Genomic DNA, 57,671 nt, shown 5'->3' on the forward strand with positions numbered 1-57,671 from the left:
TCGTTCTCTACCGTGATCGTGTATTCTATCGTCTCGCCCTCGGTATCTACCACCGCGTCATCCGCATTCGTCAACGACTTGGTCAGGATCAGGCTTCCAACTTCAAGTAAAGATGGTGTACTTTCTACAGGACAAACTAAATTCTGATGTGTCAATACAACTTTGAACAAATCTCCACTCTGAGAGGATGTGACATTAGAAACTGTCAATTGACTCGTCGTAGTACCACTGTATTGTCCACCATCGGAAATATTTGTCCAAGTACTCCCCCCGTCTTCACTCAACTGCCACTGGTAAATTATCCCAGAAGTAACATCTTCACCAGGGGGAATAGAAAAATCAGGGTCTCCATCATTAATAAAAGCGTCTGTATTAATTGCAAGAGCTTCAACTGAAAAACTCACATTGCTTCCTGCTTCAGCTATTTGATCAGAAGTCAGCGAAGTCACGGATATCTGGGTCGCTAAAATCGCATTTGTATAATCCCCTGAATAGGATGCAGCAATTACTTTCCCATCAGAATCAACAGACCCATCACCGTAATCATCAGAACCATTACTTCCTGTAGCATTGATATCAGAATAATATTCAACAGCATCCGGACATCCATCATTATCACTGTCTGTATCCAAATTATTTAAAACACCATCACCATCTGTATCTGAAACACAAGCATCGAATGCCAAAATAGGATCATCAAACTGAACTACAGAGCTTGCATCATCAACTCCAAAAAGGTAAATCCTGACTGTATAGGTTGTATTCGGAGATAGGTAATAAGGATCATTTCTTCTATTTCTCCTCCCCATAGGATATACTCCACCTCCTTCTCCTGCTACTTGAGAAATTGTCCCAAGGTCAGTTAAGTCACTAGCGAAACCATCATTGGAAACCGAAAATGCAACTGAATAATCTGGATTTGTGGCAACAGGATTATAAATACCATACCAATCAATATAGGCATCAAAAACAGAATTGAGTGTAGTAAAAGAAAACTCAAGATATTCATCATTTAATCTCGCTTCCTCTAATGTGCTCGCATCGATTTGGGTAACACTATAGGCCCCTGTTTCAACACTTCCATTGGTTGCTGGGACATAGGTTGTATCTACTCCGGCACCTATTATCATGTCAGGAATTGTAGTAGGGCTTACAACAAAACCTCTTAAATTGGAAGGGACAGATTTAAGTGGAGTTGAATGAATATTAAAAGGATAGGCTAATGTAGCTACATAGGGACTTCCTGTTTGATTACTATTATCTCCAGCAAACTCTGTATTTATACAGCCCTCATCCGTATCCAAAATCCCATCATTGTCATTATCCAAATCACAGGCATCTCCCACTCCATCTCCATCAGAATCAATAAAACTAGGATGGTCTGGGTGACATACACTACAAGCTTCTGACTGAAGATCCTCATTATATGCACTGACATCATTTTGCCCTCCGCTGACACTATTGGGCACTCCATCAACATCAACATCAACACCCAAACTATTTCCAACTAAGTCGGCAAAGGTAAATCCGCCATCACCTTCCAAGGCATCCGGACAGCCATCATCGTCACTGTCTGTATCTAAATAATCTGGGGTACCATCATTATCTGTGTCTCTGGAAACACAGAAAGTTATATATGCATTGTAAACCGAAAATAACCCTCTACCACCACTATCACCTATTCCAGAACCTGAGACTAATGAGTAAGCTGAATAGTCTATATTGTAAGTTTTCCCATAATTGGCATAAAAATATGGAGATCTTGAAATATCAGACCCATCACTATATACCTCGTTTTGATCTTGATATTTTGCCCAATAACCTGATCTACCTGATAGACTAGTGGAAGACCAAGGAAATGTTTCGTTATAACTATTATAAGTTTCAAACAAATCATCAACCACTTTATAATTTGAAGGAACTGAAGGGTAATCTCCAATACTTACAGTGAATGTCCCTAATACTTCAAGCAAATTTTCTCTAATGGCATTAACAAAAAATTGGTCAGAACTAAGAATTGATAGCGGGTAAGGGGGCTCACTCGGAAAAATGCCAAAGTCTCTTACATTACTTGCAGGCAAACCACTGTAAAACAATGACTCATTCGGAGAAACAGCATAAGTATTTCCAAACATTAATTGCATCGTCCCATCCCACTGATGGTCCACTCCAAAGTTTGAATTCAAATCACTTAGTTCTACTTCGATTGTAAACCTATCATTTACACCTGCGCCACCAATATCTGGAATTTGAGGTCCACTGGTATGAAGATAAACCAATTCCAAAATTCCTCCATTGATACCTATTGTATTCTGGGCAGCTAAACTTGCTGCAATATCAAAGGTATAAGTGCTTTCATCCACACAAAATCCTTCCTCAGTATCTATAATCCCATCATTATCATCATCCTCATCACAAGAATCAACATAACCATCACCATCTGAATCAGTTGGATCATATTTTGGATTATCTGGGTCACATGGGCTACAAGCTTCAGATTGTACAGAATCGTCATATGCACTAATATTTGCTTGTCCTCCATTAGCAATAGAAGGAACACCGTTTGTATCGACATCAGTACCTTTTTCTAAAACGTAACCTTCTAAATCAGCATAGGTAAACCCACCGTTTCCCTCTAAGGCATCTGGACATCCATCGTTGTCACTATCCCAATCCAAATGATTTGGAACACCATCTCCATCTTCATCACAAGTGAACATTGGTAAACCGGAAAATGTCCATGATACAGTTTCATCAGTCGGTGAATCGTTTGCGATGTACATATTATCCCAATATACTGAAGCATCTTGATTGGACTGGAAAAGCCATCCTGCAGTACTACTAAACCCAATCTCCTGATTATCAATAAGATTATAATAGGTATTTCCGTCATACAACAAGACAGCATCAGCAACTATGTAGGGAGAAGATGTAGCTCCATTAGTGTTCAATTCAATAACAATTTCACCAGAAGCATTTGGCGATATGTTGGCCGCCAACAATTCAAATTCTTCAGAGTCAGTATTATCAGTAAACACCAAATCACTAGAAGTCGGGGTGGTTTGATCGATTGTTGTGTTTACAACTGTGGAACCTGTGATCGTAATAGGCACGCTACTACTTAAATTATTTCCACTTCTATAGTGAATGTATACAGAATAGACTTCTGTAAGAGTAGAGCATTCTTCTGTATCCAAAATCCCATCATTGTCATCATCATCATCACAGAAATCAGCATATCCATCTCCATCTGTATCAGTAAAATTAGGATGGTCTGGGTGACATATACTACATGCTTCTGACTGAACTTCATCGTTATATGCACTGACATCATTTTGCCCTCCGCTGACACTATTGGGCACTCCATCAACATCAACATCAACACCCAAACTATTTCCAACTAAGTCGGCATAGGTAAATCCGCCATCACCTTCTAAAGCATCAGGACATCCGTCATTGTCACTATCCGTATCCAAGTAATCTGGAATCCCATCACCATCGGTATCTTCCCCCCCGCAATAATTCAAATCAAATAATGTCATAGACATTTGATTATCGGTAGGCTGGGCTCCAAATGCTATAAAATCAATTTTATTGATTCCAAGAGAACCTGCTGGCATCAAAAAAGTAACTTCAAGGATATGGTGTGCGTTTCCATCTCCCTGCAAAGTGTTGCCAATGATGGTATTGGACGGTGTAATTGAAGTACTGATAATAGAAGTTGAAGCAGAGGCATCAAATACTGTCTCTTTAAAAGATGCCGAACTCAAATCGAGCAATGTGCCATCGCTTAGGTAAGCATTGATGGTAAGGCGTTCTGGCCCTGCGCCATTTCCAAAGTCCACATCCGCGACTCTGAAACTGAGTTTTCTTACAGGATTGTCATAATCAAAGGATACAACTTTGGTTTCTGACGAATTTATATTCCCGCCTATTTTAATTCCATTTCCATCTCCCCCCAAAGCGATATCCCTATGAGCAAAGGATGGAGCCGTCTCAGCTGCAAGAGTACCATCTCCAGTTCCATTTATCAGAGACAGGGTTTCATTTCCTGATGAAAAACCATCTTGAGAAATAGATTGAGATTGGATTGAACCACTACTTGATAAACCTATAAAATCTGATTGATCAGTAATTCCACAAACGTAATTTTCGTTTGTATCCAAAATACCATCATTGTCATTATCCAGATCACAGGCATCTCCTACTCCATCTCCATCAACATCTGTAAACAAGGAACTTGCTGGATTACAAGAATCGCATTCTGCACTTACTAGATTATTATTTGTGGCGGTACCTTCTAAATAAGATTGACTACCTGGAACACCATAGGTGGAGCTAGAACTATTGGTGTTAACGGGATAACTTGTCGTATTAATTGATCCATCAGAATTTAAATCTGCAAAAACATAAGGACTAGACTCACTTTCAAGAGCATCTGGACAACCGTCGTTGTCAGAGTCTAAGTCTAAATAATCTTTAATACCATCGCCATCATTATCACCACAACCAGTAAAATAAATATCATCAATAGCAAAATCATTTCCAGCAGCGCCAGTTGACAGATTATAAACCTCAAAACGATATTGCTCAGTAGTAGCTCCTGTTAAATAGGTTCCCGACGAGTTTGTCCATGTATGGGAGGTTGTTATATTATCTGTACTACCACTTGCAACAACAATTCCATCACTAATTCGAATAAGACGATAACCTAAATTTACTGGAAAATTAATAGCACCATTTGAAGTAGAATTAGCATTTGCCGCCCAAAACCCAAAATCGTATGGCGTATTGCTTGAAAGATAAAAAGTAGATGAAAAAAATACACCAACGTTGATAGACCCATTAACGGCTAAAAACATGTCGTCTTGAGTTCCAGTGGTATGACCGACCAAACTTGCAAAATAAGTATGAGCATTATCAACATGCCCGTTCATTACAATATATTTCCCCTCATTCAGAGTATTCCCATTTGGAGAGGAGGAAGTGAGAGATGAAAGAAAACTATATCCACCTCCTGGAGCTGTTTCTAAATCTCTGGTGAACCAACTTGAATTTTCACCAAAAGTACCTGTGAATTCGTTTGTAAACAGACTACCACATTCGTCTGCGTCTAATATTCCATCATTGTCGTCATCTAAATCATCTGAATTACAGATACCATCTCCATCATAATCATCACCAGAGCCTGTACCACCAATTACACCAGCACAACTTTGTAAGTTATATTCGTAATCTTTTAGAAAACTTGCATTTTCAATTTTACCCACTTCCAACTCCCAATCTCCATCTCTACCTGTAATATCATCTGAAGCAGATACAGAAATTCCTAAAGTTGCCTCTAAGTATGAAACAGCACCTCTTCCTTCTATACCTCTTCCGAATTCACAACCATAAATATTTACGTGATCTATTTCTCCCTGCTTTGAAGAGATTAATTGGCTTAAAAAATTGGAAATTTCAACAGGACTTAACCATTGCCCACCAATCTTCAACTGGCCTGGCTTTCCATGTGAGAAAAATTGGAGAGTTGATTCGAACTCATTAGAGATTTCAAACTCACTTAGAATTTGATCTTTGCCTTCAACCTCCTCATCAATCCAAAGGAGATCGGATTTAAAACTGATCTCATCATGTCCAAAAGTAAAAACCTTTGAATTTTCTACCTGCGCGGACGAATGAGAATTTGAAATCAAAAATGGATTAGCATCCACACGTCTAAAGTAAACTTTAGACGTGACAGCACGAGCTCCAAATCGATAATCGAAGGAATTGTCATTTGAGACAAGAATTCCGGTGATTCCAAAGAACCACAACCAAAGCAAAAGGGAAATAGGTGATCTTTCCATAAATTGTACTATTTACACCACTCACTCTCCATGAAATCCTCAAGAGGTTTTTCGTTAACTGAACAAACCCGATCCTCTTCCCCTCTCAATTAACAATTGAATTATTCACAGATTCATTAAATGGAATTTTGTACAAATTAAAGAAGTAGACCATTCATAAACTAATTTTTAAGATTCACAAACAGATGCGTAAAGGGTTTTTTTGGTTATAAACGGCATTTTATTTGTTTTTATGGAATCATTTCAAACGTTTGCACTGAATTTTAACATTCTAAAAAAATTGCACTTAAACATCATTTTTATGATTATTTACCTTTATACAAATAAACGTATTTCATAGTGTAAAAAAAGCATCAAGCAATTGACAATTAGCGGTATATAGTCAAAATGCTCTAATATCAAAAAATCGATTTTATTACTTTTCTAATATTTCATATGATTTTTAAAATGGAGGAAATTTCACCCAATTTTTTGGGTGAAATTTTTTTTTGAAAAAACTGAAAAAAAATTTTCTAATCCAGCTAATCTCTTTTTTGAAGCAAAAAATTTAATATCAGAAACTCTAACCCTGATAAATCCTTGACAGTAATATGGGTTACAGAGACTTCCCCATCTCTGAAAAATCTGCAACCCATCATTTATTTTCTCCGAAATCAGAAATTAGTTCAATCGAAAATTAAATTCATTCATTAAAAAAAATAGATCGAATTCTCAATGATACCGATCTAAGCAAAATGAAAATCTAGATGCAAGTCTCGATTAAAAAGACATTCCCCTATCAAGAATGGATCAATAAATCGAGACCAAAAAGATTAAAAAAACAATACGGTTATTAAAATATCACAAAATTGATTCTTTACTTCCATAATTAATTATATTATTAAAACAATTAAATATTGAATTGACAAATATAAAAACCCTCAATAAAAGTTTTTCTCCACCTATTTAATTATTCAAAACAATTAATTTTTAAAGAATTATTCAGTTAACTAAAAATAAATTTCACCTATTATTTATTTAATTAAAGCTCTTCTTAAAGATGAGCTAACCAATATTTATTTAATAAATTCTTAAGAACCAAACGTTTTTTACTTCATATTAAACAACTGTTTTTCAGTATTTTATAAATATTTCAAATTATTTTAGTTACTTTTCAATTTTAGTTAAAACAAAATTTTACAAAAACACTGATAGTCCAACAAAAAATAAAATCAGTATATAAAATACAATTAACATTATACGTTATATTTACATTACATAAATTAAAACGTAAGCCCATATTTAACCTATAGAAAAAATTAATTTTAAATTATTCCTATAGATGACATGTATTTTTTAAGAAAAATTACCGGTTTGGTTTCTGGCATAAAAACCAAAAAAATGACAATTGAAGGTCGAATAGTTAAGTATTCTTATCAGGGGAAATTTATTGGAATCAATCCTTTTTCCATGCTCAGAGATTTAAGCTATAAAGCCCAAGGAATAGCAAATCTCAACTCTGAATTGAAGCTAAAAGATTTTCAGGAAATAACTTTTGGTTGCATTCCTGATTTTGGCAACGAATTGAATATTCGAGTGGATACCAAAATTGACAAGACTAGCTTCACAATAGAAAGAAGCGTAAAGAAAATGGATCAAACTCCTCACACTTGCTATGAATTCTATTTTGAGGAGATTCTCTTTGCCAGGTTAATCAAAAAGTATGATTATGGAAGCCAATTCTCTTCTGTTGTAATCAATTTTAAAAATTCATTATCTGCTCCAACAAAAGAAGAATCAAATCAAGTATCCTGGAAATCTGGAAATCAATTACTTATTGCAGAGAATTTTGGCCATTCCCATGTAAATATCTGCTATGATCTAGAATTATTGCTTAGAATGGGTAATATGGTATCCTAATCGATGTGATTTTCATAGATCAATGGATACAGGTCAAATTCATAAATATTGCCATTTCGATCAGAAAACAGGATTAACCAAGGGCCCTTTGGAATTCCTCGATAATTCTGTTTACTGAGGCTAACATTATTTAGATGTGCCCCATTTGCGGATTTTAACCTGATTATCTCCCGAACTTCTAATGGTTGATTCGAAACAATTCTAACTTCATTTACAGATATCTCAGCAGATCCATCCGAAAAACCAATGGTGTGAGCTTCTATTATCATTCCATTCGGCAAATGAGTGGTAACCGGACGCGTTGGAGAGGTTTCCTCAGTAAGATTTACATAAGGAAAATCAGTCCATTTCCCCTCCTCTTCTCTGACTCTCAATACAAACTGTGGCTGACCATTTTGATCCACACTGTTTTTTGTCACTAAAATCAACCTACCATCTTCCAGCAAAGTGGAATTCAAATGATCGTCTGCAGTTTGATTTCCTTTGGAAACAGTAATCAGACCTGACCAGTCAAGTTCATTGTTTAAGTAAACTCTTTCATAAATCGCTTCCTCTAGTTGATTGGACCATACCACCGATATTCCACCTTTGATCCTTGAAACGACTGAAATATCATCTTTACTAATAGAATCCCCCAAAAAGGCTGGTTGGGACCATGTTTTACCTTGATCAGTAGATGACCAGACTAGCACCTGCTCATTCCAATCGGAACCTACCCATAGTGTCCCTGAATCATCTTTGGTAATTGTTGCAGTTTCGATCTCATGACAAACAGGAGGAATAGGGATTGAATTCACTAATTCCATTCGTATGGACTTTGATGTAGTCTTCAGCTTGAGGTACTTCAGTTCGCAATTCCCTACCAATACTATAAATTGATTTCCCCCTTCAGAATACACATCCGCTTTTCCTGGAAGACTCCGTAATTCAATATTTAAATTCTCCTCTTTTATCCATTCTCCTTCATTTCTTTTCCAGACATGTGGCCCAATTGAATCGGGTAGAATCGCCCACCAAGCTCCAGCTGAAAACCAGATTTTGGATTGTGGCTTGTCTTGAGTTGGGTCTTTAAAATCAACTTTAAAAACAGGTTTCACTTCTAATTCTTGAGCAAACACTTGATCCTCAACAAGAAGAAAAATTGGAATTCCTATGAGAATAAGAATGAGAAAGTTTCGAATCATGATTTAAGGGCGTTTTTGAAATACCAGAACTCTACTTTGGTAATTTAAAATATCAAAATGACCTCAATATGAATTAGAGATCAAAGTTTCAGTAATTAGAGTACTGAGTATGGCTTATTTTAGTCCATCTTAAACCAAAAAAAGAATGAAAACGGATTTCATTCTTTTCTATACCATCACTTGAAAATCTGAGAAAGAAGGAGGACCTAAGTCCTCCTATCACAAGCACTGAGATTCCTATCTCAAAGCAAAAAGAAACATTTCATCTCAGTGTAGTATCAATTGCTTTCTTGTTCCTTTTTTGGTGTCTAAGGTGCTGAAGATCAACTTACCTGATGGGGAAATTAGATAAGGAACAGAACCTACCAGAATATCCTCAAAATCATAACTTGGTGAGATTTTTTGATTGTCTGGGTCAATCTTAAAAATTTTACCTTGAGCCATCACTTCATCAATTCTCACAGTAGTGATTTTCAGTGAATACCCAAGATCATCGGTGGAAGTATGAATCCCCTGCTCCAATTCTGCAGGTACACTTCTGATCAATGCATACACCTCTCCATCTACCTCAAAAATATCCGATTCCAAATGGATTGGGTTTCTTCCTATCAAGCGTACCGGCTCATTGTTATCGCCTTCTATTTCTTCTGTGAGATAGGCAGTTTTTAGATCTCCTTGAGAAGAAATCTGCAAAATCACAGTGGAAACAGGTGTTCTTTGATTGGCAAAAGTGATTAAATAATCTCCATTCGAAATTGGGGTAATTGATTCCACTGAAGCCACATTCAAATCTTTGAACTTCACTTTTGAATCAGCTGGAATTTGCAACTTGGACTCTATTTCCGCATTGGTTATTTGCTTGGCAAAGACTAAATCATCCTCAATTTTATAAATAGCAATACTTGGTTTTTTATTTAATCCATCTGCATAATATGGAGCAATTACAAACTGAGAACCAGCTGCTTCCTCAATTTTAATATCAATGCTAGGCCTTTTGTTGGGGCCTTCTGCAAAGGGAAGTGGGATCTGATTTAAAATATTACCCTCATGATCCATCCGGATAGCCCGAAGATTACTGTCATCTTTAGCGGATTGAGAGTTCAATGCCAATACTCCATAAGATGTTTGTGCATAAGTAATCCCAATCGGTGCTGATTCCATAGCAGTTATCACTTGGTTGTCCCAAGACTTGGTAGCCATATCATATATCCCGGAAATATATTGAGGATCACTTGTAGCCATCATTCCAGCGATAAAGGCTTTTCCATCCAAAGGAACATACTCTGTCTCTCCTTCTATCGCTTTTAATAATCTATTCTGCCGGCTAGTTTGATAGCTTTGGTTATCAACACCTTCATTTCTTATCGCAAAGGATACAAATGGCCAGAATTTATCATCCAATTGAATCTGATCCTCTTTTTTGAATTTGAATCCAGACCAAAGATCATTGTAATATCGATTTTCAAAGGCACCTATGTTCAACTTGGGCTTTCCGGCCAAAACTGTTTTCTGAAAATGCCCAAATTTCTTTCCTGCCAAATTTGCAGGCACCTTGGCTCCTGTAAGCATGGGTTCAGCTTCCAAATTTGAAAATTGCGAAAAATTGGAAGCATCATATTTTTCTTCTACTGAGGAAATAACTTCACCTTCATCATCAGTAGTCACCTCTAAAAACATTAAACCATTCTTTTTATCCTGATATAGATAAAAATGGTTCAGTTGGGTTTTGGACTCGTCCCAAAAAGTCCCACTATAATATAATGCTCCTTTTTTAGCGGCTTTTTCTGCCTCAGCACTTAAAGGGAGATCTGCTTCATTGGCAGTAATAGATTGAGAATAGGCGAAAAAAAATCCTGTCATTCCCATCAAAAGGGTAAGTGTTATTTTCTTGATCATTGCTTTGAGAGTTTTGTTTATCCAAAATTCCCTCAATAGATCTCCTTTTATCTACCCAATTACCTTGATTTTTCTCCCTGTTTTCGGGGAGAAAGAACACTTTTGAGGATTTTAATCTCATTTTTTTTATTTTCCATCGCCAAGAAAACCTTAAGCCTCATGAGTCATAAAAAACATGCCTCTGCATTTTTCGGAGTGCTTTTAGCATTCAGTTTTTCAGCCTTCGCCCAAAAGGACAGTTTATTTAATGCAGCAGAAAATTTTCATCAAGAAAACAAACCATTAGAGGCTGTAGAAGCCTACAAAAATATCGGTCGATATTTTGAATCCATTCAAGATTATGATTCTGCCTTTCATTTTTATCGAATTGAAGGAGAATATATCAAAGAGCACATTGAAAAACCGACTCGGGATTCACTTTTGGGAAAAGTCTACATGGATTTTTCATTCGTTGCCTTAGGGATGAGAAATTTGGACATGGCCCTCCCCTATTTGGATAGCGCTGAGTTTATTTATGAAAAGTTAAAAAGCTATGGAGACCTTGCAAGGGTGATGAATAACCGAGCCAATGCTTTGAATGAAATGAACCGTTTCCAAGAGGCAATTGGCTATTTGCTGAAAGCTATTGAATATGGTGAACTTGTAGAAAATAAGGAAAGTGAAGATGCTTTACTCAACAGCGTTTACAACAATATTGGTAAAAACTACCTGTCCCTGGAAGATTGGAGCAACGCAGCCAAATACACTCAAATGGCCATTAACATCCACTCATCCTATGAAATCAACAATGCTCACGCCCGATTGAACCTTAGCAACGCTTATATAGGAATGGATTCGACAGAGCTTGCCATTCAGGCTGCCTTGGAGGCGGAAGAAATCTACAAGGAAGTCGGCTTTGCCTATGGTATAATCGCCGCTAAAAACAATATTGGTCTGGCTCTAAAAAATCAAGGGAATTGGGAGGAGGCTTCAAAACTCTTCGAAGAATCTATATTGATGTCTGAAGAAGTAAATTATCCATTGGGAAAACTGGAAGCTATGATCAACAGGTCTCCTATTTTAGCATCCAATGGACAGTTTGTCAAGGCCATTTCAGAAATGAAAGAAGCAGAAGAACTATGTCTCCTATATGATGATAATCAATACCTCAAATCTGTTCAAGAGAATTTGGCTGAATTGTATGAAAAAACAGGAAACACTTCACTTGCTTTAACCTATTTCAAGTCTTTCAAAGCTCTGGATGATTCCCTGAAATCCTCAGAAAACGTCAAAAACGTCAATGATCTATTGCTTCGATATGAGTCTTCTGAGAAAGAAAAGCAGCTAGCAAAACAGGAAGCTGAAATTCAGACTCAAAATGCTACCCTTGCCATCAAAAACTCGCAGCTTGCCTATCTTCTGTCAGGCTTGGGAATTCTTATACTCGGGGGCACTTTCTTTTATAGTCGAAATCGATCCTTGCAAAAGGAGGCACTTCAACAGGCTGTGATTGAAGAAAAAGAAAAAGGGCTAGATGCTGTCATTCAAGCCACAGAGGAAGAAAGAAAACGAATCAGTAAAGACCTCCACGATGGGATCGGTCAACAATTGGCGGCATTGAAACTTGGGCTTCAAAACATCCAAAAAAGAGCTGGCCAAGACATCCAACCAGAATTGATGGAAATAACCGGACGGTTTTCGAAGTCAGCAGATGAAATAAGGCAGATTTCCCACCAAATGATGCCAAGGGCCTTGATGGAAGCGGGGTTGGTACAAGCATCAGAGGATTTGTTGAGGAATACCTTTCAATACTCCGATATCCACTATGAATTTGAACACCATGGAATGGAGGAGAGACTTGATGAAAGAATTGAAATCAGTATTTACAGAGTTCTTCAGGAGCTTTTGACCAATATTCTCAAACACTCCCAGGCTAATCATGTGAACATTCAGCTATTGAAATTGAAAAATAAGTTGACTCTTTTGGTTGAAGACAATGGACAGGGAATATCAAATGAAAACTCTAAAGGTCATGGACAGATGAATATCAGAAACCGATTGGACCTTATAAAGGGAACTGTCAACTATGAACCAGGCTCAGAAAACGGACTACTTGCAATCATTACCGTCCCTTTAGATTAAATGGAAAAAATCAGAATAGTAATTGTAGATGACCATCAGTTGATTTGCGATGGACTTTCAAGGATCATTCAAGAAATCCCTGAATTTGAGGTTATTACTACTTATCAAAATCCAATAGAGGCTTTACAAAAAATCCCTGTTTGGAAGCCTGATATTCTCTTGGTTGATTTTGAGATGCCGGGATTAAATGGTCTAGAATTAATCCAAAAACTAAAGCTAGAAATTCCCGACCTAAGATCTATTTTATTAACCATGCATTTGGACAAGGCAACTGTCAAAGAAGCCTTGAGTCAAGGTGTAAACGCTTATATCTTAAAAAACTTGGATGAATTCGAACTGAGGATTGCTTTGGAAAAGGTAAGAAACGATCAAAATTACTACAGTGCGCCGGTCACCGAAGTCTTAAACGACAAATACAAAGTGATTCAAAAAAACTCAAATTCCCAATTGGAAAGTTTAAGTAATCGAGAGCGAGAAGTTTTACGATTAATAGCTGAAGCATTTTCTACCAAGGAGATTGCACATCAACTAAGCGTTGAAATTTCCACTATTGAAACTCATAGAAAATCACTTCTCAGAAAGTTGGATGTCAGAAATGTTGCTGGACTGGTTCGCATAGCCATTCAAGAAGGACTGGTTACATGATAGCAGCGAGGTGTATAAAAACAAAAAGAGGGCTGTTAGCCCTCTTTTTTTATTTCACTTCAAGTTTTTCTGAGTTTGTACTGATTCTCAATCCTTTCTTTTCAACCAAAAGACCTGAATCGTGATCTTCGATGATGATCGTGAAAGAGTCATCTGTAAACACTTTTGGCTTATATCCCCTCGCAGGGATTCTCCTTTTGTATTCCAACTCACCCGTCCTTTCATTAATTACTGATAGCAATGGAAATTTAGCATTGGGAACAACAGCAATTTCCGCCAGATGACCAATTGCCTTTTTTCCATAGTTATCTTCCACAGAAACTTCCACTGGCCAATCTGAATATTGTCCATTAGGATCTAGAATTGGATCTACATATCTCGGCCAGCATTCAATCTTCATCTTTTGATTTTCCTTATCAAATGTGATAATTCCATAGCCAGTTGCTCTATCATAGATTCGAGCAGGTTCCAATCCTGTTTTATGTGGATTGCCAATAGCATAAACTGTCATTTTATTCCCAAAACCATCCTCAAAATCACCAGTATACTTCGGCTTGCCCGGAATGGATCGATGACTGGCATCCACTGTTGGCCACCATCTTCTAGGCCATAAATTATTCAAAGCAGGTCCTGCAAAGGCAAATCCTGAATCTCTATACTCGTCTACTCCATATTGAACAGTACTTGCCAAATGCTGATCTCCAGCAATATGAAGAGCATGACTTTTACGGATTATCCGCACCGCCTTATCTCTTCCCTTTTGTGGCCAGCCATTGGAATCCATATCAATCGTAGGTGCATCGCCAGCCGGATACTCCCCTTTCTCTGGAATAGGTAATCTCGGTACAATCTCATCGATCAAGCTTCCTTCTGGCAATGTGGCAACTGTACAAAAGTTGGTTTGGGATAAAACCGCCTTCATTTGTGTATCAGGAGTCCAATTCTCCACCCAGCTTTCCAAAAATTTCAACTGCCTATCCCCAAGTAAGGTGGCATCAATATCATACTGCTTTTTGATATCAAAATCTGGATTCTGGATAAATCCATTTTGAACCTTTGCCTCAGTTGGAAGGACATTTTTAGGAGCAGATTTGAATTTCCTATCCTCCAAAACCGCAAAACTGACACCTCCATAAACCCATTCTGTGTAATAAACTCCAATGTTTTGCTTGATCGCCGTAGAGTCAAAAGGATCTGGCAAATGGCTGGTTTGCGTTTCCTGAACCATATTTACCCATTCACCTGGCATTTTATATCCGCCTTGATCTTGAGCAATGTATCCCCATCCTTTATCAGTTGGTGCAACTTTTCCTCCTTCTCCCCAGACATTGCCATGATAGACATCATGATCATCTGGAATGAATGCAGAAGGAATTGTTCTAAAGATATTTCGATAGGACCACCCGAACATGTACCATTTTCTCAAATAGTCCAGACTTGACTTTTCAAAAGGACCCGTTTGTATACCAAAACCACCTGTTCCTTCATAGAATTGATCTCCCAAGAAAAAGGCGATCTCAGGGTTGTGCTTGGCAACATTGATACTTACCTCTTCATCAGGAAATCCGTAGTCCGCATTACAACTGAAAACAGCTGCTTTGAGATTTTCCAAAGATTCCGGCTCCTTCGCGATTTCACCATAATAATAGAAATCTTCTACCCCTGTTTTCAAAGGAATCGAAACCCCAACTCTGTAACCGGTCTTTCCTTTATCCCAATTTTCAATTCTAAACTTGGCAGTTCTGGCCATTGGCTGAATAGTAGCCTCTCCTACTTTTTCCCAGCCAGAATCATTTTTGATTTCTAAAAAGACTTTGGAGTCAGCTATTTTCTCTATCGGAGCCAATTGAGCAGTCAACTTCAATGTACCTTGATGCAAGGTGTATTGAGAAAAGCAAATCGGTCCAAAAAACTGTTTTGAATTAAAAGTCAATTTCTCTCCTTCAAAAGACCAATCAGAAAAGGCTACCAAAGGACTTGACTCGTCGCTTTTATCCTTGGATGCATGGGCAACCAAACTGATATTCCCTTCCAAAATCTGAGGCTCAATGCTAGCGATTTCAAGTTTTACAGATTTCCCTTTCTGAGGCTTCGCTGATAATGATAGCATGTATTTCCCCTTTTGATAGCTTGCTACCAGAGCTAATTCTATCTCTTGATTCAAGTCCAAAGTTTCTTTTGACTCCAAATCATTTCCGACAAGTTTACCTAGTCCATTTATCCCCACATCCAATCCTTCTCCAAAAACTGCTGAGGATCGATAATCTGCAAATTTCCCTTTGGCACCTAAACGGAAACCAACAAAAGCATTTCCTTCACCTATCAATTCTTTATTCAACCAGGAGATTTTGACTGATTCATTGAAAGAAACTAATTTATCTCCCAATTGATGAGTCAAAATATGAAGAGTTCTGTTGGGTCCAGAAATGACACATTGGGCTTTTCCATTCACAATTTCCCAATCCTGAAGCCTGTTACCCCAGTATTCAGGACCGACCCATTTCATATCTGGCCAGTTTTCCCAATTACTTTTATAGGTGTGCTGATCTTCGGAAATGATTTCCTTCAATCCAGAAAATGCCTGAACAGGAAATGTAAATGCACTACTTAAAGTGGAAAGAGCTATAGTCTTTACAGCTGATCTTCTCTTCATAATTTAATGGTAATTGAATCTTAAAAATAGGTCAAATAGCCTAAGTATTTTATACCGTTAAAAAAACTATTAAAAATAATCCAACATCCCTTATTTTCGATGAATTTTTAATTCTAATGATCAAAAGCTCTCAAACTACTCAGGGTCTGATCCTTGCCTTATCTGCTGCCATTTTTTGGGGTATTTCAGGAAATTGTGCCCAATACCTTTTTGAATATAAAGCGATTGATCCTTCTTGGTTGGTATGTTGGAGGTTGATGCTTGCTGGCCTCTTATTGGTTAGCTATGAACTTTTCAAGAAAGGAAAACAGACCTTTGAAATATGGAAGACCAAAAGCTCCCTGATTCAATTACTGGTTTTCAGTATTTTCGGAATGTTAGCTGTTCAATATTCCTATTTCTACAGCATCAAACTTTCCAATGCTGCTACAGCCACTGTCTTGCAGTATATCGGTCCTGTCTTCGTGGTTTCTTTTTATGCCATCAAGTTTAGAAGATGGCCCGTTTTGGTTGAATTTGCTTCGATGTTTTTTGCAGTAGCAGGAACCTTCCTATTAGTGACTCATGGCAACTGGAATGAATTAGTCATTTCGGAAGGAGCTTTTTTCTGGGGAATTATTTCAGCAATCACTTTGGCCTTTTATACCATTTATCCTGTTCAGCTTCTAAAAAAGTATTCCGCCGCCAGTATCACGGGATGGGCTATGTTGATTGGAGGGTTGATCCTTTCGGTATTTCTCCAACCTTGGCAAATTGATGGCATTTGGGATGCAAGTACTATTGCAGTTTTCGCCTACATTATTCTTTTTGGAAGCTTGATTCCATTTATGTTTTTCCTCAGTGCGGTGCCAAAAATTGGAGCCCAAACTGCTTCTCTCCTATGTAGCGTAGAGCCTTTGGCTGCAGCAATCATGGCCGTTCTTTGGTTAGGAGTGAGCTTTAGCTTGATGGATTGGATGGGAACAGCCCTGATTTTATCCACGATAGTTTTATTGACTTTTGCGACTAAGCCTAAGGAAATCCACCTATAAGATTTCTTTCTGCAATTCCCTTGCAGCCCTCTTTTGCTAATTTAGGTTTCAAATAGCAAACTATGGCGCATTCTCATTCCCATCATGATCATACTCACGGATCTGGCAACCTGAAACTTGCATTTTTCCTCAACCTTGGATTCACCATACTAGAATTGATCGGAGGCATATATGTCAATTCGGTTGCAATTTTATCAGATGCAATTCATGACTTGGGGGACTCCCTCTCTTTGGGATTGGCTTGGGGATTGGACATCAAATCGAAACAAAAGGCAAATGACAATTTTTCATTCGGGTATGGAAGATTCTCCCTTTTAGGAGCCCTTATCAATGGATTAGTTTTGATAATTGGATCTGTATTTATTGTTAAAGAAGCCATAGAACGACTTTTCAATCCAGAACCGAGCAATGCTACTGGCATGATACTTTTTGCAATTGTGGGAGTAGCAGTAAATGGTTATGCAGCTTGGAAAGTCAGTCATGGTAACTCTCAAAATGAAAAAGTAATCAGCTGGCATTTGATGGAGGATGTATTGGGATGGGTTGCAGTTTTGATAGCAGGGATTCTTTTATTTTTCTTTGATATCCCTTGGATTGACCCGGTTCTTTCACTAGCCATTTCTACATTTATACTTTGGAATGTGGTCAGAAACTTGAAAGAGACGATCTATATTTTTCTTCAAGCGGTTCCATCCAATATTTCTCTTGACAAAATCAAAACTGATATCCTTTCTCAGCCGAATGTTGAATCCCTTCATCATGTGCACATTTGGTCACTAGAGGGAGCCAACCATGTCTTTACTGCCCATATCAAATTAAAGGAAATCAATGATCTTCGAGAACTATCAGAAACCAAGTTGGAAGTTCAAAAGATACTAAAGGAATATCCATTAGGACATTATACCATTGAATGGGAGCTTTCCAATGAGGAATGCGCTTTGGAGGAGCATGAACATGATCATTCTGAAAATGCACATTCTCATTAAGCAACCATTCTCATTTAATACTTTATCATCTGGTTTACACAATCCCTTAGCACAGGAACCACAACCTCCTCAAACCATGGATTTCTTCTCATCCACATTCTGTTTCTTGGAGAAGGATGGACCAATGGGAAATATGTAGGCAAATACTCTTCAAAGTTTTTTACCGTTTCAGTCAGAGTCTTTTTCCTGCCTTGGAGGTAATAAGCTTGGGAATAACTCCCAATTAATAAAATCAATTTCACTTGAGGCATATGGTTAATTAGAGATTCATGCCATTGTGGAGCACATTCTTTTCTCGGAGGAAGATCCCCACCTTTCCCCCTACCCGGATAACAAAATCCCATGGGCATAATACCAAATAGCACAGGATTGTAAAATGTCTCCCGATCCACACCCAGCCATTTTCTCAATTCATCTCCACTTGGATCATTCCAGGGAATTCCTGTCGCATGAACTTTGGTCCCAGGCGCTTGCCCCACTACTAAAATTTTACTTTCGGGATGAATAGACACCACTGGTCTAGGTCCCAGCGGAAGGTTTGCTTTACAGATATCACATTTCCGAACTTGTTCCAATAGCTGCTGTAAATCACTCATCTAGACAAATACCTAATAATTATGTTAAATTAAACCTATGAAGAAATTTATACTTTTTGTAATTCTCCTTTCTACTAGTTTTTCAATCAATGCTCAAGAAAATCCTGAATTAGGGGCCTGGTATATGTATTTCGGAAACTTTCGATTTCGAGAAAGTCCTTGGGCAATTCATGGGGAGATTCAATATAGAAACCATAACATTATCGGTGACTTGGAGCAATTACTCCTTCGAACTGGATTGCAATACAATTTAAAGGATGGAAAGGCTAGTTTCTTGATAGGATACGGAAACATAACTTCCGATATACCTGGAGAGATATCTGATCCATATAGCGAAAACAGGCTATACCAAGAAGCAATTTTAAGACAAAGTGTAGGTAGAGTCGGCATAATGCACCGTTATCGATATGAGCAAAGATGGACCGAGTCAATCGAATTTAGAACTAGGTTTCGGTATGCCATTTTTATTAATGTTCCTCTTAATTCTAAAAGTTTGGCTGAGAAAGGAAGTTGGTATGTCCAACTTTATGATGAGCTTTTTATCAACGGGGAAACTTTGGAAGGTAAGGTGTCCTATTTTGACAGAAATAGACTTTATCTAGGACTAGGAATTCGATTAAGCCCCAATCTGGCCATTCAGATTGGTTTTATGGATCAAAAATTCAACAAGGGCAGCAAAGCTCAGCTTCAGTTTTCGGCTATTCACCAACTTTATAACCGGAAATAGGCTTTCAGAAATCATTTTGTGAAAAAATGGTAATTGTATTCATTATTATTTGTGGATACTTTTTGATAAATTATACTGATTAGATTGAATATCAAGTATTTGGAAAACAATTGAATTTAAATCCAGTTGATCCTTTAACCTCGTTTATTCACTATACATATCACTATAACCAGCCAATCATGAAAAACTCTACTATCTGTCTGCTAATTCTCCTTTTGGCAGCTTCCGGCTGCTTCACCCAAAAGGACTATATTACCGAATACGATTACAATTACCAGGGATCATTTAAGAGATACAAGACTTTTGCTTTTGTTGAGCCAACAATCCCAGACTCGACAATGCTCACTCCTGTTCTGAATGCAACCATCGGCGCAAGGTTGGGCTCCCAAGGATTCCGAGAGAAGACTGAAAAGCCGGATCTCTTGGTCAGCTACAAAATATTCACAGACTCTATCCGATATAGAGGATATGTTCAGCCTGAATTTGATTATTGGCTCAAAAGAACTGGGGCCCAGATCGTGGAAGTCGAAGAAGAAGACAAAGACGAGAAGGAGCTTGAAAAAGATGAGACCTATAATATGGTCAAGTACAAAGAGAACAACGGGATGTTGGTAATCTATGTCATTGACTCAAAGCGTGGCAATACTATCTGGCAAGGATATACTGCTGCTCAATTTGACTTCAACTCACCAAACTTTCAATCCGACATCACACGTGCTGCCTATCGCGTAATGAATGAATTTAAAGTGGTCAATCGCTATATGGAATAAGTAAAACTGGGGAGCGATTCCCCAATCTATGAAATCCTTTCTACCCAGTCCTAGACTGGGTTTTTTATTGGATAAATATTTAATCAATTGATTTTCAATTATTTAAACACATTTCAACCGTAATGGATTTAGGATGGCGCCTCTTTTGGATCAAAGAATATCAAAACTAGATATTATTTAACTATGAAAAATTCTTTGATTTTATCAGGTATCCTCAGTGCATCAGTTATGGTGTCCTGTGTTTCTAAAAAGAAATATACAGAATTGGAAAGTAATCTTTTTAGAACCCAAACAGAATTGGCTACAACCAATCAGGAGAAAGCCGAATTGGAAGAAAAAATGGCTGCTATCGAAGCTAGAGTTGCTGAGTATAATGCAAGAATCAACTCTCTTAGGGACACAAATGAGGCATTGAGCGAAACCAACAACTCACTTTATTCCATCCAGGAAGGAACCGTGATCTCCAAGAATTCCAAGGAGAAAATGAACCAAACTCTTGCCAAAGTTGATCCAGACAAATTGTCCCAAGCAAGAACTTTGGAAGATTCAGTGAATCTAGCCGTAGAATATAACCTAAAGCAAAACATCACTGAAACCACTGTAGATGGTGAAGAAGATGATGTTCAGATTGACATTGATCAAACTGTTGTGATGATCTCTGTTTCTGACAAATTGCTTTTCAACACCGGTTCTTATAGAATCAACAGCAAAGCGGATCCATTATTGAAAAAACTAGCTGAGGTTATCAATGCCGAACCAAGTCTCCAAGTTATGATCGAGGGACATACTGATCCAAGAACCATCCAGACTGCAGTAGTTCAAGATAACTGGGATCTTTCAGTAAAAAGAGCTACCTCTATCGTAAGAGCACTTCAAAAAGATTACAATGTAGCGCCAGAGAAAATGATTGCTGCAGGACGTGCTAGCTATATGCCTATCGTAGCTAATGATACTCCAGAAAATATGGCTATCAATAGAAGAACAAGAATCGTCTTGATTCCAGATTTGGACATGTTCTTTGCGATGCTATAACCCGAAATATGCAATAGCAATGCTATTTAATCCATTAATTGCTTCAAAATCAGTCATTACATTGCTGTTTTCATCCCGACAACTTTCGGGATCACCATAGCGATGCTATGCCTCAGTTTCCAAACAGTCTGATTTTCTTGCAATTAATGCCTTCATAACGAATCCTATTGCAAAATCCGGGTTTAAAAATCAAAAATCTACCACAATAGCTAATCGAAAAAGCAAGCCTTTCTGGGGCTTGCTTTTTTTGGTTATGATGGGTTAAGTTTTTTAATCAAGGGAAAGTGTTCCCAATGCATATCTCATCAACACATCTTGAAAATAAAGCGTGTAAATAGCTTGAGCTTGATCTGCCTGTGAAGCTACAAATTGCTGGTTGGCAGTGGACAAATCCACAAAATTGGAAAGCCCTAATCTAAATCGCTCCTGAATAGCATTTTTTGCTTCAGTGGCAGCCTTCACTTGAACTTGAGAGTTAAACTCCTTTCTTACTGCGGCCTGATAATTCTGATGAGCTAGTTTCACTTCCTGAAACACCTTTCTATCAGTAGACTTTTCCTGTAAGATCTGGTTTTTGTAAACCGCCTTAGCTCTTGCTACATTCAAACGAGTCTGGAAATTGGTGAAAATTGGAATGTTTATCCCTATTCCAATAACATTCTGTGGATATAGATCCCAAAACTGCTTATTGAACGATTCCTCCACCAAAGAAGTATAATAGGTGTTATAATTATAGAATGCGCTGACTCTTGGGTAATACATCGCTTTCAAAGCTTGCATATCCTTTTTATAGGAGGTTTTTAATAGTAAAGCTTGGGCTTTGTCAGAACGATTTATTTCAGCAATCTCAATTAATTCCAACAATTCATAATCTTGGAATTCACGAGTTCCAGAACCAGTATCCACCGCTTCCAATACTGGTATTGTTCCCACTTCCAATTGCAAATACTCCGCGAAAAGCCAGATATCATTTTCCAATGCAATTTCAGCATCAACTTTCACCGATTCCAATCTCGCTACCTCAGCTTGTTGGTTATATAGATCAGAAACAGTTCTAAGTCCGGCATCCACGAAACCATCAATTTGTCGAAGAACTTCATTCTGATTTTCAAGATTCTCTTTGGCAATTCTTAGCAGCTCCTGATCCAGCAAAACCTGCAAGTATCTTCTGGCGACATCGAAAATCACCAATTGCTTTGCCCTTTCGATTCCTTTTTCACCAGCCAAATAGGCAAGATTGGCCGATTGGGTATCCAAGATCCTTCTACCAGAGTTAAAAATCGGCATATTGACGTTCAAATTGGCCGAAACCGTTTTATTAGTCACATTAGTGACTACGATCTGGTCTTCAACAAGCTGAGATTGCTGCCCTTTCAATTGTCCCAGATTTGAATTTATACCTACAGTCGGCAAATGGGAAAGCAATGCAGATTGTTTCTCTATTTTGAGAACATTCATATTGTTTTCCTGAATCTGGTAATCCAAATTCGCCTTTAGACCTAAGTCGACAGCTTCATTGAAATTCAATCTCAAAGTATCTTGAGCAAAAACTCCCGTCGAACCTAAAATCATCGCACCTAGTGCGAACCCTAACTTAAATAGCTTCATCACTTTCTATTCTTCCGTCAAATAAATTGATTAATCGAGTGCCATAGTCTGCATTTTCCCTAGCATGGGTAGCTTGAATGATCGTGGTTCCATCTCTGTGAAGCTCCTGAAACACTTCCATGATTTCTTTCGCCTGTCCGGAATGTAGATTTCCTGTAGGCTCATCAGCCAAAAGTACTCTCGGTCTACCTGCAATAGCTCTAGCTATCCCAACCAATTGCTGCTGACCTCCAGAAAGCTGAGCAGGAAAAAGGTCTTTCTTAGCTACCATATTGAATCGATCCAACAGATCAGCAATGATGCTTTTTCTCTCATTAGAAGATACTTTTCGATACAACAGTGGAGTTTCAATGTTTTCATACACGGTCAACTCATCAATCAAATGATAAGCTTGGAAAATGTATCCAAATTCAGATTTATGGAGATTGGAAAGGTCTCGCTCGCGCATTTTTCTAATGTTTCTTTCTCCAAAAAAATACTCGCCTGAATAGTCTTCATCCAATAAGCCGAGGATATTCAAAAGTGTGGATTTGCCGGCACCACTTGGTCCCATCAGGGTGATAAACTCTCCCTCCTCTATAGTAAGATTTACCCCTTTGAGGATAAAAATCCGTTGGAATCTGGATTCGATAAACTTATCGATTTCTTTTAGCTGAATCATTCGCTGTTTATAATGAGATGATTTTTGTAAGATTTATACTAAGTCTTCCCTCTTGTAGACTTTTCATGAGAACATAATTTCTCCTCCTCCATTGACCCAGTTCCATGCCATAAAAAAATGCCTCTGAATTCGCTCCAGAGGCATTTTTTAGAACTTTACCCTATCCGCTACTCGAACATTTTTGTTCGCTGGCGGACGAAAGGTAATTGACTATTTTAGAACTTTCGGTATTTACCATCCAAGTACTGGTTGGCTTCTTTTTCTTCGAATTTTGCTTTTGCACTATCCCAATGCAAAGTCTGATTAGGAAATCTTCCTGCGATCACACCCAATAGAATCGTCTCAGTCAAACGAGCCGCATAAGAGAAAGGTGCAGAACATTCATCTTTTCCTAGGATAGTATCCACAAACTGATGGTAGTGCTTATTACTTTCGGCATCGTAATCTTTCACAGGCTTACCCAAGTTGAACTTTTCGATATCCATTTCCTTGTATTGGCCTTCTACGATCAAGCGAGGAAGCTGTTGGAAGTGAGGAAGCAACAATCTTCCTTTTTCTCCCATAAACATCGCACCTTGCTCAGGAAGCTTATCGCCATTTGGCAATTTCAGATCTTCATGAGCTGCAGGAGCTCCTGTTCCATCATACCATACCCATTTCAAGGTTTCGGCTGTATAAGGAGTACTAGGGAATTCATAAGTCACAGTATTGTGCTCAGGGAAACCAAAACCAGTTGGTTGACGACACTCGTTTTTAATCGTCATAGGAACGTCCAGTTGCAAAGCATTGTAAGGTGTATCAAAAATATGAACCCCCATATCACCCAAAGTACCGCAACCAAAGTCCAACACTTTTCTCCAGTTACCGGGATGGTATTCACCTTCTTTGAATGGACGCTCAGGAGCTGTTCCTAGCCAAAGGTTCCAATCCAAATTAGCAGGAATCGGATCACTCCCTACCGGTGTAGGCTTATCGGTTCCCCAGTTTTTAGGAGACCAAGCACGTACAGTGTGCACTTTTCCAATGATTCCAGATTGAATCAAAAGAGTCGCCAATTTATAGTCATAGAAAGAGTGAACCTGAATTCCCATCTGCGTGATCAAGTTTTTCTTTTCTGCTACTTTCTTCATTTCTCTAGCTTCTGACACATGGTGAGTCAAAGGCTTCTGGCAATAGACAGGCTTGTCCATATGCATTGCCATTAAAGATGCTGGAGCGTGAGTATGATCAGGAGTAGAAACAACAACCGCATCAATCTCATCTTCCATTTCCTTTAGCAATTCTCTATAATCTGCATAGGTCTTAGCATTTGGGAACAAAGCTGTCGCATTTGCAAGCATTTTAGAATCCACATCACATAGCGCTACCACATCTACTGCAGCGTGAGATGAAATGGCTTTCAAATCAGCCATACCCATACCTCCTAGACCAATGTGAGCTGTTCTAACTCTACCATTTGCGGTTTTCAATTCAGATAAAAGAGAAGGTGCCAATGCCGCACCTAGCAAACCAATACCACTTTTCTTGACAAAGTCTCTACGGTCTATGCTAACTATTTTCTTACTCATTGTTAGGATTTATTATTTTGACGATAATTCTTTAATTCTAATGTTTTTGAAGCGGACTACATCTCCATGGCCCAAAAAGCCAATGTGGCCCGAAGATCTTTGCAATCCAGGATGATCTTTCCCATCCAAAGTTCCATTTTTAGATGCTTCCAAATAATCACCTTCCAGGATAGTTTCACCATTGAGAATGATTTTAATTTTTGGATGCTCAACGATTACCTCTTCGATGTTCCACTCACCAACAGGCTTCAAATAACCTCTTTTGGAAGGAATGACACCATAAACCGAGCCATGATATTGATATTCATGAAGCGTAGCATATTTTTCTGCTGTATTGTCCAGAATCTGAAGTTCCTTCCCCACGTATGCAGCATCACCTTCCAAAGGAGCATGGATACCTAATCCGTTATTAGCTCCTGGAGTCAATTGAAACTCAAATCGGAGGATGAAATTTCCATATTCTTTCTCTGTATAAAGATTACCCCCACCAGTTCCTTTTGGATCAATGACGATCATCCCATCTTCAGCTCTGTATGAAGACTTATTGCCTACCCAGCCATCTAAATTGGTTCCATTGAATAGGGTCGTAAAACCCGACTCATTTCCAGCACTTTGTGCAAAAGCGGAAAAATGGGGAATTGCAAAAACTGCAAGGGTAACTATGGCACTTACTAATTTATTCAGCATAGAAAAAAAGGGATTTGGATTGAACTCAAAATAAAACTTCCAGACAAGATAAGGGTCTCAGATGAATTTTCTACTATGAGACTTATTAAAATTTTTTCATTTAGTATGAGTGGTTTTTCTGTTTTTTAGAACATCTATCATGTTTTTTGAAAAATATGTTCTCAACGAAAGAATCGAATGAATAAAGGAGCATGAGAATAAAAACTAATCTTCAAGTAACCCTTAAAAGATTAAGATTTGAAACAAAAACCGTTTGCAATACTGAACTCGATAATACCGATCCAAAAACACTATTTATTAAGTTCAAAAAATTCCTAAATCGACAATGCAAACGTTTGAATTATTAAAATAATACAAATTCAAGTTGAACCTTTAATTTCTATAGCCATTTCAAACCTAATAAAGCAGTAAATCCAAAATCAAGCCCAATCAATTAATATTCAGAGCTATATAAGATATTTTTAATCCGATAAAATAATTAGCAAATTTTTAAAGCTTAAAACGATTTAGATAATTTTTATACTTTTTCATCTGAACTATATTTTTTTCAATAAAAAAACCTTCTAAAATTCAATTATTTACGCACTTTAAAATCAAAAAGTAGCCTGAATTAAAAAAACGCGAAGCTAGGCTCATTCAACTATGTGTTTATTATTAGATTAATTCAATATTAATCTCTAATTTTCGAGATAAATTACAATTATCACCGCAAAATATTCCTATATCACTAATATCATTTAATACTTCAATTCTGGCTTACAGGATTGTGACAAACTGAAGAAAAGCATATACAAACGGAATATTACGAGTATTGAAAATCGAAAAAACGATTATTTAAGCTCTTTACTAAAGTCAATGTAAGGTTAAACAATTGACATTCTTTATGAAGTTAAAAGTCTACTTTCAATTACCTCTCCTATTATTTTCAGCTAAAGTTGTAATTACTACTCTTTTAGTAACCTTAAGCTGTTTCAACTCTTTTTCTCATCAGAAAACTACCAATAATGAGAAATTAGATAAAGATCATGAATACTTAGATAATCATTTGACTCAAGATAATCTTGTTGAAGCTATAGGGTATTTTAGAAATGCAATTGAGGAATCTAAGAAAGATGGCGATTCACTTAGATTCGTTCGAAATTATAACCATTTGGGAATTGTCCATCTCCTTACCAGAAATTTCGAAGCTGCAGGTGAAAACTTTGAGATCGCACTAAAGTATGCTGAAGAATATGGGTATGAGTTTGAAAAATTATACATGATTCATAATCTTCTTGAATCTTATTATTTCAATCAATCTTACGACAAAGTAGACAGTCTTTTCACTCGAGCGACGAACATTTCATACGAATTCAAAAACTCACTTTACTTCAAAAACCTTCTAGTTTTTATCAATGCTGCTTATAAAAATTCTGAGTTTGAAGAATTGGAAAATTTCACCGATTCAATTTATCATACTCTTGATATCCATGGTCCCAAAAATTGGCCTGATAGTGTAAATAACAAACTTGAAAGTGAATTCAAATCATTCCAATATGAATTTGATCTTTTCAGAGGGTTCAGCTACACACAATCAAAGGATCAAGAAAAAGTAAAAGATGGTTACCAGATTTTGTTAAATATGAACCAGGACTCCTTGGAATATTATCTACAGAAAAATGATGATACTTTTAATAAGCTATCCCTATTAAACTCTCAGAAATCTACTTTTTATGAAGATCAGGGTGAAATTGGCAAATCGCTTTTTTATTCCAAACTAGCAAACGATTACCAGCAAAAAGCAATCTCTAAATATTTGGTTGCACTATCCAATACTGGTAGTACTATTGGCTTGATGACAAAATTTGAAAGTGAAAGGAGTCACCTTCTCGACATCAATGAAAAGAATAAACAGATACAGCACTATTTTATGCTCATCATGATATTGATTCTTTTCATTTTAGGATTTCTTTTTTTCCATTCACAAAAAGTCAAAGCTTCTAGTAAAAAAATAGCGTCTATCAACCAAGACTTAATCCATGCAAACATTGAACTTTTGAAAGTAGATGAAGAAAGACATAAATTCTTCTCCATCATCAGTCATGAGTTAAAAACACCTGTTTATGGGATTTCTGGTATAGTAGAAAGAATAAAGAGTGAAGGTGATTTCAATGGAAAAGTCAAAGAAGACTTTAATACTCTTGAAGTAATATCGAAATATATGTCGCTCTTAATCAGTAACATTTTAAGAGTTACCAGTTTCGATTTCAGAGAAGTTAAACTTGTTAATGAACCACATGACCTATTTGAGGTCCTAGAAAATAACATCACTGCTATAGAGCTATTTTCTGACAAAAAGGGAGTTACCATAATTGGGAGATTCGACCAATCCATAAAAGAAAACAAACTCTTATTTGATCGTGTATTGTTGGATCAAGTATTTATGAACCTTCTCCAAAACGCATTAAAATACAGTGATACTGGAGGAGCTATCAAGTTTGAGGCCTATGAAACGCGAGAAATCCCTAATCAAAAGAAAAGTATCAGGTTTGAAATTTCTGATATTGGAAAAGGGATAGCTCCAGAAGAAATTTCAAAAATCTTCGATGCTTATCGAGGTAATAACGATCAAAATTTCGAAAAAGGGATTGGTTTGGGGCTATTTGTAGTAAAAGAGAACCTAGCGAAATTCAACTCTGAAATAGACGTAAAATCTGAAATAGGCAAAGGGACAACTTTCTCTTTCGAAATAGATTTTGATATCGCTCAATCATCCTTCAATCGCACAGATGAAATTCCTTTCATTGAGCCAATGCATCCAATCCATGTTTTGGTTGTGGATGATAGTGAATTGAATCTTCTGGTATCTAAGAAGCAGGTCAAAAAAATCACAAATACAACCTGTGATACAGCAATAAGCGGAGCTATCGCCCTGGATCTTGTCAAACAAAAAAAGTATGATCTAATCCTACTCGATATTAATATGCCTGAAATGGATGGATTTGATACATGCAAAGAGATAAAGAAAATTGATCCAGAAGTCAACGTTATTGCATTGACAGCTTTACAGGCAGACCAAGTTATTTCAAAAGCTATATCTGTTGGAATGGAACTGGTGATCTCTAAACCCTTTAATTTTGATTATTTCAAAAGGACAGTAATTGAATATGGAAAAAGAAAAACAGGGGTAACTTCTTAAGTTACCCCTGTTCCATTTATTCATCTTTCAATACTTTAGCCGGATTGGACTGTGCTGCCACAAAGGAATGCGCTCCTACTATCAAAAGGCAAATCAACAATACTCCTATCCCGGAAAGCGCAAATAAGAAATAAGGCATATCCACTCGGTATTCGAAACCATTCAACCAATCCCTTAAGAAATAATAGGCAGGGTAAATAGCGATTGCAAAGGAGATCAAAACCAAAATCACATATTCCTTGGAGATCATCCCCAAAATCTGCAGGATGGTAGCTCCCAATACTTTTCTGATGCTGATTTCCTTCAAGCGTTGAGAAATAGTAAACGAAGACAATCCAAACAAACCCATCGAAGAAATCAAGATGGCAAGAATACAGGCAAAGCCTAGCACGTTTCTGATTCTTAAATCCTCTTGGTAAAACTTATCCATTTCAGTATCTAGAAATTGAAAAGACGCAGTTTCATAAGGGTAAACTTCGCGGAAAATCCTATCCAAATTTTCTCTCGCCAAAGCTAGGTTTTGCCCATTTTGAAGCTTTACGGAAAGGATGCTAAAATAAGGTCGGTTAATGGTAAATAGTAAAGGTCTTACCTCTTCCCTCAAGGTTCGAGAATGAAAATCTCCCGTGACACCAACAATTTTTCTGATTTCGCCACCAAACCTAACTTCCCTTCCTATCGCATCCTCAGCTGAAGAATATCCGGCCTCAGCCACAAATCTCTCATTGACCAAAACCTCATCAGATAAATTATGACCGGGAACGCCTGAGATAAGCGGTATTCCATTAGTCCTGATAAATGCTGAATCCACATTCATCACTTGGATGTTAAATTCTTTGAAAGTGGTGTCTACGGGAATCCCAACATCGGAAGTCCACAAACTACCAGATGAAACCAAACTTCCACTCAAACTTGCTGAGGAAACTTGACTTTCTTGAAGCATTCGATCCTTTAGGGATTCCATTCTATCCTCACCTGACATAAAAGGCAATCTTGTATACATCACCAAATCCTTATCAAAACCCATGGGTTGGCTTGTCACATATTTGATTTGGTAATTCAACACCAAAACCAAAATGATAAAAGCAATAGAAGATGAGAATTGAAGAATTGTCAGATTTTTCCTCATAAATGCACCCAAAGAAAAGCCTCTGGAAGTTGAAAGCTCACCTTTCAAAGCTCTTTGAGGTTTATAACCTGAAAGGACTAATGAAGGATAGATCCCTGCCAAAGCAGTCAATAGAATTGGGAAAAGGATGTAAAATAAAAGGTTGACTCCTGAAAGGTAATTAACTGCAAATTTCACAGGTAAATAAGAGGCAAATGTCACTTTTAAAACTTCAACCAATGCAATCCCAACAAGCATGGATCCGATTACCATCAGATAGGTTTCTGACAAAAATTGAAAAATCAATTGACCGCGTACCCCTCCCAATGATTTTCGGATTCCAACTTCTTTTGCTCTGCCCATGGCTTGAGCAGTTTCCAGATTGATGAAATTCAAAGTAGCCAAAGCCAAGATAATCAACCCTATATAAATCAATCCATTTAAAAAAGTCTTGGAAATGGTCGTGTTATCATAGTTATCATTAAAATGAATTTCTGCTAAAGGTTCCAGAAAGAAATTGATATCCGTTTCTTCTTTATCCTTATAATTTTTTTCAGCCAATGGTCCAAAAGCTTCATCTATTTGAGCTTTTGAAACACCTGCTGTAGTCTTCACAAATAATTGTGAACTAGAATTGAGGTTAGTCCAAGAATGAAGACCAAACCACTCTTTCTTTTCCTGAGAATCAATAGTACTGAATGAAATAAAATCAGTGAAAATCAAATCTGAGTTTTTCTTAAAATCTTCAACAATCCCTGTTACCTCAGCACGAATTGTATCGGTATCAATGTAGGTCAACTCACTACCCAAAACATCCAAAGGCTCTTTGCCAGGAAAGTACTTTTGCATCACTGATTCAGCAATCACTACCGAATAAGGTTTCTCAAGTGAAGTTTCAGGATTTCCAGCCAGCCAAGTCCTTGGGAAAATTTCAAAAAATCCACCATCAGAAAAAGTCACATTGTTTGTTCTCCCCATCACCTGATTGTTTTCGGGCAAAACAACCATCGTTTCCCAAAGAGTATACAATCGTGCTTTATTTTCTATTCCCGGTATTTCTGAATCTATCACTTCCCCAAGTGGTCCTGGAGTCCCAGAAAATGAAACTAAATCTCCTCCCCAATTCTCCTCGGTGTTTACTCGAAAAATCCGCTCTTTGTCCGGATGGAAACCATCAAAACTGTAGGCATAAACCAACAAATTGAAAATCAAAAAGCAGATGGAAAGACCGATAGAAAGACCCAGAATATGTATAAATGTTCTGAGTTTATTTCTCTGAAGATTTCTCCAGGCGATTTTAAAGTAATTTTTTATCATGACAGTTTAATTCTAAAATTGAAAAATTGGAAAATTCGCTTCAATTGCTCTCTAATCTCAGTTCTCAGATCGCTTTATTCTTGATTATTAACTCTTGGTTCTTAAATCTAGATTCTTGGTTCGTATTAATTAATTCATTCACTTTTAAGTGTCTCAGAGGGATTGACAAACATGGCCTTTAGGGTTTGATAGAGTGTAGTCAACACGAAAATCAACAAGATGGAAATAGCCGGTAATGCAAAGAACCACCAACCTAAAGACACTTGGATTTGGAAGTTTTCCAGCCAATTTGATAAAATGAAATAAGAGAGAGGTACTCCGACCAAGAAGCACACTGCTAACCAAATCACATATTCTCCAGAAATTAAATTCAGGATCTGAGAAGGGCTTGCTCCCAAAATTTTGCGAATACTGATTTCCTTCGTTCGCTGGATCACCAATTGATTGGTCACTCCCAAAATACCCATCACAGCAATCAAAACCGCAACCAATGAAGCTAATCCAAAAAGCTTCACAAACTGTTGTTCACTTTTGTATTGTCTATCAAAATGCTCATCCAGAAAGTAATATTCAAAGGGAGAACTGGCATATTGCTTTTCGAAAACATCCTCTATTTCTGCTAATACCATCTCAGCATTTCCCTTCTCAAAATCCACGACGTAGTATTTCAAATCCTGTTTTGAGAAATTCAAAACCAAAGGTTCAACCTCTACATTCACTCCCTGTTGTCTATAGTTTTCCACCACGCCCACAATAGGTACTCCAGAGTTTCCAAAGGCCAAAGTTTGTCCCAAAGCCTCTTCTGGATTTTCCAAACCCAAGGCTTCTAAAGCTTTTCTATTGATGATCGCTTCAGAGCCATTTTCTAAGGCAGGATTAAATGATTTTCCAGCCAAATATTCAATACCAAATACTTCAAAATATCCTTCTCCGACATTAAGCATGGTATACATCAGTCCATTTTTTTCTTTTCCTTCCAAATGGAAATCATCAGATCTCCAGTATACCTCAGTACCTGGAATCTCGTTGGTTGCGGCCAGCTTTTTTACCGAATTGAGTGAGCCGACAGAATTCTGCAATTGCTCCTGATAGTTCCCACTCCCCTCTACATAAAGCATCGGTGATCTAAAAACCAATTTATCCTCCAAACTCAACCCTAATTGCTGGTTTCTCATGAACTCCAGTTGCTTGTATACAGTAAGGACTCCTGCGATAATGATCAGGCAAAAAACCAATTGACTTACCAATAACGGGCGTGAAAAAGCACTTTTCATTTTCCATTTAAGTGTGCCTTTTAAAGCATTTGCGGGAGAAAAAGAAGTCAAAACCACGGCTGGATAAATCCCTGACAACAGAGTTCCTATCAGCCAAAAACCTATCAAGAATTGAAAGTTTGGCTCCAACTGAAAATCTGAAGCCGGAAGGCCTAAATCCAATAAATTATTCAAAAGAGAGCCAGAAGAGGCAATCAATACTGAAGCGATAATTACCGCAATTAAATTGAGTGCTAAACTCTCAAACATGAACTGAAAAAACAGCTGTTTCTTATTTCCTCCTGAGACTTTGCGTACTCCAATTTCTCTAGCCCTATTCAAGGCTTTGGCATTGGAAATATTGATGGAATTCAAATAAACCATCAGCAGCACAAAAAGGCCTATCCAAAGAAAATATGATAGCTTTTTCCCATCAGTCCCTTTCTCATATTCTCCGGTAGTTTCCAAGCTGGTATGAATCGAAGAAACAGACTGAAGGCTTAAATCCCATTTGGAATGATTGGATTCCAAAGCTTCTCCGTAGTGCCTTTGCAAATTTTCATTGGCCGCTAGTTCCAAATCAGTTATGGAAGCCTCAGAGTTTACTTTAAGGTAAGTGTAGAGATTGACCCAATCGTAAGACTGATCTATTTCTTTGCCTATGAACTGATGCAAAGTAGCGTAAGAAATCAAGATTTCAGGTCTCAAATGTCGATTGCTTGCTGGAGATTCAAACACTCCAGCTACTTGAAAATCTACTGTCCCATCAAAATTGGTACTATTGATTTGCAAAGTTTTTCCAACAGGATTTTCATCGCCATAAATCTTCTCTGAGATTTGATTTGAAATCATTACCTGCATTGGGTCATTCATGGTCGATACTTTCCCATGAAGCATTTTCACATCAAAAAAATCAAAATACTGGGTATCGGTTAGGAAAATGCTCTCCTCTCGAATAAACTGATCCTGAAATCCAGCGATGACTTCACCCAAAATAACGACCCTGCTCAATGCTTCCACTCCCGGGACTTCTTTGAGAATATTTTCGCCTATACCAGGAGATGTACGCGATCCAGTTTCCACAAAATCTTCATCTGTTTGAGTAGTAAGATTTACTCTATACAGTTGCTCGGACTCAGGAAGATCTGCATCAAAACTTTGTTCAAATCGAACATAAATCAACAAAATCATCACCGCACTAATCCCCACAGCCAATCCACCAATATGGATCAAAGAATTCACTTTGTCACTCCATAGCTTTCGCCAAAGTATCTTAAAGTAGTTTTTTAGCATGGCTGCATTGGTTATATAGTTTGAATACTGGAAAGTTCGATCAAATTCTAATCTCCTGTTTCCTAATCTCTGTTCTCAAATCTCTAATCTCAAATCTCTTTTATCTTAGATCTCGACTCATGGATCTAGTTTTATTCGTCTTTCAATGTTTTCACAGGATTCATCTGAGTCGCTCTAAATGCCTGAGCAGAAACGATCAGTAAAGTAAATCCTATTCCCAGAATGGCAAGAAGTACAAAATTGATCCAGGAAGGCCAGTCTTTCACTGCAAATTGGGCAATCCAACTTTGCATCAGGTACAAACTCAAAGGCAAGGCGATCAAAACTCCAGCAACAGTAATGGCAAGGAATTCTCTATTGAACATCCAGGAAATACTTAAGCTTGAGGCTCCCAACACTTTCCTGATTCCAATCTCCTTGGTTCTTCCGGCAATACTCAAAGCTGCCATCGCAAACAAGCCCATAGTGGCAATCAGAATAGCAATTCCAGCTGCAAAAAAGACCATTTTACCCAAGCGCTCATCTGCTTTGTATTGGTTTTGGACCTTTTCATCCATAAAGCTAAAACTGAAGGATTCCATTGGAAAAACTTTTCCCCATTCACTTTCCAATACACTTTTGAATGTCTCAAAATCAGTTCCGCTTCCTTTCACCAAAACCTTTGGATTGAAAGCTGCATGGATCATCAAAGTATTGATTCCGCTAAACAACAATTTGGGACTTTTTGCCAAAAGCAATGGCTCAATTTCTTTGTAAAGTGAGTTATGATTGAAATCTTTAACCACCCCAACGATTTGATGAGGTGCAAACTCGGAGTTTGGTAACATTTCGCCCAATGGATCCTCCCAATTCATGGCTTTCGCAAAAGTTTCATTGATAACAAATGCACTACTATCCGCTCCTATATCAGGGTTAAGAGCCCTTCCTTCTGCCATTTCCAAACCCATAGATTTGAAATAATCTCCTCCAACGAAGCTTACTCGGAAATTAAATTGCTCTTTTTCATTGGTTTCAAATCCACTATCCCAGAAAGACTCATCCCCATAGGTCGCTATAGAAATTCCTGCAGACTCAACTTCAGATCTTCCCACCAAAGCCTGACGATAGGTTTCGGCATTTTCAAATCCATCCACCAGATTTTGAACTAAATCCAATCCGGAAACTCCAGGCACATCCACAATCACCACCATCTCTTTATCGAAGCCCAAATCATAGTCCCTGATAGCTTTCATTTGATTCACCATGATCAATGTTGAGGCGATCAACAGAAATGATATAAAGAATTGAAATGCCACCAAACCCTTTCTCAAGCCTTGCTTTCCAAATCGGATAGATAGATTCCCTTTCAATACCTTAATCGGCCGAAGATTGGACATAAAAAATGCAGGATATGCACCAGCCATTGCGGTAATCAAAATAACTAGGCCGATCAGAATCCCAATTTGAGTAGGTTGGTAAACCAAATCCAAATCCTTCTCAAACAAACTATTGAAAGTCGGTACAAGCAATTCAGCCACCATCAAGCCTAAAACCAAAGCTATCAAAGTGGTCAACAAGGCTTCAGTCAAAAACTGGAACATCAACTGACTAAAACCTGCTCCCATGGTTTTCCTAACTCCCACTTCTTTCGCTCGAGTCACTGATCGACCAATGGCCATTGTGGTAAAGTTGATAGAGGCAATCAATAAAATCAAAAAGGCAATTCCAGCAAGGATATAAAGTAAGGTTGGACGGGTAGTTTCTACCATTCCTGTGATCTCATCATCAGTCAGGTGAATTTCTGACATGGGTTGAAGCTCCCATAAGTACTCCCCTTCTACGTATTCTTCTCCGAGAACCTTTTTCATCATTGGAATAGAACCAGATTCTATGGAGGCCTTTGCTAATGGGTCATTGGCCTTTAGGTAAGTATCTCCAAATACATGAAACCAGTTGTTTTTCCCAAATTCATCGACTGTGAAATCAAGATTCTGATCATTAATCAGCATTTCAAACTGTAAACTGGAGTTGCCTGGAATATTTTCTAGTAATCCAGTCACTTGATACTCCTCAAAATTATCACCCATTTTCATCCGAATGGATTTACCAATAGGATTGCTGTCTCCAAAGTATTTTTTAGCTACATCCTCTGTAATGACTGCTCCGAATTTATCCTGAAGAACCTTGCTTTTATCTCCCTCTATCAGTTTGAAATCAAAGATTTCCAAGAACTCGGGACTCACCATGGAATAATTTTGATTCTCAGTGGTTAATTCGTCCAAATAGGCTTGACTCGCACCACCGATGTATCGAGTAGTGGCTTCAACCTGCGGAAACTCAGAGGCAAAAGTCGGTGCTGTTATAATTGGAGTCGAATAGGAAAAAGTCTTTTCTCCATCTACCACTTCAAACCTTCTCAATCTAAAAATCTTGTCATTGTCTGCATGAAAATTATCATAGCTAGATTCAAACTGGACAAAAAAGAAAATCAAAATACTCACACCCAATCCCAAGGTCAATCCAATGATATTGATCCCTGTATGAAGCTTGTACTTCATGAGATTTCTAAAAGCAATTTTAAAATAGTTCTTCAGCATGGTTTATAAGATTGGAAAATTTCAAAATTGAAAAATTGGAAAATTCAGTCCAATTATTCAATAGGTTCACAAGTTCAAAGGTGCAAGGGTTCAAATTTGGAATATTGTAAGGTTATATTGATTCACTTTCCCCATCAATGTCCCATTTCCTCTTTCTCTATTCTCAGATCTCCAATCTCGTGAATTTTGAATCTCTGTTTTTGGTTCTTGGCTCTTGATTCTTGATACTTGGCTCTTGATACCAAAATTATTTATTCCACTTTGGTGCCATAAAAAAAGCCCCTAAACTGGATGAATAAGGGCTTTTTTAAATTTTTGATTTTGAAAGGGCGAACAAAATTGTTCGCTCTCGCACAATCATTCAATTGAGAAATTATTCACTTTTAATACTCTTTACAGGATTGGCCAAAGCCGCCTGAACAGCCTTCGATCCTACAGTCAAACTTGTCAAAATCACCGATATAATCAGAACAAGCAAAAACAATCCAATCGAAATAGGGATCTTATAGGCGAATGTCTCCAACCAACTCTGCATCATATAATAGGCAATCGGAATTGAGATTAAGAATGAAATGGCTACCATCACAACAAACTCCTTAGAAATCATAAGGGTCAATTCAGAAACTGAAGCTCCCAAGGTCTTTCTGATCCCAATTTCTTTGACCCTTTGACTTACCAAGAAAGAAACCAATCCATATAGCCCCAACCCAGCGACTATGAGAGAAATCCCAGCAAAAATCTTAAAGACCGCAGCCAACTTCTCTTCACTTTCATAGAATTCACCGATCATTTCATCATAGAATCTTCCTGAATAAATCTTGGTCGGATAAAAGTTATTATACAAATCTTCTATTTGAGCCAAAGTTGCACCTGTGGTTCCTTTTTCCAATTTTATGGTAGCATAATAATAACGATCCTTCCAGGTGGTAATCATCATAGGTTTCACCTCTTCTCTCAGTGAATTTGGAGTGAAATCCTTCAAAACGCCTGTGATTTCCAACCAATCACTTCTCCCCATTCGGATGGTTTTCCCTACCGCATCTTCTGGATTTCCCTGAGTCAGATCCCTTGCCAATGTCTCATTGATGACCGCTTTTCTGGCTGTATCACTTTCGGCATATCCACCACCAGCTAAAAAATTCATATCGAAATTCTCAAAGTAATCATGATCGGCTAGTTTCAAGAAAACCGGATAAGGCACATCTTCAGAACTATTGTCATAACTGAAATTGGTTGCAGAATTATTACCCGATCCTGGAGGGTCAGAAGCCAAACTCACCGATTTGACTCCGGAAATTCGCATTAATTCTTGCTTAAAGCTTTTGTTCCTTGGATTTTCTGGGTTTTCAGATTCCAATTCGACCAAATAAACTTCATCTTTTGTAAAGCCTAAATCAGCATTCTGTATAAGATTCATCTGCTGGATCGCTACCAAAGTCGCAATCATCAAAACTTGAGCAATCGCAAACTGAACCAACATCAAAGCCCTTCTCAAAGAAACATTTCCCAACTGAGCAGTTTGAACTTTACATTTCAAGGCACGGATCGGTTCAAATCGTGAAACCACTAAGGCAGGATACATTCCTGACAAGACCGTGACTGTGATAACCAATACAGCCAATAAGCCATATACCACCCCTGGAATCTCATTGAATTCCTCTGGAATATTGGAAACTTTAGAAAGAAAAGGAATAGCAAAATGAACTACAGCCAGAGAAATAATTGCTGCAGAACTCACCAAAATAAAGGTCTCGGTAAGGGACAACTTGATCAATTGAGATCTAGAACTGCCCATCACTTTATGAATGCCGATTTCACGGCTCTTTCCAATTGCTCTGGAAGTAGTCAAGTTGATATAATTGATCGAGGCCATAATCAGGATAAAAATTCCAATCAGCATCAAGGTCTTGATCGTAGCCCTTCTGGCTACTGGACCACTCAAAGGCTCCAAATCCGCATTGTAGTGAAGATCACTCAAAGCTTGTAAATGATGGGTTCTGATGGAATTCCCGCGCCCTTCAAAATGCTTTTTGGATAAAGCCAATAATCCCTCTTCAACTTGGGCAAGGCTCATATCCTGATTGGGAGAAACATACACCTGAAAATTGGAACTGGTGCTTCCCCACTCTTCAAAATTATAACCAAACTCCTCCTGATGAGATATCAAGGATTCAAAAGAAATAAAAACGTCAGTGCCGAAATTTGTATTCATGGGCTGGTCTTTATACACTCCAGCAATTGACAACTCTACTCCATTGAGAAGTTGAAAAGTTTCACCCAGCGCTGCTTGAGAAGATCCAAAAATCGTTTCGGCCATTTTCTCCGATAGAAATGCCTGATCTGGCTTCTCTAAATCTGATGGATTTCCAGAAATAAACTCAAGGCTAAAAAGGTCCAAATAATCCGGTGTTGTAAAGAAGATGTGGTCAGAAAGGTATTTATCCGAGTCTCCATCCCTTTCTACAGTCAACTGAACCTCCCAATCTCCCACTATAGGAACTACTTTATCAAAAAGCTCCGAATGAGTCATCAACTCCAATGAAAAAGGAGCAGGAATACCAGGAGTAAATTCAAGCCCATCTGTATATTCATCCTGAGTTTTGATTCTATAAGTAGATTCGTATGCAGGTTGAAAGCGATCATAAGACCACTCAAAATAAATGACTGTTGCCAAAAGCATGGCCGCCGAAATCCCCAAAACCAACCCAAACAGGTTTATAAAAGTATTGGAAATGGACTTTTTGAGATTTCGGAATGCGATTTTAAAATAATTCTTCAGCATAGGAGAAGATTAAAAATTGAGAGATTAATCAGTATTGGAAACTCTAATAGAACCTCCCGAAGATTGCATAGAAATGGCAGGACCTCCCCCATTTACAGAACCTGAAATCTTATCCTTTGTAATAGTACCATTGAAGTGATCCAAATCTGAACGAATTCCTCCTCCTCTTACTTCAATATCAAATTTTGCATTATCAGTTAATGCGACCTGAATACTTCCGCCACTAGATTTGAAATTCATATCACCATCCACTCTATCCAAAGAAGCTTTGATAGATCCACCACTGGAGCTTGCATCAATTGATCCGGAAATATGAGAAAGGCTCATTCCTCCACCTGATGTACTCGCGATCAAATCACCTTCCAGTCCTTCTATTTTTATCGATCCACCACTGGTTCTTACATCTACCTCTCCAACAAAATCGGTTAGACTAATGCTTCCTCCAGAAGATTTAGAAATAACTTCTCCTTTGCTGTCAGCAACTCTAATTGAGCCACCGCTACTTGCCAAATCATGGGTTCCATTGATTTGTTGAAGAGAAACTGATCCGCCACTGGTTCTGATGTGCGTGTCTAGATCACCAGGAGTTATTACCAAAAAGGACAAACTTGGTTTGCTTCCCCAGCTAAAATTGAAATTGGATTTTGGCTTAGCAGAAATAGTCACAGTTTTCCCAGATTGATGAACATCCACATCAAAATCCTCCAAAAAATCTTGAGTTTCAGAATCAGATTCCAAGAAATATTCTCCGTTCTTTTTCAAAAACATATGGACTACCATTTCACTAACATTGCCTCTTTCAATAGCAATGGAAGAACCTGAAAGTTCGGTTTCCAAGGTTGTTCCTTCCGAAATTGAAAAACGCTCTGTTCTAAAAGGCTCTTTATTATCTTGACTGAATGCCTCTGTCAAACCCAATTGAAAAAAGGCAAACAGAAAAAGGATTGGGAAAATTGGTCTCGTATTCATTGGTATTTTTATTTGATCAGTCTATTCCCAATAGTATGCCATCGGAAAAAGCTGTTCAGATATACACCATCAAAATCAGAATGAGCGAAGTCGAAATCTATTTCTGGGCCACTGAGGCCATATTTCGACTCCGCTCAATAAGACAATTCAATGATAAAAAATTTTAAACCCCAACCTATTCAAGATCTTAGGTTGAAATAAGACGGACATCTTTGACCGCCTACGAACAAAAACTATTCGTTTTTCAGGCTCTCTATCGGATTGACAATAGCCGCTCTGTATGCTTGGGAGAAAATAATTCCCAAACTGATAATCAGAATGGATCCAACACCTATGCCTATCGGAACCACACCAATATTCACGCGAGAAGCAAAGAATTCCAACCATAGGTTATTGATGAAATAAGCAGCTGGCACGGCTATCAATGTCGCAACCAAAAGAAGTGTAACAAAGCCTTTGGAAAGCAAAACAATGATTTGTGGGATACTGGAACCCAAGGTCTTTCTGATGCCTATTTCCTTCACTCTGGTTTGGGCCGTATAGGTTGCCATTCCCAACAATCCCAGACAAGACACGAAGATCGCCAAGAATGAAATCAGGCCGATTACTGACATCACATCCCCTAGAACCTCATGAATAAATAGAAGCTCCTGATCCAGATATTTGTAAGAAAACTTAGAGTTGGGATTTACTTCTTTCCATGTGTTTTCCAAGGATGCCACCGTTTTAGATGGGTTGGTTCCAGAGATTTTGACCATGGCAAACCCCAAAGCTGAATTTCTGTTTCTCATCAACAAACTCTCCATCGGTCTATCTGGAGATAAAAATTGAAAATCCTTAACCACTCCAGTTACTTCAGCATTTTGAAAGTTTTCTCCATCAAGTATTACAATTTGTTTTCCGATGGCCTCCTCCACCGATCCCAAATTGAAGTTTCTCAAAGCTGTTTCATTGATCAAAACCTGATTTTCACTTCCTTCAAAAGGTAGGTTTTTACCAGCTATTATTTCCAATCCCAAGGTTTCCACAGCACCGGAATTGATATCAAAAAAATTGGTAGAAACACTGTCAGTTGGATTTTCAGGGTTGACTACCTCAGTTCCAAAATTCCAACCAGCTGCAGGGATCAATGAACTTCCTCCCACTGATGACACATTGGGATTAGAAGAAAGAGCTTGCGCAAAACGATCGTAATTATCAGCATCAAATAGCTTTACAGTCACGATATTTTCTTTGTCAAAGCCAAAGTCAAAATTTAAAATATGGCGAGCCTGAGACTGGATCAAGACTACAGAGATGATGAAAATTAAAGAGATGGTAAACTGCACGACCATGAGGGCATTTCTGATTCCCATGCTTTTAAAAAGCTTTACTCCTGATAATCTATTGAACAGGTTAATGGGATTGAGTTTAGCCACATAAGTCGCCGGAAGTAGACCTGCTACAAACCCCACCAATAAACTGAAAATCAAAAATAGAAGCATTGCCGGAAGACTCTGTTGAAAAGAAATCTTCAGATATTGATTGAATGTCAAGTTTTCAAAACCAACTTGAAGAACTTGCAAAATGGCAAAAGCGAAGAGCAATGAACAAAGCGAAATCACTACAGCTTCAGTAATAAATTGAGCGAAAATCTGCTTTCTATTTGCTCCTGACACTTTTCTAATTCCAACTTCCTTGACACGCGTCAATGATCTTGCGACAGACATATTGGTGTAATTCAAACAAGCCGAAAACATCACTATCAAACACAAGATCCCCAAAATGAGCAAAACCACTTTTGGAATAGATACGTGGGTCGTATTCCCAATAAAACCGATTGGGGTAATATCCCTTATTGACACTGCCTTGAAAGAATGCTTCCCTTCATACTTTTGACCATAAATCCGCTCAGAGATTTCATCCAAAGCACTCTGAAGGCTTGCTTTTTGCTGACCTTCTTTCAAAAGCACATAGGTATAATTAGTCCATACATCATCCCAGTCCTCATCCTTTTTTGAAAAAACAGCTCCTTCAGGCAAAGATTTGATCGTACTCAAGGATGCCAATAATTTGAAGGGAAGATGTGTTTTTCCAGGTGTAGGATTCAGAACACCCGTGATAGTAAAGTAGCCAAAGTCGGTTTCAATATTTCCCTCCTCAATATCCATCGGCTTGATGTCCTTATCATGAAAAGCTACCGTTTTGCCCAAAGCCGATTCATCTTTAAAAAGAATTTCAGCCATTTCTGAGGATATCACCAAAGAATAGGGTTCCTGCAAAGCGGTATTGGGATCGCCCTCTTTCCAGGAGAAATCCAGGATTTTAAAAAGATTTCCATCGGCAAAATATCCTCCTCCAGTGGCAAATTTATCTTCGTAAATCACATCCCCTCCAATCTCCTTATTAAGTGCTGCTGATTCTTCAATAATGGGATAATCAGCCCTCAGTCGCTCCGCCAATGGAAGGGCTGAGCTGGCAGTCTCTCCATTATTCTCTTGATAACGGGTCGTGTGAACCCTATAAATCCTGTCTTTTTTGGAATGATAAGTGTCGTAGCTGTATTGATCCACCAAAACCATGATGATCAAAAGACAAACGGACATGCTCACCGCCAATCCCAAAATATTAATGAGGCTAAAAGACTTATTTCTAAGCAAATTCCTCCAAGCGATTAAAATGTAGTTTTTCAGCATATTGCTTTGATGAGATTAGGAAAGAAAAGGTTACAGGTATTTAACAGACCTTAAAACACTCATTTTCAGCAATATTTTCATACCAAACCATCAAAACCTTGTTGAGGGTATCCAGAGCACGATTTTAAAAAATCAAACTATTCTATATCGGACATTATCGTCCATTTTGGGTTTAAAAATTTTATGATTGTCCGCAATTTTGCCAGTATAATCAAGGATAGCCTAAAAGCAACTTTGAAGTACCAGTCTAGCAAACTTCGGTCATCCGTCATCGGTCTTCCGGCCATGTTCAGCAAAGGAAATAAGGATTGTGGTGCAAAAGAGGATATGTGCAATAAATTTTAAATCAATCCCCAATCCACAGCTTTTTTGATCATTCCCACGGAATTTTTTACATCCATTTTCACAAACAAATTTCTCTTGTGGGTTGCTACCGTGTTGGTACTTACAAAAAGTGCATCGGCAATTTCCTGAGTTGTAAATTCTTTAGCGATCAATTTTACTACCTCTATTTCCCTTTTGGTGATTTTGGGTATCTCTCCTTTTCTGACTTTGGGCTTTTCAGTCAGGCTTTCTATCATTTTTTCGGTCAAATGAGCGCTAAGAACTTTCTTACCTTCATAGGCATCTTTAATCCCCTGAATCAAATATTCTTTAGATGCATTTTTTAGCAGATACCCCGTTGCTCCCAACTTAAAAATGGACGTGATAATACTCCCTTCATCATTGGTAGTCAGCAGAATGACTTTGATATCGGGATGAGATTTTAATACATGCATCGTTGTTTCCAATCCATCCATGACTGGCATTTGCAAGTCCAGTAAAAGGACATCCACTGGCTCTTTTTTGACGAATTCGAGAACTTCCAGCCCATTACGAGCTGTACCCACCACCTGCAAGGAATCATCCTTTGCAAAAATTGCCTGCAAACCATCCAACATGATCTGGTGGTCATCCGCGAGTAATACTTTTATCTTTTCCATAGCTTTTGGGTTTGCAAATACTAAGTATTGGATTCTGGTTTTAGAGGGATATTGATAGCGATCAGAGTTCCTCTTCCCGGACTGCTGGTCAGATCCAAGGTTCCTCCAATAAATTCTGTTCTAAAAGCGATACTTTTCAACCCCATTCCCTTATCAGGATCTATTTTCTTGGGATCAAATCCGACTCCATCATCTTCTATCGTCAAATCAATCCATTCTTCAGAATAAGTCAACTGAATCAAGACTTCAGAGGCCTTGGCATATTTGACGATATTATTCAATGCCTCCTGTACAATTCGATACAACATCACATTGGTATTATCATCAAAGATTTGCTCTTTTCCATGTACATGAAATTCAGTTTCGAACTCATGACTCGAGTTCATTTTTAGCACTAAATCCTCCAAGGCTTTTTTCAAGCCCAGTTTCTTTAGGGCTTGCGGCATCATTTCATGAGCAATCTTGCGAACTTCTGTACAAGCCTCATCGATCATTTGGCTTGCCGAACCATATATCTTCTGAGAATATTGATCGTCAAAATTCACTTGAAGACTTCCAAAATTGACTTTCAAGGTGGAAAGTAGATTTCCCAAACCGTCGTGTAGGTCCCGAGCTATTCTAGACCTTTCTTTTTCCTGACCTTCCAACATGGACTTCATGGCGATGATCTGTTGCTCACGATGAGCTTCATTCAATTCAAGTTGAGCCGATTTGGCTCTGTTTTGATTGTAAAGAAATCCGATCACTAAAAGTAAAAGCATGGCACCTAAGAAAATCCAAAGCATTGTCAATCGCTCCTGATATTTTTGGTTGACCACCTCCTCTTCCAGCAACTTGATGGTCAATTGGTCTTTTTCAAACTTGATTTTCATATCTGCCAAAGCCTCGAGGCTACTTTCTCTCAACAGATAATCCTCTTGAAACTTTTTCTGTTGAAGTAAAATTTGATAGGCTGACTCAAAATCTCCAGCTAATAAAAATCGCTTCTTTTTGGCCTCCATAATGGCATCCTGAATCCCTACTCTATCCTCTACACCAGGTGTATTTTCGGCCATCTGGATAAACTGTTGAGAATTTTCAAAGCCATTCTCCTGGATTACTCCCAATAGCTCAGTGGTATCAACTTTATTTTCAGCCAGTTCATAAAAAAGTGAAGCCAAACTCAATAGGGATTCGGTTACACCAATGTTATTTGCTGCTTTCCTATGTTCATACCCTTTTAGGTAATTTTTTGCCGCCAAACCCCAATTCCCGAGCATTCTATGACATTCGCCTAACCCTTGATATAGCCTGGCAATATCTATTCTGGAAACAGGATTCTCCACAATGCGGAATGCCAACGCCTCATTGAACTTTCTGATAGCTTCCTCCGGATTTCCAAGGGAATATTCAGCGATAGCCCAATTGTTCAACACTGCAGCTTCCCTTTCTTTATTATCACTTTGAGCATAATAATCATAGGCTTGCTGATAGGAAATCATCGCTTCTTCCAAAGACCCATAAGTCATGAGCATGGTTCCTTTGGTGTCAAAGACATTTCCCAATCCATTGGTATCATTCAGAGAGCTGAAAACTAGGCTCGCACTGTCCAAATAGGCCGATTTTTTATCCATTTCATCCAATCCATGACACCATGCCAGGCGATGATAAGCTTTTCCAATGAGAGGAAGATTTTTAAGTTTTTTGGCAAGGATCAATCCTTGCATCGCATAGCGTTCTGATTCATCTCCCGCATAGAGCATATAAGCAATCCTTAAAAACGTTTCAGTCTTCAAAGAATCATCAGGCATATCAACAACCACCTGCTTGAGACTATCCAAGGATTCCCCTTGCAAGGCATGTAGCTTCTGGTTAAAGACAAAAACAAATATTAAACACCAAATCACCTTCATTACGAAATTTTTTAAAGAAAAAAGGGAAATGTACGCGTAATCATTTTTTAAAAAATATGCTTTTCAGAATCAAAAGCATCAGAATCCAAAGTTATCCAATTCTCATTTTCTGACAACACCCAAAACCATGACTCTTTTATATCACACAATTGTGTGAGAAAATCTCTAACAGAAGGATGATTTTTTGAAATCATAGTATAGGGTGTAAAACAAAAAAAGGAGTCCCTCTACCTTTGATCCGTTCCGATTACTTTTCAAAATTTCAAAGCTATGACACATAAAATCAATTATTTAGCAATCAATCGAGAAGTAGAATTCACACCGCAAGGGCAGTCCTTATTAGACATTTCATTGCAAAACCAAATCACGCACATGCATGAGTGTGGCGGTCATGGGATTTGTACTACCTGCCGGGTTAGAGTCATGGACGGCATTGGCAATTTGAGTCCAAAAACCGAATATGAGAAGGCTAGTTCTCATGCTCGCAAATGGGATCCTTCTATAAGATTGGCATGCCAGGCACGTCCAAAAGGAGATGTTACTTTACAGCGATTGATCTGGTCAAGCGGAGAAGTCAATAACCTTCAAAAGGAACTGGTGCCAAAAGGAAGAGCCGAAGAAAGACCTATTGCGATCCTCTTTTGCGATTTAAGAAACTATACCAATCTCTCCTCCAACAACCTCAATTTCGACATCGCCTTTATGCTGAATAAGTTTTATACAGCATTAGGAGAACCTATTCTCATGAATAATGGAATCATCTACCAATATGCCGGTGATGAAATAGTCGGGGTTTTTGGAACCACTGGAGGCACAGCTGAGAAAAATTGTGAAGATGCTGTTCGAGCTGCTCTAGGTATGCAATATGCACTAGAAACCCTCAATAAATCAGACCTCAAAGACATTGGAATTACCTTGAAATCCGGCATAGGGATCAATTTTGGAACAGCATTCCTGGGGGTTTTAGGACATCCCACATTCAAGCAGTTCTCTGTCATTGGTGACCCGGTGAATGTTGCCAGCAGAATCCAAACTGAAACCAAGGCAACGCAAACCAACATCCTGATTTCCGATTCAGTCTATCAGCATTTGAAGCAAGATGCCTTTCATATCGGAAGAACCTTTAATAACAAAGTTGCTGGAAAAGATGAGCCCTTGACTTTGATGGAGCTGCTAGGTTTTAAGGAAATGAACCTTCAACTGGAACTCCAATACTCCATGAATATCCTATTGGAGGATGAAGACAAATTTGCCAAGATATTCTATGACAAAGTTTTTGAAATGGCTCCCCATGTACGGGCACTTTTCAGAAACAATATGACCGACCAAGGAAGATTGCTCACCCATATGCTGGGGGGAATTGTTTACTCGCTCTCACGTCCTGAACATTTGGTCAAGGGATTGGAGACTTTAGGAAAAAGCCATGTACACTACGGAGTGAAGGCAGAGTACTATCCAGTGGTCAAGAAAGCGATGCTCGAAACCATAGATGAAGTTATTGGTGACAACAGATCTCCACAAACCATTGAGGCTTGGAATCAGGCTTTGGATTTTGTCATAGACAGTATGAAGTCCTACGCCTAAGATATTCGAGGCCTTTCAATAAAAGCCTCAGCAGTACAATATCAAATACATTTTTAATCCAATTTTCTAAAACTAATTATCATGTCTACAGAAATTAACGCGTTGAATGAAACAGTGATTGAGGCTTTTAAGACTCAGATTAGAGGAAAGATTATTTTTCCAGAGGATCAGGAATACGACCAAACCAGAAAGGTATTTAATGGAATGATCGATAAGCGTCCTGAAATGATTGTCAAATGTGTAGATGTCGCAGATGTCATCTATTCGGTCAATTTTGCCCGCGAAAACGGACTTTTGACAGCCGTCCGAGGCGGTGGTCACAACGGTGGCGGATTGGGACTCTGCAATGATGGAATCGTGATTGACCTATCAGGAATCAAGTTCGTTCACGTGGATTTGGCAACAAGTACCGTGCGAGTAGGCGGTGGAAATCTATGGGGAGAAGTAGATCATGCTACCCATCCTTTTGGGCTGGCTGTACCTGCAGGAATTATTTCCTCCACAGGCGTGGGAGGGCTTACATTAGGAGGAGGAGTTGGTTACCTATCCAGAAAATATGGGTTAACGATTGATAATCTTTTGGAGGCGGATATGGTTTTGGCAGATGGTAGCTTTGTGACAGTCAATAAAGACCAACATCCCGATTTATTTTGGGCAATTCGAGGAGGAGGAGGAAACTTTGGAATCGTTACCTCTTTCAAATTTCAGGCACATCCTGTTAAAAATATTATCGGAGGTCCTACCCTATGGCCAATTGAGCAGATCGATGAAATCATGGCTTGGTATGATGATTTTATCGAAAATGCTCCAGATGATTTAAATGGTTTTATTGCAACCATGGTTATTCCAGGCCCTCCATTCCCTGAAGCTTTACACAATAAAATGTTTTGTGGAATTGTGTGGTCATACCTTGGAGACCCTTCTAAGCAAGAGGAGGTATTTGCTCCTATCATGGCAAAGAACCCGATTTTCAGCCATGTTGGAGAAATGCCTTATCCTTCCATCCAAACTCTTTTTGATGGTTTATTCCCTCCTGGATTGCAATGGTATTGGAGAGGAGATTATTTCAAAGAATTGGGTCCTGCTGTAAGAGAAAAACACCTAGAATTTGGCTCCAAAATTCCGACTCCTCTTTCTCAAATGCACTTATACCCGATCAACGGAGCTGCAAGTCGTGTTGACAAGTCAGCAACACCTTGGGCACATAGAGATGCAAAATATGCGGGTGTTTATGTCGGTGTGGATCCTGATCCAGCCAATGCAGGAATCATTACCAAATGGTGCAAAGATTATTGGGAAGCCCTTCACCCTTATTCTTCAGGAGGTGCCTATCTGAATTTCATTCAAGATGAAGGTCAGGAGAGAATAAAGGCTAGCTATACCCATAACTATGATCGTCTAAGTCAAATCAAAAAGACCTACGATCCTGAGAATTTCTTCCAGGTAAATCAGAACATCAAACCTGCCGATTAACTCGAAATTTTGAAAGAGGTCTATAAATCAAAAAGCCCATTTCGCTTGAATTGGGCTTTTTTACTGAATAATTAATTCAAATCACTCACTCTTCAATGTATTCGCAGGATTGATCAGCGCTGCTTTGATCGCCTGAAAGCTCACTGTCAACAAAGCAATTCCCAAAGTGATAATACCCGTTAGTACAAAGATTTTCCAATCGATCGAAGTTCTATAGTCGAACGTATCCAACCAATCTTTCATAAAATACCATGAAAGAGGAATTCCGATGATCACCGATACTAATACCAATTTGCTGAACTCTGATGAAAGCAAGGCTACCAAACTGGAAACAGAGGCTCCCAAAACTTTTCTTACTGATATTTCCTTTTTCCTTCTTTCGGCGATGAAAGTCGCCAAGCCAAATAAACCCATACAGGATATCACCACCGCCAATCCTGAGAAAAGAGAAGTCAAAGCTGCAATTTGCTTTTGGGATTTGAATTTCTGCTCATTTTCCTGATCCACAAACTTGTATTCAAATGGAGATTCTGGATCAAACTTGGCAAAAACTTGTTCTACACTTGCCAGAGAATTGACCATATTTTCTCCGTCCTTCAATCGGATATGAATGAAATTCAGATTCCTTTCAGGACCAATTACCACGATTGGTATGGCCTCCTCAAATGGAGATTCCATGATAAAATCCTTTACGACTCCAACCACAGTAAATTCATAATCATCATCTTTGATCACCTGCCCTATCGGTTCATCAAATCCCATGATTTCAACCGTTTTCTCATTGATAATCGCTGAACTACTATCTCCTGCATGGTTGAAAATATCAATATCTCTACCGGCGATTAACTCCATTCCGGCAGTTTTTACCAAATTGGCATCTTCTCCCATTCTGGATATATTGGGCTTATAATCAGGATCTTTCCCTTGCCAATCCATCGAATTGGTATCGCTATAGATTTCAGTCAAGGGAGAAAAAGTATAAGTAACACTCTCCACTTCAGGCAATGCCATCAATTCATTTCTCATTGCCACTTTATTCTTCCGAATAGACTCTGTTACTTGATGAAATATGAGGTTGTTTTCATTGATTCCCATATCTCTGTTTTGGACAAATTCCACCTGATCCCGAATGATCCAAACACTGGAAATCAAGGCTACAACCACTGCAAATTGGAAAACCACTAGCACTTCTCTTGGACGAATTCCCAAATTTCTTTTCACTCCTAATTTGGACTTGAAAATCACAGTTGGGTTGAATGAACTCATCAAAAATGCGGGGTAGCTTCCTGCCAAAATCCCCACGAAAAGAATATAGACTATGGACAAAATCCAGAAGAACGGCTGATAAAATGGATTGCTTAATTCCTGCCCGATCAGATCCGTAAACCAAGGGAAAGTCAAGGAAACAATTACCAAAGCCAGTACATAAGCACAGAGGGCAATTAGTATGGATTCAGCCAAAAACTGACCAATAAGCATGCTTTTTCCTGCCCCTGAGATTTTTCGGATCCCAACTTCTTTGGATCGCTTTTCACTTTGAGCTGTACTCAAATTAACAAAGTTGATACCCGCGATGATTAGGACAATCACCGATACTATTCCAAACATTCGAATCAACTCGATCTTTCCTCCTACAGATTGGCCATTTTCAAATTTAGAATACAAATGCAAATCTTTGACTGGAAAAAGAAAATCAGAAATATCATCCCCTCCTGTCCAATATTTCTTTGTAAAGCCTTTAAACTTATCATTGAATATAGCGATGTCGGTTCCTTCAGCCAACATGGTAAATGTCCTATAGGAGTTGTTTCCCCAGAAATCATCGACCCATCCCATGGCCTCCAATTTTTTAAATGACAAAAAAGCAGTAAAAGGAAACGCCGTATTTTCTGGAAGGTCTTTAATGACTGCCTTTACTTCAAAATCAAGTTGGTTTTCTGCTTTGACAGTCTTCCCAATTGCTGAAGATTCCCCAAAAAGCTTTTGGGCCAAGGATTCGGTTAAAACAATGTTGTCTGGTGCTGAGAGAGCCTCTACAGGATCACCTTCTACAACTTCAAAACTAAAAATCTTGAAAAATCCTGGATCAGTGAAGGTAGTTTGTTCGGTGAATTTGTTCTCGCCCACCGCTAGTAGAAATGGATCCCATTCTGTGATACGTGCTACTTCTTCCACCTCAGGATATTCTTCTTTAAGGGCAGGAGCATATGGAGCTGGTGTATAGTCCCAAGATGAAATTTCCCCTTGCATTTCAGAGTTTCTCCAAGCTGCATAGATCCGATCCGAATTCTCATAAAACCGATCTACTGAGACTTCAAACTGTACCCAAATCAAAATCAAAATGGAGGCGGCCATCCCAATCCCCAATCCACCTATATTGATAAAGGCATATCCCTTACTTCGGGTGATATTTCTCCAGGCTATTTTAAAGTAGTTTTTCCACATAAATTTGAATTGAAAAATTGCTATCAATTGTTCACATTTCCTTTTTTAATATTCTCTTTTATCTAATCTCAAATCTCTCTTTTCAGATCTCTTTTCTCTAATCACAATTCTCTGTTTTCTATTCTCTACTCTCCAATCCCTGTTCTCTATTCTCCATACTCTTGGCTCTAGATTCTTGATTCTTGGTTCTTTATACTTTATTCGCTTTTCAAACTCTTCACGGGATTCATGGAGGCAGCTTTGATGGATTGGAAACTGATAGTAACCAAAGCCACAACAACAGCCAATATTCCTGCGATTAAGAATACCCACCAGTGAACTTGCGACTGATAGGCAAAACCCTCGAGCCATTTATTCATTCCATACCAAGCAAGCGGAGTTGCGATTACAATAGCCACTAAAACAAGCTTGATAAAATCCTTTGAAAGCAAGGCTACTATACTTCCTGTGTTTGCCCCTAATACTTTTCTGACTCCAATCTCTTTGGTTCTTTGTTCTGCTGTATAGGTAGCAAGGCCCAAAAGTCCCAAGCAGGCAATGAAAATGGCCAATACAGAAAATGTGGTAAAGATCTTTCTGAATCTAAAATCAGATTCATATTGGGTATTGAAATCCTCATCCAAAAAGCTGTAAATAAATGGTCTTTGTGGCACCAACTCTTTCCATACGCTCTCAATTTCAGCCAAAGTCTGAGGAAGGTTTTCAGTTTTCACTTTGACACTCATATATCTGCTAGCATAGGCTGCAAATGGTAAAGTCAGTGGTTCAACCGCCTCATGAAGAGAGGTATAATTGAAATCTTTCACCACTCCAATGACTGTTCCTGATCTTCCCCATTGATCGAATTTCTTACCGATAATTTCTTCTGGATTAGAATAGCCATATTGTCTAGCGGCAGATTCATTTAACACCATCGCGGATGTAGAATCTGAAGGATAATCTCTTGAGTATGACCTTCCAGCTGCCAATTCCAATCCAAAATGATCAATAAAATCAACCCCCACTTGAAATATTGGTTGGACTTGAAGAACCATTTCTCCATCCGGGCTTTCAATATTGGTACCGGCATTTGGATAATGACTTCCTGGAACACTTCTGGAAAAAGCCACAGAAAGAATATCAGATTTGGATTCCAGTTCATTTTTTAATGCCGAAGAAACGGAAGTTACACTCCCATCATAATTAAAATCTGCTATGACCATTTGCTCCTTGTCAAATCCCATATCCTTATTGAGTAAAAGGTTCATTTGATTGTAGACGATGATAGTCCCAGCTATCAGAGCAATGGAAAGACTAAATTGAAATACAACCAATCCTTTTCTGAGGCTTACCCCTCTTTGGTCAGATTTATTGATCCCTTTGAGGATTGCAACTGGTCTAAATGAGGATAGAACCAAAGCTGGATACGATCCAGCCAAAAGTCCAACAAGAATAATTAAGCTTATGATAAATGGTAGTGTTTGCCAGTTGATGACACTTTGCAAGGCAAATATTTTTCCTGTCAAATCATTCATCAATGGCAATGCAATCGCCATCAAAACCACCGCAACTGCCGCAGAAAGCAAAACAATAATCAATGATTCACCTAGAAACTGATAAATCAGACTTTTTCGATCAGCACCAATAGATTTTCTGATTCCAACTTCTTTCGCTCTTTCCAATGACCTAGCGGTGGATAGGTTCATAAAATTGATAATGGCAATGGAAAGAATGAATAAGCCAATCACCGAAAACACATAAATATTAGAAAGGGAACCTAACTCTCCAGGCTGTCTTCCTGCTACAGAATGCAAGTAGACATCATTCAAGGATTCGATTGCAACAGTATAATTTTCACCATTTTCACCCCCAGCCCTTCTCTCGACAAAATCCGGAAGTTTTGCCTCAAATGCAGCCCGATCAAACTGATCATTGACCAAGAAATAGGTATAAGTATCCACATATCCCCAAGATTCAAACACATCAGGTCTTGATTGAATATTGGTGATACGCGACAATAAAACCTCAAATTTGAAATGGGAATTGGAGGGCAAGTCCTCCATTACACCGGTCACAGTGTAATCTCCACCATTAGCTCTGCCTGCCACATCTGATCCTTTCATGGTTTTTCCCAAAGCAGGTTGATCACCAAAATATTTTTTGGCTGCACTTTCTGTCAAAACCACACTGTAGGGAGCAACTAATGCAGTTTTCGGATTTCCTTCAATCAAGTCCCAGCTAAAAACATCAAATACCGTGGAGTCCATAAACAAAATCCCATCCTCTTGCTGAGTAACATCGCCAACTGTAAACAAGATATCTGCTCTACCAGAGAACTGGACAACTTTCTCAATCTCAGGAAAATCAAGTTGAAGAGCAGGCCCAACAGGGGCATTTCCCCAAACCCAAAAAGAAGAATAATCCGGATTTTGGCCCTCTATCGATTCTCCATCAATAACTCGGTAGATTCTATCCTTGTTGACATGGTATTGATCATAGGAAAGTTCATCCTGAACGAACATGAAAATCAAAACACAACAGGTCATTCCTATTCCAAGGCCCACTATGTTGATGATAGAATAAACCTTCTTTTTCAAAAGGTTTCTCCAGGCGATTTTAAAGTAGTTTTTCAGCATGGCATTAGAATTTTAAAATTGGAATTACTTGTCCGCCGTGGCGGATTGGAAAATTGAAAAATTGGCTTCAATTCTCTTTTCTCTCGGTTCTTGGCTCTTGATTCTCAGTTTATAGTTCTTCGTACTTGATACTAGATCTCCCCATGCTTTTCCACTTTTGTGCCATGATAAATAGGCCAAAAGGGCCAAAAAACCGCCATTTTCAACTAAAAGATCTATTTTCTCGGACAAAAATGTTCGCTCACGGTCGAAAGGGATTCCGATTGGAGTTGAAATTTGGAAAGTTTTAAAGTACTATCTCCAATCTCTATTCTCTTTTCTCCTATCTCCTATTTCTCGATTCTTGGCTCTTGGCTCTCGACTCCAACTATTCACTTTTCAAACTATCTACAGGATTCATCAAAGCTGCTCTGACACTCCTTAAACTAATGGTTCCAAAAGCAATCATGATTGCAATTCCAGAGGCCAAGGCAAAAACCCACCAGCTAATCTCCACATGATAGGCAAAGTCGGCTAGCCACAAATCCATCAGGTATTTGCCAATTGGGATGGCAATCACCAGGGAAATGACGATCAATTTGATAAAGTCTTTGGCCAGCAAACCAACTACCTGATTTACAGTGGCGCCTAAAACCTTTCGGACTCCAATCTCTTTGACTCTTTGCTCAGCTGTAAATGTAACCAGTCCAAATAGTCCCAAACAGGCAACAAAAATGGTCATCAAGGCCAATACCATCAGAAATGACCCCATTTTTGCCTCTTGAATATAGGTTTCATTATAAAGCTCATCCAAAAAGGCATAGTGAAAAGCTTCTCCGGTATTGTAGCCGTTCCAAGTGCTCTCCATATCCTGCAAAAGCGGCTGCATTTCTGCTCTATCCACTTTCAAAATCAAGCTGTAATAGGGATTGTAAACCATCATCAAAGGCTTGATGGGTTCACGAAGGGACTTTGCCACAAAGTCTTTGACTACACCTATGACTTGGACATCTTCTCTCCCTCCTTGATTGTTAGTCATGATTTCAAAAACTGCCCCAATCGGATCCCCTTCTATGCCCAATTCTTTAACTGCAGTTTCATTGAGAATTATATTGCTTTTTTCATTCCCCCTATTTGCTGAAAAAGTTCTTCCAGAAACCAACTCCATTCCCAGCGTTGCCAAATACTCCTCATCTATTCCGTATTGCATCAACCTAATGGTGTTGGTCGGATCCTCTTTTGAAACCAAATTCTGAACACTGTTATCGGTAGGACCGGAAGGGATATAAGCTGAGTTGGTTACATTTTTAATCCTAGGATCAGCTCGAAGTTCATTCATAAAAACTTCCATATGCTCTCCCAATAAGCCAGCATCTCGAAGCACAATCAACTGATCCCTATCATAGCCAATATCTTTGTCTTGGATAAATTTCATTTGCTGAGAAACAACCAAAGTTGCAATGATCAATGCTACGGAAACAGCAAACTGAAAAACTACCAATCCACTTCTAAAAGTACTTTTATTAACTCCTGAGGCTCTTTTTTTCAAAGATTCTATCGGCTTGAAACTAGACAAAAAGAACGCTGGGTATCCCCCTGCCATCAGGGTAACCAAAAGAATCAACATTGCGATAATACCCAAATACAATGGATTGGCTAATGACCAAACCGAAAGACTTTTATCTGCAAAATCATTAAAGAAAGGAACCACACTACTCGTCATGACAAAAGCTAAAATCATGGCAAGACAAATTGCCAAAAACGATTCGGATAAAAACTGATAAATTAAATGCTGCTTATCAGAACCCATCACTTTTCTCACTCCGATTTCCTTCAGTCTTTGAGAAGCCCCTGCGGTGGAGAGGTTCATGAAATTAATGCAGGCGATGATCAGCATAAAGGCAGCAATCGCACAATAAATCATGACAGTTTGCATATCACCTCCCGCTTCAAAATCTCCTTTCCCGTTATACTTCGGGTTCAAATGTATATCTGTCAAAGCTTGCAATTTGAGATATACAAAGTTCCCTTTTGCAAAAAACTCATCGAAACTCATCCCTAACCCCTGCTGCATTTGGCCTTCCATATACTTTCTGGATATAGCTAAAAGATTGTCTTCAATCTGATCCGCATTGCGTTGCTCATTTAATAAAACATAAGTCACAAAGCTTCCTGAAAGCCAACTTTGATTTTTGGCATTTGAATTTCCCAGCATGGAAATCATCATATCTAAGTGAAAATGGGAGTTAGAAGGAATATTTTTGATTACCCCAGTGACATTATATTCTCCTTCGAAATTATGATATTCACCAGTGTAGTAGCCGATATCCTCCAACTTAACTACCTTATTGATGGGGTTTTCCTCCCCAAAAAGCGACTTTGCCTGATCTTCTGTAATCACCACAGAATTAATGTTGTTTAAAGCGGTATTTGGATCCCCTTTTACAAATGGAAGATTGAATATCTGAAAGAAATTAGGGTCCACAATTGCTGTGGTTCCCTTGCGTATCACCTGATCATCCAGTCTTATTTTAGTTTCTCTTCTTAATTGCATCACCCTGGTGGCATCTTCCACTCCGGATACTTCCTCCTTCAAAGTAGCAGCAACAGGAGCCATCACGCTGGCTTCATCCAAAAGCTCATTTCCGATTTTGGCTTCCAAATTCACTCGGTAAATCCGGTCAGAATTCGAATAGAATCTATCAAAGCTAAATTCCTCGACCACATATAAACTGATCACCAAACAGGTAGCTAATCCCATAGACAAGCCTAGGATATTGATGAGAGAAACCAGTTTATTCTTTTTGAGATTTCTCCAAGCTATTTTTATATAGGTTTTAAGCATGTTTTTCTTAATTGAAATATTTCAAAATTGGTAAATTGAAAAATTGGTCTCAGATACACTAATTTTCCAGCGAATCTTGATCCATATCTCTAACCTCTTTTCTCTTGGTTCTTGGTTCTTGATTCTAGATACTTTAATCTCAATCATCCTTCAAGCTTTGAATGGGTTCGGAGCGAATACTTTGATAGCTTTGGAAGAAAATCGTCAAAACGGCAAGTCCAAAGCAGGCCAAAACTGATAGCAAAATCAAGCCTAAGCTGATCCCCGCTTTGTAGGCATATTCTTCAAGCCATTGATTGGTCAGATAAATTGAAACCGGAATAGCTACGACAACAGCTATCAAGACCAACTTTAAAAAGGAAGCTGAAAGCATCACGAAAATCTCCGTAGCACTAGCCCCAAATACTTTTCGAATACCAATCTCTTTCGTCCTTAAATGGGTGGTGTAAGCTGTCAATCCAAATAGTCCCAAACATGCTATCAAAATGGATAAAAATGTCAGCACCTTTAGCAGATCAGCCATTTTCATCTCGGATTGATACATTCTTGCAAAATCCTGATCAAAAAAGGTATAGTTCATCGGAACTCTGGAAACAAAAGATTCCCAGGTTTTTTGGATGTTATCAACCCCCGCTTCAGTTGGGTTCACCGTCAGTCTAATACTGATATAATCCCTGAGATAGTAATCATGCATGTATTCGATCACCAAGGGTTTGATTTCATTCCGGAATGATTCAAAGTTGAAATCCTCCACCATACCGATTACTTCGAGTTGCGCTTCATCATTTTCA

General features: G+C 38.4%; 32 protein-coding genes (1 of these 32 running past the window's edge). 11 read left to right on the plus strand and 21 right to left on the minus strand.

The window, feature by feature from the left end:
• Positions 1-5,849: DUF4347 domain-containing protein (locus tag BUF13_RS10370; protein WP_083586432.1), on the minus strand; the 5,849-nt coding region annotated here is incomplete at its 3' end.
• 1,380 nt (positions 5,850-7,229) lie between these two features.
• On the opposite strand from BUF13_RS10370, the gene BUF13_RS10375 reads away from it, so the two are divergent.
• Positions 7,230-7,748, plus strand: coding sequence for a hypothetical protein (locus BUF13_RS10375; RefSeq protein WP_134204421.1), 519 nt, complete (start codon positions 7,230-7,232; stop codon positions 7,746-7,748).
• On the opposite strand, the gene BUF13_RS10380 is transcribed toward BUF13_RS10375, so the two are convergent.
• Positions 7,745-8,932 carry a hypothetical protein gene (locus BUF13_RS10380; protein WP_073571748.1) on the minus strand — a complete coding sequence of 396 codons (1,188 nt, stop codon included), beginning with the start codon at positions 8,930-8,932 and terminating at the stop codon, positions 7,745-7,747. The two genes, BUF13_RS10375 and BUF13_RS10380, sit on opposite strands and share 4 nt — an antisense overlap.
• A gap of 267 nt (positions 8,933-9,199) precedes the next feature.
• Positions 9,200-10,828 (minus strand): hypothetical protein, encoded by a 1,629-nt coding sequence (locus tag BUF13_RS10385; RefSeq protein ID WP_073571749.1) that lies wholly within the window; start codon positions 10,826-10,828, stop codon positions 9,200-9,202.
• Positions 10,829-10,987: 159 nt separating this feature from the next.
• On the opposite strand from BUF13_RS10385, the gene BUF13_RS10390 reads away from it, so the two are divergent.
• Both BUF13_RS10390 and BUF13_RS10395 read left to right on the plus strand, forming a co-directional pair.
• Entirely contained in the window at positions 10,988-12,949 is a 1,962-nt protein-coding gene (locus tag BUF13_RS10390) for an ATP-binding protein (protein WP_073571750.1), read from the plus strand.
• On the plus strand, positions 12,950-13,594 hold the full coding sequence (locus BUF13_RS10395; protein ID WP_073571751.1) for a response regulator: 645 nt from the start codon (positions 12,950-12,952) through the stop codon (positions 13,592-13,594).
• Positions 13,595-13,643: 49 nt separating this feature from the next.
• Here the strand turns inward: BUF13_RS10395 and BUF13_RS10400 are convergent, their stop codons facing one another.
• A complete protein-coding gene (locus BUF13_RS10400) occupies positions 13,644-16,247 on the minus strand; it encodes an alkaline phosphatase D family protein (RefSeq protein WP_073571752.1) in 2,604 nt (867 codons plus the stop codon).
• 116 nt (positions 16,248-16,363) lie between these two features.
• Between BUF13_RS10400 and BUF13_RS10405 the strand changes: the two genes are divergently transcribed.
• Together BUF13_RS10405 and BUF13_RS10410 are read left to right on the plus strand one after the other, a co-directional pair.
• Positions 16,364-17,278: an EamA family transporter gene (locus BUF13_RS10405; protein ID WP_073571753.1), complete on the plus strand. Its 915-nt coding sequence runs from the start codon at positions 16,364-16,366 to the stop codon at positions 17,276-17,278.
• 62 nt (positions 17,279-17,340) lie between these two features.
• Positions 17,341-18,264 (plus strand): cation diffusion facilitator family transporter, encoded by a 924-nt coding sequence (locus tag BUF13_RS10410; RefSeq protein ID WP_073571754.1) that lies wholly within the window; start codon positions 17,341-17,343, stop codon positions 18,262-18,264.
• Between the two features lie 14 nt (positions 18,265-18,278).
• Here BUF13_RS10410 and BUF13_RS10415 read toward each other — a convergent pair whose 3' ends face one another.
• Positions 18,279-18,860, minus strand: coding sequence for a uracil-DNA glycosylase family protein (locus BUF13_RS10415; protein ID WP_073571755.1), 582 nt, complete (start codon positions 18,858-18,860; stop codon positions 18,279-18,281).
• Positions 18,861-18,897: 37 nt separating this feature from the next.
• On the opposite strand from BUF13_RS10415, the gene BUF13_RS10420 reads away from it, so the two are divergent.
• From BUF13_RS10420 to BUF13_RS10430, 3 genes are all read left to right on the plus strand, one after another.
• Positions 18,898-19,587, plus strand: a complete 690-nt coding sequence (locus tag BUF13_RS10420; RefSeq protein ID WP_073571756.1) for a DUF2490 domain-containing protein — start codon at positions 18,898-18,900, stop codon at positions 19,585-19,587.
• A gap of 179 nt (positions 19,588-19,766) precedes the next feature.
• Positions 19,767-20,357: a DUF4136 domain-containing protein gene (locus BUF13_RS10425; RefSeq protein WP_073571757.1), complete on the plus strand. Its 591-nt coding sequence runs from the start codon at positions 19,767-19,769 to the stop codon at positions 20,355-20,357.
• Between the two features lie 183 nt (positions 20,358-20,540).
• On the plus strand, positions 20,541-21,389 hold the full coding sequence (locus BUF13_RS10430) for an OmpA/MotB family protein (protein WP_073571758.1): 849 nt from the start codon (positions 20,541-20,543) through the stop codon (positions 21,387-21,389).
• Between the two features lie 270 nt (positions 21,390-21,659).
• On the opposite strand, the gene BUF13_RS10435 is transcribed toward BUF13_RS10430, so the two are convergent.
• From BUF13_RS10435 to BUF13_RS10450, 4 genes are all read right to left on the minus strand, one after another.
• A complete protein-coding gene (locus BUF13_RS10435) occupies positions 21,660-22,997 on the minus strand; it encodes a TolC family protein (protein ID WP_073571759.1) in 1,338 nt (445 codons plus the stop codon).
• Positions 22,984-23,658, minus strand: a complete 675-nt coding sequence (locus BUF13_RS10440) for an ABC transporter ATP-binding protein (protein ID WP_073571760.1) — start codon at positions 23,656-23,658, stop codon at positions 22,984-22,986. The genes BUF13_RS10435 and BUF13_RS10440 overlap by 14 nt, the downstream gene beginning before the upstream one ends.
• Before the next feature lie 215 nt (positions 23,659-23,873).
• Positions 23,874-25,226 (minus strand): Gfo/Idh/MocA family protein, encoded by a 1,353-nt coding sequence (locus BUF13_RS10445; protein ID WP_073571761.1) that lies wholly within the window; start codon positions 25,224-25,226, stop codon positions 23,874-23,876.
• A gap of 12 nt (positions 25,227-25,238) precedes the next feature.
• Positions 25,239-25,913, minus strand: coding sequence for a 3-keto-disaccharide hydrolase (locus tag BUF13_RS10450; protein ID WP_073571762.1), 675 nt, complete (start codon positions 25,911-25,913; stop codon positions 25,239-25,241).
• Positions 25,914-26,796: 883 nt separating this feature from the next.
• On the opposite strand from BUF13_RS10450, the gene BUF13_RS10455 reads away from it, so the two are divergent.
• Positions 26,797-29,091: a response regulator gene (locus BUF13_RS10455; protein ID WP_073571763.1), complete on the plus strand. Its 2,295-nt coding sequence runs from the start codon at positions 26,797-26,799 to the stop codon at positions 29,089-29,091.
• Positions 29,092-29,107: 16 nt separating this feature from the next.
• Here the strand turns inward: BUF13_RS10455 and BUF13_RS10460 are convergent, their stop codons facing one another.
• The 8 genes from BUF13_RS10460 to BUF13_RS10495 all read right to left on the minus strand — a co-directional run bounded on the left by BUF13_RS10460 (position 29,108) and on the right by BUF13_RS10495 (position 45,939).
• Complete coding sequence (locus BUF13_RS10460) at positions 29,108-31,516, minus strand: ABC transporter permease (protein WP_073571764.1); 2,409 nt, start codon at positions 31,514-31,516, stop codon at positions 29,108-29,110.
• Positions 31,517-31,650: 134 nt separating this feature from the next.
• On the minus strand, positions 31,651-34,062 hold the full coding sequence (locus BUF13_RS10465; RefSeq protein WP_073571765.1) for an ABC transporter permease: 2,412 nt from the start codon (positions 34,060-34,062) through the stop codon (positions 31,651-31,653).
• Between the two features lie 131 nt (positions 34,063-34,193).
• Positions 34,194-36,638 carry an ABC transporter permease gene (locus tag BUF13_RS10470; protein WP_073571766.1) on the minus strand — a complete coding sequence of 815 codons (2,445 nt, stop codon included), beginning with the start codon at positions 36,636-36,638 and terminating at the stop codon, positions 34,194-34,196.
• A gap of 373 nt (positions 36,639-37,011) precedes the next feature.
• Entirely contained in the window at positions 37,012-39,420 is a 2,409-nt protein-coding gene (locus tag BUF13_RS10475; protein WP_073571767.1) for an ABC transporter permease, read from the minus strand.
• A 24-nt stretch (positions 39,421-39,444) separates the two neighbouring features.
• Positions 39,445-40,389: a DUF4097 family beta strand repeat-containing protein gene (locus BUF13_RS10480; RefSeq protein ID WP_073571768.1), complete on the minus strand. Its 945-nt coding sequence runs from the start codon at positions 40,387-40,389 to the stop codon at positions 39,445-39,447.
• A 233-nt stretch (positions 40,390-40,622) separates the two neighbouring features.
• Positions 40,623-43,064 (minus strand): ABC transporter permease, encoded by a 2,442-nt coding sequence (locus BUF13_RS10485; RefSeq protein ID WP_073571769.1) that lies wholly within the window; start codon positions 43,062-43,064, stop codon positions 40,623-40,625.
• A 341-nt stretch (positions 43,065-43,405) separates the two neighbouring features.
• Positions 43,406-44,047, minus strand: a complete 642-nt coding sequence (locus BUF13_RS10490; RefSeq protein WP_073571770.1) for a response regulator — start codon at positions 44,045-44,047, stop codon at positions 43,406-43,408.
• Between the two features lie 20 nt (positions 44,048-44,067).
• Positions 44,068-45,939: an ATP-binding protein gene (locus BUF13_RS10495; protein ID WP_073571771.1), complete on the minus strand. Its 1,872-nt coding sequence runs from the start codon at positions 45,937-45,939 to the stop codon at positions 44,068-44,070.
• A gap of 270 nt (positions 45,940-46,209) precedes the next feature.
• Between BUF13_RS10495 and BUF13_RS10500 the strand changes: the two genes are divergently transcribed.
• Together BUF13_RS10500 and BUF13_RS10505 are read left to right on the plus strand one after the other, a co-directional pair.
• Positions 46,210-47,523: an adenylate/guanylate cyclase domain-containing protein gene (locus BUF13_RS10500; RefSeq protein WP_073571772.1), complete on the plus strand. Its 1,314-nt coding sequence runs from the start codon at positions 46,210-46,212 to the stop codon at positions 47,521-47,523.
• 81 nt (positions 47,524-47,604) lie between these two features.
• The gene (locus tag BUF13_RS10505; protein WP_073571773.1) at positions 47,605-48,996 is read left to right on the plus strand and encodes an FAD-binding oxidoreductase; all 1,392 of its coding nucleotides are present in this window, start codon (positions 47,605-47,607) and stop codon (positions 48,994-48,996) included.
• Between the two features lie 81 nt (positions 48,997-49,077).
• On the opposite strand, the gene BUF13_RS10510 is transcribed toward BUF13_RS10505, so the two are convergent.
• The 4 genes from BUF13_RS10510 to BUF13_RS10530 form a co-directional block, all read right to left on the minus strand.
• A complete protein-coding gene (locus BUF13_RS10510; RefSeq protein ID WP_073571774.1) occupies positions 49,078-51,441 on the minus strand; it encodes an ABC transporter permease in 2,364 nt (787 codons plus the stop codon).
• Between the two features lie 197 nt (positions 51,442-51,638).
• Positions 51,639-54,056 (minus strand): ABC transporter permease, encoded by a 2,418-nt coding sequence (locus BUF13_RS10515; RefSeq protein ID WP_073571775.1) that lies wholly within the window; start codon positions 54,054-54,056, stop codon positions 51,639-51,641.
• Positions 54,057-54,423: 367 nt separating this feature from the next.
• Positions 54,424-56,880 carry an ABC transporter permease gene (locus tag BUF13_RS10525; RefSeq protein WP_073571777.1) on the minus strand — a complete coding sequence of 819 codons (2,457 nt, stop codon included), beginning with the start codon at positions 56,878-56,880 and terminating at the stop codon, positions 54,424-54,426.
• A gap of 139 nt (positions 56,881-57,019) precedes the next feature.
• Positions 57,020-57,671 carry the 3' end of an ABC transporter permease gene (locus BUF13_RS10530; protein ID WP_073571778.1) on the minus strand. The gene runs 1,775 nt beyond the window's last position, so 652 of the gene's 2,427 nt are visible here — the last part of the coding sequence; the start codon falls outside the window, past its right edge; its stop codon occupies positions 57,020-57,022.

The organism is Algoriphagus zhangzhouensis, from assembly GCF_900148515.1.
GTDB classification, from domain to species: domain Bacteria; phylum Bacteroidota; class Bacteroidia; order Cytophagales; family Cyclobacteriaceae; genus Algoriphagus; species Algoriphagus zhangzhouensis.

Bases quoted from the DNA above. Each gene is read 5' to 3' on its own strand.
- BUF13_RS10375 (WP_134204421.1), top strand. From the start codon at position 7,230: ATGACAATTGAAGGTCGAATAGTTAAGTATTCTTATCAGGGGAAATTT.
- BUF13_RS10380 (WP_073571748.1), bottom strand. From the start codon at position 8,932: ATGATTCGAAACTTTCTCATTCTTATTCTCATAGGAATTCCAATTTTT.
- BUF13_RS10385 (WP_073571749.1), bottom strand. From the start codon at position 10,828: ATGATCAAGAAAATAACACTTACCCTTTTGATGGGAATGACAGGATTT.
- BUF13_RS10390 (WP_073571750.1), top strand. From the start codon at position 10,988: ATGAGTCATAAAAAACATGCCTCTGCATTTTTCGGAGTGCTTTTAGCA.
- BUF13_RS10395 (WP_073571751.1), top strand. From the start codon at position 12,950: ATGGAAAAAATCAGAATAGTAATTGTAGATGACCATCAGTTGATTTGC.
- BUF13_RS10400 (WP_073571752.1), bottom strand. From the start codon at position 16,247: ATGAAGAGAAGATCAGCTGTAAAGACTATAGCTCTTTCCACTTTAAGT.
- BUF13_RS10405 (WP_073571753.1), top strand. From the start codon at position 16,364: ATGATCAAAAGCTCTCAAACTACTCAGGGTCTGATCCTTGCCTTATCT.
- BUF13_RS10410 (WP_073571754.1), top strand. From the start codon at position 17,341: ATGGCGCATTCTCATTCCCATCATGATCATACTCACGGATCTGGCAAC.
- BUF13_RS10415 (WP_073571755.1), bottom strand. From the start codon at position 18,860: ATGAGTGATTTACAGCAGCTATTGGAACAAGTTCGGAAATGTGATATC.
- BUF13_RS10420 (WP_073571756.1), top strand. From the start codon at position 18,898: ATGAAGAAATTTATACTTTTTGTAATTCTCCTTTCTACTAGTTTTTCA.
- BUF13_RS10425 (WP_073571757.1), top strand. From the start codon at position 19,767: ATGAAAAACTCTACTATCTGTCTGCTAATTCTCCTTTTGGCAGCTTCC.
- BUF13_RS10430 (WP_073571758.1), top strand. From the start codon at position 20,541: ATGAAAAATTCTTTGATTTTATCAGGTATCCTCAGTGCATCAGTTATG.
- BUF13_RS10435 (WP_073571759.1), bottom strand. From the start codon at position 22,997: ATGAAGCTATTTAAGTTAGGGTTCGCACTAGGTGCGATGATTTTAGGT.
- BUF13_RS10440 (WP_073571760.1), bottom strand. From the start codon at position 23,658: ATGATTCAGCTAAAAGAAATCGATAAGTTTATCGAATCCAGATTCCAA.
- BUF13_RS10445 (WP_073571761.1), bottom strand. From the start codon at position 25,226: ATGAGTAAGAAAATAGTTAGCATAGACCGTAGAGACTTTGTCAAGAAA.
- BUF13_RS10450 (WP_073571762.1), bottom strand. From the start codon at position 25,913: ATGCTGAATAAATTAGTAAGTGCCATAGTTACCCTTGCAGTTTTTGCA.
- BUF13_RS10455 (WP_073571763.1), top strand. From the start codon at position 26,797: ATGAAGTTAAAAGTCTACTTTCAATTACCTCTCCTATTATTTTCAGCT.
- BUF13_RS10460 (WP_073571764.1), bottom strand. From the start codon at position 31,516: ATGATAAAAAATTACTTTAAAATCGCCTGGAGAAATCTTCAGAGAAAT.
- BUF13_RS10465 (WP_073571765.1), bottom strand. From the start codon at position 34,062: ATGCTAAAAAACTACTTTAAGATACTTTGGCGAAAGCTATGGAGTGAC.
- BUF13_RS10470 (WP_073571766.1), bottom strand. From the start codon at position 36,638: ATGCTGAAGAACTATTTTAAAATTGCTTTTAGAAATCTCATGAAGTAC.
- BUF13_RS10475 (WP_073571767.1), bottom strand. From the start codon at position 39,420: ATGCTGAAGAATTATTTTAAAATCGCATTCCGAAATCTCAAAAAGTCC.
- BUF13_RS10480 (WP_073571768.1), bottom strand. From the start codon at position 40,389: ATGAATACGAGACCAATTTTCCCAATCCTTTTTCTGTTTGCCTTTTTT.
- BUF13_RS10485 (WP_073571769.1), bottom strand. From the start codon at position 43,064: ATGCTGAAAAACTACATTTTAATCGCTTGGAGGAATTTGCTTAGAAAT.
- BUF13_RS10490 (WP_073571770.1), bottom strand. From the start codon at position 44,047: ATGGAAAAGATAAAAGTATTACTCGCGGATGACCACCAGATCATGTTG.
- BUF13_RS10495 (WP_073571771.1), bottom strand. From the start codon at position 45,939: ATGAAGGTGATTTGGTGTTTAATATTTGTTTTTGTCTTTAACCAGAAG.
- BUF13_RS10500 (WP_073571772.1), top strand. From the start codon at position 46,210: ATGACACATAAAATCAATTATTTAGCAATCAATCGAGAAGTAGAATTC.
- BUF13_RS10505 (WP_073571773.1), top strand. From the start codon at position 47,605: ATGTCTACAGAAATTAACGCGTTGAATGAAACAGTGATTGAGGCTTTT.
- BUF13_RS10510 (WP_073571774.1), bottom strand. From the start codon at position 51,441: ATGTGGAAAAACTACTTTAAAATAGCCTGGAGAAATATCACCCGAAGT.
- BUF13_RS10515 (WP_073571775.1), bottom strand. From the start codon at position 54,056: ATGCTGAAAAACTACTTTAAAATCGCCTGGAGAAACCTTTTGAAAAAG.
- BUF13_RS10525 (WP_073571777.1), bottom strand. From the start codon at position 56,880: ATGCTTAAAACCTATATAAAAATAGCTTGGAGAAATCTCAAAAAGAAT.